This is a genomic window from Carboxydothermus pertinax (assembly GCF_001950255.1).
GTDB lineage: Bacteria > Bacillota > Z-2901 > Carboxydothermales > Carboxydothermaceae > Carboxydothermus > Carboxydothermus pertinax.
The window spans coordinates 1-47,688 of the sequence record NZ_BDJK01000023.1 but is presented as its reverse complement, the minus strand read 5'-3'; the positions used below and the strand labels follow the sequence as shown (position 1 = coordinate 47,688).

General features: G+C 40.9%; 49 protein-coding genes. 48 read left to right on the top strand and 1 reads right to left on the bottom strand.

The window, feature by feature from the left end; all coding sequences use genetic code 11:
* Nucleotides 1–65: 65 nt before the first annotated feature.
* From cpu_RS07690 to cpu_RS07585, 22 genes are all read left to right on the top strand, one after another.
* Nucleotides 66–833 carry a beta/alpha barrel domain-containing protein gene (locus tag cpu_RS07690; RefSeq protein WP_075859444.1) on the top strand — a complete coding sequence of 256 codons (768 nt, stop codon included), beginning with the start codon at nucleotides 66–68 and terminating at the stop codon, nucleotides 831–833.
* The gene (locus tag cpu_RS07685) at nucleotides 823–1,713 is read left to right on the top strand and encodes a molybdopterin-binding protein (protein WP_075859443.1); all 891 of its coding nucleotides are present in this window, start codon (nucleotides 823–825) and stop codon (nucleotides 1,711–1,713) included. The genes cpu_RS07690 and cpu_RS07685 overlap by 11 nt, the downstream gene beginning before the upstream one ends.
* Before the next feature lie 24 nt (nucleotides 1,714–1,737).
* Nucleotides 1,738–2,526 carry a 2-keto-4-pentenoate hydratase gene (locus cpu_RS07680; protein WP_075859442.1) on the top strand — a complete coding sequence of 263 codons (789 nt, stop codon included), beginning with the start codon at nucleotides 1,738–1,740 and terminating at the stop codon, nucleotides 2,524–2,526.
* A 35-nt stretch (nucleotides 2,527–2,561) separates the two neighbouring features.
* Nucleotides 2,562–3,461, top strand: a complete 900-nt coding sequence (locus cpu_RS07675; protein ID WP_075859441.1) for an acetaldehyde dehydrogenase (acetylating) — start codon at nucleotides 2,562–2,564, stop codon at nucleotides 3,459–3,461.
* On the top strand, nucleotides 3,454–4,464 hold the full coding sequence (gene dmpG / locus cpu_RS07670; protein WP_075859440.1) for a 4-hydroxy-2-oxovalerate aldolase: 1,011 nt from the start codon (nucleotides 3,454–3,456) through the stop codon (nucleotides 4,462–4,464). Before cpu_RS07675 ends, dmpG begins: the two co-directional genes overlap by 8 nt.
* A gap of 221 nt (nucleotides 4,465–4,685) precedes the next feature.
* Nucleotides 4,686–5,510, top strand: coding sequence for an ATP-dependent sacrificial sulfur transferase LarE (gene larE / locus cpu_RS07665; protein WP_075859439.1), 825 nt, complete (start codon nucleotides 4,686–4,688; stop codon nucleotides 5,508–5,510).
* Nucleotides 5,507–6,268 (top strand): nickel pincer cofactor biosynthesis protein LarB, encoded by a 762-nt coding sequence (gene larB, locus cpu_RS07660; protein ID WP_075859438.1) that lies wholly within the window; start codon nucleotides 5,507–5,509, stop codon nucleotides 6,266–6,268. Before larE ends, larB begins: the two co-directional genes overlap by 4 nt.
* Nucleotides 6,265–7,476 carry a nickel pincer cofactor biosynthesis protein LarC gene (larC, locus tag cpu_RS07655; protein WP_075859437.1) on the top strand — a complete coding sequence of 404 codons (1,212 nt, stop codon included), beginning with the start codon at nucleotides 6,265–6,267 and terminating at the stop codon, nucleotides 7,474–7,476. The genes larB and larC overlap by 4 nt, the downstream gene beginning before the upstream one ends.
* 70 nt (nucleotides 7,477–7,546) lie before the next feature.
* Nucleotides 7,547–8,092, top strand: coding sequence for a DapH/DapD/GlmU-related protein (locus cpu_RS07650; RefSeq protein WP_075859436.1), 546 nt, complete (start codon nucleotides 7,547–7,549; stop codon nucleotides 8,090–8,092).
* A gap of 629 nt (nucleotides 8,093–8,721) precedes the next feature.
* Nucleotides 8,722–10,515, top strand: a complete 1,794-nt coding sequence (locus cpu_RS07645; protein WP_075859435.1) for an aldehyde ferredoxin oxidoreductase family protein — start codon at nucleotides 8,722–8,724, stop codon at nucleotides 10,513–10,515.
* A gap of 201 nt (nucleotides 10,516–10,716) precedes the next feature.
* On the top strand, nucleotides 10,717–11,421 hold the full coding sequence (gene sigK, locus cpu_RS07640) for an RNA polymerase sporulation sigma factor SigK (protein WP_075859434.1): 705 nt from the start codon (nucleotides 10,717–10,719) through the stop codon (nucleotides 11,419–11,421).
* A 95-nt stretch (nucleotides 11,422–11,516) separates the two neighbouring features.
* Nucleotides 11,517–11,858, top strand: coding sequence for a winged helix-turn-helix domain-containing protein (locus cpu_RS07635; protein ID WP_075859433.1), 342 nt, complete (start codon nucleotides 11,517–11,519; stop codon nucleotides 11,856–11,858).
* Nucleotides 11,858–12,652 (top strand): molybdate ABC transporter substrate-binding protein, encoded by a 795-nt coding sequence (gene modA, locus cpu_RS07630; RefSeq protein ID WP_075859432.1) that lies wholly within the window; start codon nucleotides 11,858–11,860, stop codon nucleotides 12,650–12,652. The genes cpu_RS07635 and modA overlap by 1 nt, the downstream gene beginning before the upstream one ends.
* Before the next feature lie 49 nt (nucleotides 12,653–12,701).
* Complete coding sequence (gene modB, locus cpu_RS07625; protein ID WP_075859431.1) at nucleotides 12,702–13,385, top strand: molybdate ABC transporter permease subunit; 684 nt, start codon at nucleotides 12,702–12,704, stop codon at nucleotides 13,383–13,385.
* Between the two features lie 30 nt (nucleotides 13,386–13,415).
* Complete coding sequence (locus tag cpu_RS07620; protein WP_075859430.1) at nucleotides 13,416–14,543, top strand: ABC transporter ATP-binding protein; 1,128 nt, start codon at nucleotides 13,416–13,418, stop codon at nucleotides 14,541–14,543.
* A gap of 18 nt (nucleotides 14,544–14,561) precedes the next feature.
* Nucleotides 14,562–15,581 (top strand): molybdopterin-binding protein, encoded by a 1,020-nt coding sequence (locus cpu_RS07615; RefSeq protein ID WP_234970212.1) that lies wholly within the window; start codon nucleotides 14,562–14,564, stop codon nucleotides 15,579–15,581.
* 10 nt (nucleotides 15,582–15,591) lie between these two features.
* The gene (locus cpu_RS07610; RefSeq protein WP_075859428.1) at nucleotides 15,592–16,140 is read left to right on the top strand and encodes a YqeG family HAD IIIA-type phosphatase; all 549 of its coding nucleotides are present in this window, start codon (nucleotides 15,592–15,594) and stop codon (nucleotides 16,138–16,140) included.
* Nucleotides 16,118–16,966: a shikimate dehydrogenase gene (aroE, locus tag cpu_RS07605; protein WP_077177245.1), complete on the top strand. Its 849-nt coding sequence runs from the start codon at nucleotides 16,118–16,120 to the stop codon at nucleotides 16,964–16,966. Before cpu_RS07610 ends, aroE begins: the two co-directional genes overlap by 23 nt.
* Nucleotides 16,967–17,019: 53 nt before the next feature.
* Nucleotides 17,020–18,174 (top strand): chorismate synthase, encoded by a 1,155-nt coding sequence (aroC, locus tag cpu_RS07600; RefSeq protein WP_075859427.1) that lies wholly within the window; start codon nucleotides 17,020–17,022, stop codon nucleotides 18,172–18,174.
* Nucleotides 18,175–18,226: 52 nt separating this feature from the next.
* The gene (locus cpu_RS07595; protein WP_075859426.1) at nucleotides 18,227–18,445 is read left to right on the top strand and encodes a sulfurtransferase TusA family protein; all 219 of its coding nucleotides are present in this window, start codon (nucleotides 18,227–18,229) and stop codon (nucleotides 18,443–18,445) included.
* 14 nt (nucleotides 18,446–18,459) lie between these two features.
* A complete protein-coding gene (locus tag cpu_RS07590) occupies nucleotides 18,460–19,626 on the top strand; it encodes a YeeE/YedE family protein (protein WP_075859425.1) in 1,167 nt (388 codons plus the stop codon).
* A gap of 52 nt (nucleotides 19,627–19,678) precedes the next feature.
* Nucleotides 19,679–20,158, top strand: a complete 480-nt coding sequence (locus tag cpu_RS07585; RefSeq protein ID WP_075859424.1) for a hypothetical protein — start codon at nucleotides 19,679–19,681, stop codon at nucleotides 20,156–20,158.
* Nucleotides 20,159–20,211: 53 nt separating this feature from the next.
* Here the strand turns inward: cpu_RS07585 and cpu_RS07580 are convergent, their stop codons facing one another.
* Complete coding sequence (locus tag cpu_RS07580; protein WP_075859423.1) at nucleotides 20,212–21,117, bottom strand: selenium metabolism-associated LysR family transcriptional regulator; 906 nt, start codon at nucleotides 21,115–21,117, stop codon at nucleotides 20,212–20,214.
* Nucleotides 21,118–21,509: 392 nt separating this feature from the next.
* Between cpu_RS07580 and aroB the strand changes: the two genes are divergently transcribed.
* The 26 genes from aroB (at nucleotide 21,510) to cpu_RS07455 (ending at nucleotide 47,592) form a co-directional block, all read left to right on the top strand.
* Nucleotides 21,510–23,117: a 3-dehydroquinate synthase gene (gene aroB / locus cpu_RS07575; RefSeq protein ID WP_075859422.1), complete on the top strand. Its 1,608-nt coding sequence runs from the start codon at nucleotides 21,510–21,512 to the stop codon at nucleotides 23,115–23,117.
* 55 nt (nucleotides 23,118–23,172) lie between these two features.
* Nucleotides 23,173–24,882, top strand: coding sequence for a GspE/PulE family protein (locus cpu_RS07570; RefSeq protein WP_075859421.1), 1,710 nt, complete (start codon nucleotides 23,173–23,175; stop codon nucleotides 24,880–24,882).
* A gap of 19 nt (nucleotides 24,883–24,901) precedes the next feature.
* Nucleotides 24,902–25,990 (top strand): type IV pilus twitching motility protein PilT, encoded by a 1,089-nt coding sequence (locus cpu_RS07565; RefSeq protein ID WP_075859420.1) that lies wholly within the window; start codon nucleotides 24,902–24,904, stop codon nucleotides 25,988–25,990.
* 94 nt (nucleotides 25,991–26,084) lie between these two features.
* Nucleotides 26,085–27,293 carry a type II secretion system F family protein gene (locus tag cpu_RS07560; RefSeq protein ID WP_075859419.1) on the top strand — a complete coding sequence of 403 codons (1,209 nt, stop codon included), beginning with the start codon at nucleotides 26,085–26,087 and terminating at the stop codon, nucleotides 27,291–27,293.
* Nucleotides 27,294–27,372: 79 nt separating this feature from the next.
* Entirely contained in the window at nucleotides 27,373–27,807 is a 435-nt protein-coding gene (locus tag cpu_RS07555) for a type II secretion system protein GspG (protein WP_075859418.1), read from the top strand.
* Nucleotides 27,808–27,824: 17 nt separating this feature from the next.
* Nucleotides 27,825–28,286: a type II secretion system protein GspG gene (locus cpu_RS07550; protein WP_075859417.1), complete on the top strand. Its 462-nt coding sequence runs from the start codon at nucleotides 27,825–27,827 to the stop codon at nucleotides 28,284–28,286.
* A gap of 58 nt (nucleotides 28,287–28,344) precedes the next feature.
* Entirely contained in the window at nucleotides 28,345–29,094 is a 750-nt protein-coding gene (locus cpu_RS07545; protein ID WP_075859416.1) for a prepilin peptidase, read from the top strand.
* A complete protein-coding gene (locus cpu_RS07540) occupies nucleotides 29,067–29,522 on the top strand; it encodes a pilus assembly FimT family protein (protein WP_075859415.1) in 456 nt (151 codons plus the stop codon). The genes cpu_RS07545 and cpu_RS07540 overlap by 28 nt, the downstream gene beginning before the upstream one ends.
* Before the next feature lie 5 nt (nucleotides 29,523–29,527).
* On the top strand, nucleotides 29,528–29,884 hold the full coding sequence (locus cpu_RS07535) for a type IV pilus modification PilV family protein (protein ID WP_075859414.1): 357 nt from the start codon (nucleotides 29,528–29,530) through the stop codon (nucleotides 29,882–29,884).
* A 13-nt stretch (nucleotides 29,885–29,897) separates the two neighbouring features.
* Nucleotides 29,898–30,443 (top strand): PilW family protein, encoded by a 546-nt coding sequence (locus cpu_RS07530; protein WP_075859413.1) that lies wholly within the window; start codon nucleotides 29,898–29,900, stop codon nucleotides 30,441–30,443.
* Between the two features lie 11 nt (nucleotides 30,444–30,454).
* Entirely contained in the window at nucleotides 30,455–31,747 is a 1,293-nt protein-coding gene (locus cpu_RS07525) for a hypothetical protein (protein ID WP_075859412.1), read from the top strand.
* Nucleotides 31,748–31,764: 17 nt separating this feature from the next.
* The gene (gene pilM, locus cpu_RS07520; protein WP_075859411.1) at nucleotides 31,765–32,820 is read left to right on the top strand and encodes a type IV pilus assembly protein PilM; all 1,056 of its coding nucleotides are present in this window, start codon (nucleotides 31,765–31,767) and stop codon (nucleotides 32,818–32,820) included.
* On the top strand, nucleotides 32,813–33,343 hold the full coding sequence (locus tag cpu_RS07515) for a PilN domain-containing protein (RefSeq protein ID WP_075859410.1): 531 nt from the start codon (nucleotides 32,813–32,815) through the stop codon (nucleotides 33,341–33,343). Before pilM ends, cpu_RS07515 begins: the two co-directional genes overlap by 8 nt.
* 11 nt (nucleotides 33,344–33,354) lie before the next feature.
* Nucleotides 33,355–34,134, top strand: a complete 780-nt coding sequence (locus cpu_RS07510; RefSeq protein WP_075859409.1) for a type IV pilus inner membrane component PilO — start codon at nucleotides 33,355–33,357, stop codon at nucleotides 34,132–34,134.
* Between the two features lie 106 nt (nucleotides 34,135–34,240).
* Nucleotides 34,241–35,629 (top strand): TldD/PmbA family protein, encoded by a 1,389-nt coding sequence (locus tag cpu_RS07505; RefSeq protein ID WP_075859408.1) that lies wholly within the window; start codon nucleotides 34,241–34,243, stop codon nucleotides 35,627–35,629.
* A gap of 9 nt (nucleotides 35,630–35,638) precedes the next feature.
* The gene (locus cpu_RS07500) at nucleotides 35,639–35,941 is read left to right on the top strand and encodes an FmdB family zinc ribbon protein (protein ID WP_369688862.1); all 303 of its coding nucleotides are present in this window, start codon (nucleotides 35,639–35,641) and stop codon (nucleotides 35,939–35,941) included.
* Nucleotides 35,883–36,023 (top strand): hypothetical protein, encoded by a 141-nt coding sequence (locus cpu_RS13790; RefSeq protein ID WP_200800659.1) that lies wholly within the window; start codon nucleotides 35,883–35,885, stop codon nucleotides 36,021–36,023. Before cpu_RS07500 ends, cpu_RS13790 begins: the two co-directional genes overlap by 59 nt.
* Before the next feature lie 117 nt (nucleotides 36,024–36,140).
* Nucleotides 36,141–38,231 carry a cytochrome c3 family protein gene (locus cpu_RS07495; protein WP_075859406.1) on the top strand — a complete coding sequence of 697 codons (2,091 nt, stop codon included), beginning with the start codon at nucleotides 36,141–36,143 and terminating at the stop codon, nucleotides 38,229–38,231.
* A 359-nt stretch (nucleotides 38,232–38,590) separates the two neighbouring features.
* The gene (locus cpu_RS07490; protein ID WP_077177241.1) at nucleotides 38,591–40,591 is read left to right on the top strand and encodes a cytochrome c3 family protein; all 2,001 of its coding nucleotides are present in this window, start codon (nucleotides 38,591–38,593) and stop codon (nucleotides 40,589–40,591) included.
* Nucleotides 40,592–40,610: 19 nt separating this feature from the next.
* Nucleotides 40,611–43,154 carry a cytochrome c3 family protein gene (locus cpu_RS07485; RefSeq protein ID WP_075859405.1) on the top strand — a complete coding sequence of 848 codons (2,544 nt, stop codon included), beginning with the start codon at nucleotides 40,611–40,613 and terminating at the stop codon, nucleotides 43,152–43,154.
* Between the two features lie 173 nt (nucleotides 43,155–43,327).
* Nucleotides 43,328–43,537: a hypothetical protein gene (locus cpu_RS07480; RefSeq protein WP_075859404.1), complete on the top strand. Its 210-nt coding sequence runs from the start codon at nucleotides 43,328–43,330 to the stop codon at nucleotides 43,535–43,537.
* A gap of 167 nt (nucleotides 43,538–43,704) precedes the next feature.
* Nucleotides 43,705–44,127, top strand: coding sequence for a Fur family transcriptional regulator (locus tag cpu_RS07475; protein WP_075859403.1), 423 nt, complete (start codon nucleotides 43,705–43,707; stop codon nucleotides 44,125–44,127).
* On the top strand, nucleotides 44,124–44,999 hold the full coding sequence (locus tag cpu_RS07470) for a metal ABC transporter substrate-binding protein (RefSeq protein WP_075859402.1): 876 nt from the start codon (nucleotides 44,124–44,126) through the stop codon (nucleotides 44,997–44,999). The genes cpu_RS07475 and cpu_RS07470 overlap by 4 nt, the downstream gene beginning before the upstream one ends.
* Nucleotides 44,996–45,685, top strand: coding sequence for a metal ABC transporter ATP-binding protein (locus cpu_RS07465; RefSeq protein WP_077177240.1), 690 nt, complete (start codon nucleotides 44,996–44,998; stop codon nucleotides 45,683–45,685). Before cpu_RS07470 ends, cpu_RS07465 begins: the two co-directional genes overlap by 4 nt.
* Nucleotides 45,660–46,460 carry a metal ABC transporter permease gene (locus cpu_RS07460; RefSeq protein ID WP_075859401.1) on the top strand — a complete coding sequence of 267 codons (801 nt, stop codon included), beginning with the start codon at nucleotides 45,660–45,662 and terminating at the stop codon, nucleotides 46,458–46,460. Before cpu_RS07465 ends, cpu_RS07460 begins: the two co-directional genes overlap by 26 nt.
* A 1-nt stretch (nucleotide 46,461) precedes the next feature.
* Nucleotides 46,462–47,592, top strand: a complete 1,131-nt coding sequence (locus cpu_RS07455; protein ID WP_075859400.1) for a S1C family serine protease — start codon at nucleotides 46,462–46,464, stop codon at nucleotides 47,590–47,592.
* The last annotated feature ends 96 nt before the right edge of the window (nucleotides 47,593–47,688 follow it).

Sequence of the window (47,688 nt, the reverse complement as noted above, 5' to 3'; positions counted from 1 at the left end):
TACTACATAAATATTTGTTTAAAGGAAGATTTTACAGCTATAAAAAGCCAATTTGCGCCTAAAAAATGTTACTTTTTCAGTCCTCTCGGATTATTGCTGGGGCCCAAAATGCGTATAATACTTTGAAACAACTTGGTTTAGAAATCGAATATTTTGTTTCCGAGGGAACGGAAGTCCAACCGGAAACAGTTATTGCCCGCTTTAAAGGAAATCCCAAACAAATTACGCAAGCGGAAGAAGTAGTAATGGGTTATTTAATGAAAACGTCCGGGATTGCTACTGCCACCCGGCGGGCGATTAATTTGGCTGAAGGAAAGATCAGGATTGTTTCCGGGGCCTGGAAAAAGATGCCTTCCGAAATGAAACAATTAATAAGGGAAGCGATTGCTGTTGGTGGTGGATCTTTTCGCATTCTTGATGTTCCTTTTGTATATTTGGACAAGAATTATATTCGCATGTTTGGAAGTATCGTTGAAGCATTAAAGAGTGCTGAGGTATTTAGTGATAGGTATAAAGTAGTTCAGTTAAGAGGCGAAATGAAAGACATTAAAGAGGAAGCAATTGAAGCGGCTACAAATGGAGCTTATGTGCTCATGGTAGATACAGGCAAAATTTCTGACGTTAAAATTGTTAATAGTACGTTAGAGGAGCTTGGAGTAAGAAAAGAAAAGCTTGTAGCATTTGCCGGAGGAGTAAAAATAAATGCTATTCCTAGCTACCTTGGCTTAGGGATAGACATTCTCGATATAGGATCCGAAATAGTTGATGCGCCGCTAATGGATATGAAATTAGATGTAATAAGCGAAGGAAAGGAGGGAGAGGATGGAACTTAACCTTTTAGAAAAGACAGAACTGTGGATTGAAAATATCAAATTACAAAATGCTAATCTATCAACAATTGCCGAAGTTGTGGCCGATGTTCTTGAAATCCCAAGGGATAAAGTACTTGTGGTGGATGTCAGGGAAAATCATATTACTTTAGACATTTTACAAAAAACAATTCAGGCTGAACAGGTATTTGGCAAAAAGCAACAATTATTAAAAAGGCTGTCGGAAATACCTGGAGTTAATATCGTACCGGAAACTGACATTCATTCGGAAGGCATATTGGGTTTTATTTCCCTTGATGAATCCGAAGTACCTCAGGTTTTAGCGAGAACAGAAAAGATTGTTGATGAGATAAAAACGAAGATTACGAAAAGAGTTATTGTTCTTCCGACAGGTTTTGAAGTTAAAAGAGGAATGATTACTGATACCAATACCCCGTATATTATGCAGCGGATGACAGAGGCTGGTTATAAAGTAACTAAGGGAGAAATTCTGGATGATTCTGCTGATTACATCGCTGCGAAGTTAAATGATGCCGTAAATTCGGGCTACGGAGTAATAATTACTACTGGGGGTATTGGAGCTGAAGATAAAGACAGGACAGTTGAGGGGGTTTTGCTTGTAGACCCGCAAGCAGCAACTCCTTATATTGTTAAGTATCAGCAAGGAACGGGACGCCATGAAAAAAACGGCGTGCGAATTGCTGTTGGGATGGTGGGAAACAGTTTAATTGTCTCTCTGCCAGGGCCACATGATGAAGTTAAATTAGCTCTGGAAGTGCTTATAAGGGCTCTTGATGAGGGAAAGAGCAAGGAAGAAATTGCCCAGGAAATTGCCAGTGTTTTGCGGGCCAAGTTACAAGCGGCAGGTTTCAAACATCATTAAAAATAAATTAAGAGGAGGGAAAATATGGATAAAACTGCTTTACAAGCAGCAGCGGATGCGCTCTGGAAAGCCAGTCAAGAAAGAATAGCGTTAGAACAGCCTTTAACGGAAATTTATCCTGATATTACAATTAGGGATGCTTATCAGGTTCAGTTAATAAATGTAGACAAGAAAAAAGCTCTGGGGCATAAAGTTGTTGGTAAAAAAATAGGTTTAACCAGCAGGGCAATGCAGCAAATGCTTGGAGTTCATGAGCCGGATTACGGGCATGTAACTGATGACATGATTGGCGATGAAGAAGTTGCTATTTCTCGTTCTAAGTTATTGCAACCCAAGATTGAAGCGGAAATTGCCTTTGTTTTAAAGGATAGACTAGTTGGCCCAGGAGTTACTTTAACTAAAGTATTGCAAGCGACAGCAGGAGTAATTCCAGTATTTGAAATAATTGATAGTCGGATTAAAGACTGGAAGATTAAGATTCAGGATACTATTGCCGATAATGCTTCCAGTGCGATGGTTGTTTTAGGAAGTAAGTTAATACCGATAGATCAAGTTAATCTTAAATATGTTGGGTTAGTATTAGAAAAAAATGGAGAGATAATTGATACTGCCGCCGGAGCAGCGGTTTTAGGGCACCCTGCATTAGCTGTTGCCTGGCTTGCCAATAAGCTTTCCGAGTTTGGTATTGCTTTGGAACCAGGGGAGATTATTTTATCCGGTTCGTTTACTAAAGCGTATGAAGTTACTGGTAATGACCATTTTGTTGCCAGTTTCGGGCCTCTTGGCTCGGTTAAAGTAAAATTTACTGATTAATGATTAAAAATTAATATGGCAAAGGAGTGAAGCAAATGTCGAACAAAATTAAAGCTGCCATTATCGGTCCTGGCAATATCGGGATGGATTTAATGTTTAAATTAATGCGAAGTAAATATATTGATGTTGACACAGTTGTTGGCATTATTCCGGAATCGGAAGGACTGGCATTAGCCAGAAAGCATGGAAAGAAGACTAGTGCTGAAGGAATAAAAGCAATTTTAGGAAATAAAGATATTAAAATAGTTTTTGATGCTACCAGTGCCAAAGCTCATTTAAAACATGCTCCTTTATTAGAACAAGATGGTAAAATTGCTATTGACCTGACACCTGCCGCAGTTGGTCCTTATTGTGTTCCTGCAGTAACTATGGAGGAACAATTAAATTGCAAAAATGTTAATATGGTTACTTGTGCCGGACAAGCTACTACTCCAATTGTTTATGCAATTAACAAAATTGCCGATGTAAAATATGCTGAAATAGTATCTACTATAAGTAGCCGGAGTGCTGGTCCCGGAACGCGGCAGAATATCGACGAGTTTACCGAAACTACGGCAAAAGCACTGGAAAAAATTGGCGGAGCCGATAAAGGAAAAGCAATAATTATTCTTAACCCGGCTGAACCGCCAATTATGATGCGAAATACTATTTACACTCGGGTAGCAAATCCAGATGCTCCTGGAATTATCGAGGCAATAGAAGAAATGGTGGAGAAGATCAAGAAATATGTTCCAGGTTATCGCTTGAAAGTTCCTCCAATCATTGATGGGGATAAGATTACCACAATAATTGAAGTTGAAGGTGAGGGAGCATATTTGCCCAAATATGCCGGTAATCTTGATATAATCACGGCAGCAGCAGTAGCTTTTGCTGATGAAGTAGCTAAAAAGTTGCTGGCTGAGGAGCAAGCTAAGGAGGTTAGAGCAAATGGCTAAAAAGATTAGAATAATTGACAGTACCTTAAGAGATGGAATGCATGCGGTAAGCCACCAGTTCACACCCGAGGAAATGGCAGAAATTGCAGCAGGACTGGATGCGGCAGGAATTGACACACTTGAAGTAAGCCATGGTGATGGATTGGGTGGTTCGAGCTATAATTATGGATTTGCGGCTGCAAAAGACGAAGATTATTTAAAAGCCGTATCTCAAGTTCTAAAAAATTCAAAGTTAGGTGTCCTTTTGCTGCCAGGAATTGGTACTGCTCATGATTTGGAGATGGCTGCAAAATTTGGTGCAAAAGTTGTGCGAGTTGCTACCCACTGTACGGAAGCCGATATTGGCGAACAGCATATCAAGATTGCCAAGGAATTAGGAATGGAAGCTATTGGATTTCTAATGATGAGCCATATGGTTCCTCCAGAAAAACTTGTGGAGCAAGCGAAATTATTTGAAAGTTATGGAGCAGATGCGGTTTATGTTACCGACTCTGCTGGTGCTATGACTCCCTATGATGTTAAAAAGCGCATTGAAGCGGTTAAAGATGCTATTAGTGTTCCCGTTGGATTCCATGCTCATAATAATTTAGGACTAGCGATTGGTAATACTCTGGCAGCTATCGAAGCTGGAGCAACGTATGTTGATGGTACTACTAGAGGACTTGGAGCAGGGGCAGGAAATTCGCAAACGGAAATTTTGGTTGCTGTTCTGGCGAAGTTAGGTTATGAAACTGGTGTTGATTTGTATAAAATTATGGATGTAGCAGAAGAACTTGTTGCTCCTAAAATGAGAAGACCGCAAATTGTTGATAAAGCGGCATTAAGTTTAGGTTATGCGGGTGTTTACGGAAGCTTTCTCTTACATGCTATGCGGGCAGCAGAAAAGTTTAAAGTTGATGTTCGTGATATTTTAATAGAGTTAGGAAGATTAAAAACTGTTGGCGGCCAAGAAGATATGATAGTTGATGTTGCCTATGAATTGAGTAAAGCAAAGAAGCAATAAATGTTTTTTTATTTCAATTAATAAAAACAGAATACGATAATGATGAATAAATTGAATAATTATTGTAAAGCAGGCTAGAAGCACTCTGGCCTGCTTTAGTGGTTTTTTCGCTAATATGTTACTAATTTGTTATAACTTTGTAGTATAATTTTTATGGCTGAAAAACATAAAGGTAAGATATTTAGCCTTAAATATTAATCTAAATTGGAGGTTAGAAGGTAGTGGATCAGATTAGAAGAAACAAGCTTGAGAAACTACAAAATATTTTACAAGAAATGGGGAGTGTCGTGATTGCTTTTTCTGGAGGGGTGGACAGTACCTTTCTCTTAAAAGTTGCCAGAGACGTACTGGGAGATAACGCTCTTGCGGTTACCGCAACCTCATCAACTTACCCTGCCGTTGAGCTGGAAGAAGCAAAAAGATTAGCCCGGATTCTTGGTGCTCGACATCTCATAATCGAATCGGAAGAATTGAATATTGAAGGGTTTGCCAATAACCCGCCTAATCGTTGCTATTTTTGTAAGAAGGAGTTATTTACAAAACTTTTACAGGTTGCCGAGAGGGAAGGGATGGCTTTTGTTTTAGATGGGTCTAACGCTGACGATTTAAATGATTTTCGTCCTGGGATGGAAGCAGCTAAAGAATTGGGAGTGAGAAGTCCCCTTAAAGAAGCTGGTTTAACTAAAGACGATATTCGCTATTTATCCAGAGAAATGGGTTTGCCCACCTGGAATAAGCCTTCCTTTGCTTGTTTAAGTTCTCGTTTTCCTTATGGAACCAAAATAACAAAAGAAAAATTAAACCAAGTTGATAGAGGAGAAAGCTTTTTAAGAGCGCTCGGGTTTCAGCAAATTCGTTTAAGACATCATGGTGAAATTGCCCGGATCGAGATAAAAAGAGAACAATTTCCCCTATTAATAGAGAAAGCTCAAGAGATAGTGGAGAAGTTAAAAGACTGCGGTTTTACCTATGTAACATTGGATCTTGAAGGTTATCGAACCGGAAGTATGAATGAACCTCTTTTAAGAAAGGGCGAAACCCAATGAATGAAAAAAGACTTCGCCAGCTGCTTACCAGTATTCAAAATAAAGAAATAAGTGTCGAGGAAGGGATAGCAAGATTAAAAGGTTTACCTTTTGATGATTTAGGCTTTGCAAAAGTTGATCATCACCGGCAATTACGCCAGGGGTTTCCCGAAGTTGTTTATTGCGCGGGAAAAACCAAGGAGCAGATAGTAGCAATAATGGAAAATCTGGTAAACAAATCAGAAAATAATATTTTGGCAACAAGAGCATCAGGGGAAGTTTACGAAGAGGTAGTTAAAAAAATACCGGATGCGGTGTATTATGAATTAGCAAGGGCAATAGTAGTGTGGCGAGGAGAGCAGGAGAAACGAGGGCATATATTGGTGGTGAGTGCGGGAACTTCCGATATTCCTGTTGCGGAGGAAGCGGTAATAACTGCAGAAGTTATGGGAAACCGGGTGGAGCGCCTTTACGACACGGGAGTTGCTGGTATTCACCGTTTATTGAGTCAAAAGGAGAAACTGTTTGCTGCTCGGGTTTTAATTGTAGTAGCCGGAATGGAAGGAGCCTTAGCCAGTGTGGTTGCCGGATTGGTAGACAAGCCGGTAATTGCGGTACCAACGAGTGTTGGTTATGGAGCAAATTTTGGGGGACTTGCGGCATTACTTACTATGCTTAACAGCTGTGCCAGTGGAGTAGGGGTAGTGAATATTGATAATGGATTTGGAGCCGGATACTTAGCAAGTTTAATAAACCGATTGGGAGAGGTTGAGTCATGAAAATTGCCTATTTTCATTGTTTTGCCGGAATAAGTGGTGACATGATTTTAGGAGCTTTAATTGATGCAGGGTTGGATTTCGAACAATTAAAAGCTGATTTAGCTAAACTATCATTGGATGGTTATGAGCTACAAGTAAAAAAAGTAAAGAAACAAGGGATAAGTGCGACCAAAGTAGATGTAATAATAGAGGAGGAACATGCACACCGTCATCTTCAGGACATAAAGAAAATCATAAGCGAAAGCTCGTTACCAGAGGTTGTAAAAGAAAAGAGTATCCAAATTTTTACCCGTTTGGGTGAGGCGGAGGCCAAGGTCCATCAAACTACATTAGATAAGGTACATTTTCATGAAGTAGGGGCAAAAGATGCGATAATTGATATAGTTGGTGCAGTAATAGGGCTATGGCGCTTAGGAATAGAAGAGGTATACTCCTCACCCATTCACACCGGGATGGGTTTTACTCAAAGTGCTCATGGGAAAATTCCCGTTCCGGCACCGGCAACCTTAGAACTTTTAAAAGGCTGTCCCATTTACAGTGAAGGTATTGAGGCAGAGCTTACAACGCCAACGGGTGCGGCAATTCTTACATCATTTTGTAAGGAATACGGAGATATGCCGCTTATGGAAGTAACCCAAATAGGTTATGGTGCGGGCGAAAGGGATTTAAAGATTCCAAACGTTTTGCGCTTGAATATTGGGGTTAAAAGGGAAGAAAAAGGTTTTTATAAACATACCGATAGGGAAAATGGTTTTCACCAGGGAGAAGCAGTAAAAATCGAAGCTAACATAGATGATATGAACCCAGAATTTTATGATTATTTAATTACCAAATTTTTAAAAGCAGGTGCAATGGATGTCTATTTGGAAAGAGTGCAGATGAAGAAAAATAGGCCAGCGATTCTGCTCAATTTGCTGGTTCATGCTCACCAAGTGGAAGAGTTTTGTCGGCTGATATTTGCAGAGACGACCTCAATTGGAGTCCGCACCTATCCGGTTAAGAAATACATGTTGCCCTATGAAATTATTTCGGTGGAAACGGAATTTGGCCCGGTACCGGTAAAGGTAGCACGATATCAAAATGTTGTCCTTAACATAGCCCCCGAATATGAGGTTTGTCGAAAAATTGCCGATGAACAGCAAAAACCTCTTAAAGAAATTTACGATTTAGTAAAATTCCATGCTTTTAAAGTACTAAACATAAAATAAAGCAAGTGAAGATTAATATCAAAACAGGATGCTCGAAAGCTATTTTTCAACAATAAGTAGGAGGATAAAAATGTTGTATTCTAATCCTTTTGGGGACTATCCTGTGATAGGCAAAAATACTTATGTTCACCCGTCTGCCCAAATAATTGGCCGGGTGGAGATTGGGGAAAACTGCTTTATTGGGCCCAATGCGGTTATTAGGGCAGATGAGCCGGATAAGGGAAAGGTAAGTCCAATAATAATTGGTAACAATGTAAATGTCCAGGACGGAGTAATAATTCATGCTTTAGCGGGTACTGAAGTGAGAATTGGTAACAATGTCTCCTTGGCCCATGGGGCGATCGTCCACGGCCCGGTAACCATCAAAGAAAACTGTTTTATTGGATTTGGAGCATTAGTATTTAAAGCGGTATTAAATGAATGGGTATTTGTAGGGCATAGGGCCTTGATTCAGGAAATGGAAATCGAAAGGGAAAGATTTATTCCCGAAGGAGTGATTGTAACTACTGAGGTTTCACTTCCCACTCTTTCTTTTGCCCAAAAAAAATTTATGGAAGATGTTTGCAAGGTAAACTTAATTTTAGCCAAACAATATTTAAATAGAAACAAGGAGTAATTTGAGAGAGTTTAATTTAGAAATTATAAGTTTAAATGGTTTTAGGGAATGTAAATTGTTTTGTGTAATTGGTTTTTACCTAACTAAAATGGCAGTACTTTAAGTAGCTTTACCTGCCAGGAGGATAGGGCAATGCCGAGGGGCAACCTGAGCGCCTGGCATGGTTTGCCGGGGATAGGGGGGTAACTCCCCCCTCCCAAAATTATCCCTGGGAAATCTAAAGCGATAAACCTCGGGGGTTTGGGGGCAGAGCCCCCATGATCTTGCTTTTATTTTGCCTATCTCATGGTTAAATAATCATTCTTTCACCAAAATATATAATTAATTGTGATACGCATTGCTCCCAGTCTTTTATGGTTATCGTTCCATTTTTGCATATCAACATATTTTCAAGGTTTTGCATGAGCGATTATTTTAGCGTTCTCAGTATTTAGTTAAATTCTTAATCTGGGGTTAATTTAGGTAAAACATTACTTTTCATTCTTTGCAATTCTGTATTATTTTTGGCAAAAGTGTGTTAGAAATTGCATCTATTTCTTATTATAATTTTACAAGAAATTAAAACAAATCAAAAAATTTTATTAATTTATACTTAAATTTTTCTAAATATTTCTAAAAGGGGGAATTTTATGGCCGGTTATTGCGGAAAAGTATTGAGAGTTAACCTTTCCACCGGTGAAATTAAGAAAGAGCCCCTGGATTTGGCTGTAGCCAAAAAGTTTTTAGGTGGTCGGGGACTTGGCAGTTATTTTTTATTCCAGGAAATTGATCCCGGGGTTGATCCGCTTTCGGAGGAAAATAAAATTATTTTTGCAACCGGGCCTCTTACAGGGTCTTCTGCTCCGACTTCGGGACGGTACATGGTAATTACCAAATCGCCTCTTACTGGAACGATTGCTAGTTCAAACTCTGGTGGTTTTTGGGGAGCGGAATTAAAGTTTGCTGGCTATGATTTAATTATCGTTGAAGGAAAAGCCGTTAAACCAAGCTACCTATACATTAAAGACGATACTGTTGAAATTAGAGATGCTCAGAATTACTGGGGTAAGCTTGTATCTGATACTACGGTACTTCTTCAAGAAGAGGTTGGCGATCCCAAGGCACGGGTACTGACTATCGGTCCTGCTGGCGAAAAGCTTTCACCCATAGCTTCGGTGATGAACGAAAAATACCGGGCTGCTGGCCGTTCTGGTGTAGGTGCTGTCATGGGCAGTAAAAACTTAAAAGCAATCGTTGTAAGAGGATCCGGAAAAGTTGTGCCTGCAGAGCCAGAAAAAACTAAAGAACTTTTATCGTCTTTAATTAAGAAAATTCGGGAAGATGGGGTTAGTGGCCAGGGCTTGCCTAATTATGGTACGGCGGTTCTGGTAAATATTATTAATGAAAATGGTGTTATGCCAACTAACAACTTCCAGAAATCTTATTTCCCAAATGCTGATGAGATTTCGGGAGAAACATTATCCGAAAAATACTTGGTAAAGAAGGATCCTTGTTATCGCTGCCCTATTGCGTGCGGCCGCTACTGTAAAGTTGATGGTGAGGAAGGCGGCGGTCCGGAGTACGAAACTATCTGGGCCTTTGGTGCGGATTGCGGAGTTGATGACCTTGAGGCTATTATTAAAGCCAATAACTTTTGCAACGAATATGGATTAGATACTATTTCTGCGGGTGCTACTATTGCCTGTGCAATGGAGCTTTACGAAAAAGGTTATATTAAACGAGAAGAACTAGATGGTCCGGAATTAAAATTTGGCTCGGTGGAAGCCGTTCTTGAGTGGACCCGTAAGATGGGTGCTGGCGAAGGTTTTGGCGCAAAACTGGCCCTTGGCTCTTACCGCTTAGCTGAGTCTTATGGAGTTCCGGAACTTTCAATGTCTGTAAAAAAACAGGAACTTCCGGCTTATGACCCCCGCGGTATTCAAGGGCATGGCTTACAGTATGCCACTTCCAACCGTGGCGGCTGTCACGTCCGAGGTTACCTGATTTCACCAGAAATTCTTGGGTCTCCGGAAAAAATTGACCGCTTTGCCTTAGAGGGCAAAGCTGAGTGGGTTAAGCTCTTCCAGGACTTAACCGCAGTTATTGACTCTCTGGGACTTTGCCTCTTTACCTCTTTTGCTTTAAGTGCCGATGACTATCGGGACCTCTTTAACTACATTGTTGGTGAAAATTACACTACTGAAGAAATACTAACAGCCGGGGAACGGATCTGGAATTTAGAGCGGGTTTTTAACTTAAAAGCAGGTATAGATCCAAAAGAAGATACCCTACCCAAGCGGCTTTTAGAGGAGCCTATCCCTCATGGACCTTCTAAGGGGCATAAGCACCGTCTGGTAGAACTTCTGCCGGACTACTATAAAGTTCGGGGGTGGGATGAGAAAGGGATTCCTACCGCTGAAAAGCTTAAAGCTTTAGGGTTATAACTAGAAATCAGGGACTTCCTAAATTTCCAAGAGTTATATGTTGTTTAAAAAAGAAGATAAAAAATCCTCTTTTACCGGATGAAACATTAGAAATTAAAAATCCTGCCGCCTGACAGGATTTTTTCTTTTTTACCTCTTTTTTCCGTCACCCTTTTACCTTTCCCGCATATCATATAGGGAAGAGGATGCGGGAGGGATGGTATGGGTGTTTTTGGCGCACTTATCACCCTGGTAGTGGAAGGCCTTTTATTTTTACTTGGGTATTTGGCGGGCAGTGCTTTTCCCCAGCCGTTATCGGAAGAAGAGGAGGCGTACTATATTGAAAGGCTTTTGCAGGGTGACCGGGAGGCCCGGGATGTACTGGCGGAGCGAAATTTACGACTGGTAGCCCATATTGTAAAAAAATTTGAAGGTACCGGGGAAGCAACGGAAGATTTAATTTCCATTGGTACCATTGGGCTCATTAAAGCTATCGATACCTTTCGTCCCGATAAAGGGACCAAACTGGCCACTTATGCGGCAAAATGCGTGGAAAATGAAATCTTGATGCATCTTCGCGCCACCAAGAAAAACCGGGGTGAGGTTTCCCTTTATGACCCGATTGGTTTTGATAAAGAAGGGAATGAAATTACTCTTTTAGATATTCTTGGCACCCGGGGGGATATTGTTTTAGAACAGGTGATGCAAATGCTTGATGCCGAAACTATTGAAAAAAATCTCCAAAAACTTACGCCCCGGGAGCGGAAAGTGATTGAAGACCGGTTTGGGCTTTCCCAAAATCCGAAAAAAACCCAGCGGGAAATTGCCAAAAAAATGGGGATTTCCCGGTCTTATGTTTCAAGGATTGAAAAGAAAGCAATTTTAAAACTCTTAAATTGTTTCCCGGAAAACAATTTAAAGCATTAAACCGCCGAAAGATGGCGGTTTTTTATTTTTTAAAAAATAATTTACAAATAAAAGATTTTTCGATATTCTTAAACTAGAATATCGGAGGTGGAAGTTTGCGGTTAAGAAGTAAATTATGGATTGTAACCGACGAGGGAGAAAAATTGTTTGGCGATGGACCTTACCGGTTGCTTTTGGGAGTGCAGAAAACCGGTTCTTTAAAACGGGCCGCCGACGAACAAAAGATGGCTTACAGTAAAGCGTATATGTTGTTAAAATCTATTGAGAAACGCCTTGGAGTAAAAATTATTAATTTTTACAAGGGAGGGAAAAATGGCGGAGGAGCAGTAGTAACTGCCGAGGGGCAAAAATTATTAAAAAAGTATGAACAATTTAGTACCGAAGCTCGCAATTATTTAAATGAATTATTTAAGAAATATTTTGAAGGGGGAAAATAATGACTGGACGAAAACAACTTATAGTAGGCTTTTTTTTATCATTTTTGGCGCTAGGGTCAGTTTTTTTAACAGCTGGTTGTACTGAAAGTTCAGGTAAAAAGCCCCAAGAGGTTGAAATCTTAGTGGGAGCAGCTGCGGACTTGCAAGGAGCTTTTAAAGAAATTGGTCAGCGGTTTACCCAAAAGACAGGGATTAAAGTTAACTACTCTTTTGGCTCCTCGGGAATCTTGACTGAGCAAATTGAAAATGGTGCGCCTATAGATGTTTTTGCTTCGGCCGATCAATCTTACGTCAAGCGATTGGAGAAAAAAAATCTTGTTTTTTCTGATTCGCTAAAGGTTTACGCCAGAGGAAAAATTGTTTTAGCTCAAGCTAAAAACCATACCCTTAGACTTAATACGTTAAATGACTTGTTAAATCCTAGGATTAAAAAAATCGCAATAGCTAATCCGAAACATGCACCTTACGGCAAAGCTGCGCAGGAAGCTCTCCAAAATGCAGGCTTATGGAGGCGTCTAAAGGATAAAATTGTCTATGGCAACAACATCCGGGATACACAAACCCTGGTGGAAACCGGAAATACTGATGCTGGTATTTTGGCCTTATCTCTGGTTAAAGATACAAAATTAAATTATCTTCTGGTTGCTCAAAATCTTTATAAACCTTTAGACCAAACAATTGCTGTTGTAAAAGGAAGTAAATACGAGAAAGCTGCCCGGAAGTTTGTAGAGTTTGTCTCTGGGAATGAAGGCCAAAAAATCCTCAAAAAGTATGGCTTTGAAATACCTAAATAACATAACTAATGAAAAAGTTCAACTTTTGCTTAACTAGGAGGACAAGCAGGTGAAAGGGATTAATTTTTTTCCTTTGTACCTTTCTTTTAAAGTTTCTTTTTTAGCAACTTTTTTGGCTTTACTTATTGGTTTACCTTTAGCTTGGCTTTTAGCCAAAAAAAACTGGCGGGGAAAAGAGCTTTTGGATGCTGCTTTTACTTTACCAATGGTGTTACCGCCTACGGTGTTAGGCTATTATCTTTTACTTGTTGTTGGACGGCAGAGTGCAGTAGGTCATTTTCTGGAAACACGGCTGGGTATCTCGTTGGTTTTTACCTGGGAGGGAGCTGTTTTAGCGGCAACAATTATTTCTTTACCATTAATTATTAAATCAGCTCGGGCAGCGTTTGAAAGGGTGGATCCAAATTTGGAGGATGTGGCCCGGAGTTTGGGTAAAGGGGAAATTACCATATTTTTCACCATAAGTTTGCCCTTAGCTTGGCGAGGGATTGTGGCGGGTACTATCTTAGCTTGGGCTAGAGCCTTAGGGGATTTTGGGGCAACTTTAATGGTTGCCGGGAATATACCTGGGAAAACGCAGACGATGTCTATTGCTATTTATGATGCAGTGGTAGCGGGAAATTTTTCTTTAGCAAATACTTTAGTGGCTATTATTACGGTAATTGCTTTGCTTACCCTTTGGAGTCTAAATCGCCTAAATAGGAAAATTTACCAGTTTCCGTTGGTAAAATAGCTAGGACTAAATAGATGAGGTGGTTTTTCGTTGCTAGAAGTTGAAATAGAAAAAAATCTAAGTTCAACGGGTTTTTCCCTTCAGCTTTCTTTGCATCTTGGCAATGAATTTTTAACTATCCTAGGCCCTTCGGGTGCTGGCAAAAGCCTAACCTTGAGGCTCCTCGCGGGTATTTTAGCCCCTGATCAGGGAAAGATAGTGCTTAATCATCGGATTCTTTATGATAGTAAAAACAACATAAACATACCACCTCAACTAAGGCGTATTGGCCTGGTCCTCCAAAATTATGCTCTTTTTCCCCATATGTCAGTAGAAGAAAACATTGCGTATGGGATCAGTAAATGGGAAAGAAAAAAAAGAAAGGCGAGGGTGCAGGAACTTCTTCAGAAAATGCGGCTTTCGGGTTTAGAAAAACGCAATCCAGCCCAGCTTTCCGGGGGCCAGCAACAGCGAGTAGCTTTAGCTCGGGCTTTGGCCCCCCAGCCCGACCTCTTACTTTTGGATGAACCTTTTTCGGCCTTGGATAACTTGATCAAAGAACAATTGGTGGTGGAATTAGCTGAACTAAGCCGGGAATGGAAGATTCCAATAATTATGGTAACCCATGATTTGGCAGAGGCTTTTACTTTAAGTGCAAAAATTGCCATCATGGAGGGGGGAAAGCTTTGCCAAATAGGAAGCCGGGAAGAGATTATAAGGAGACCTTGTTGCCGAACTGTTGCTAGTTTTACCGGTTGTCGCAATATTTTTCAAGGGGAAATCGTAAAAAAGGAAGAAACGTTCATCCAAGTTCGCAGTGAAAAATTTTTGTTAAATGCTTTACCGGTACCTTTACCTATTGGAGCAAGGGTTGCTTTTGCGATTCGTCCGGAAGATATCATTATAATTCCAAATAATGAAGAAAAAGACGAAAATTATCGTAAAAAAGAAGTAAATACAAAGCCTTTGGAAAATATTTTTTTAGCCAAGCTGTTAGAAGTACGACCTGGTGTTAGCACTAATACTCTTCTTGTCAGCCTTATAGAAACAAAGAATCATGATAATTATGACTTGGAAATAATTATTCCGCGAAATTTTTTGGATATTTATGATTTAAAGGTGGGGAAAAATCTTTGGATAAGTATACCAGCAAAAAATATTTGGGTTTGGCCAGAATAAGTTAAAATAGAGGTGGAGATGATGAAAAAAGTTCCAGTGCAGGATGCAGTAGGGATGGTGTTATGCCATGATATTACGAAAATCGTTCCGGGAGAATTTAAAGGCCCGGCCTTTAAAAAAGGCCATATTATCCGGGAAGAGGATATTCCAGAGCTTTTGAAGCTTGGAAAAGACCACATCTATGTCTGGGAAGTAGTTGACGGTATATTACATGAAAACGATGCAGCGCAAAGGATTGCCCGAGCGGTGGGCGGTGAACGCTTTATTTTAAGTGAACCTAAAGAGGGTAAAGTTAATCTTTTAGTAAAGGAACGAGGTTTATTTAAGGTAGATACCGAAGCTTTATTCGAAATAAATATGTTGGGAGAACTAATGGTATCTACTCTTCATTCCAATCGGGTGGTTGAACCCGGTCAGTATGTAGCTGGTACAAGAATTATACCTTTAGTAATAGAAGAAGAAAAAATCAAGAAAGTGGAAGAGATCTGCCGGGGGAAAAAGGTGCTAGATGTAAAACCGCTGTCCCGCCCCAAGGTCGGGGTCGTTAATACCGGTAATGAAGTGTTTTACGGTAGGATTGAAGACAAATTTACTCCGGTGTTAGCGGAAAAGTTAAAAAAGTTTAACCTTAACATAGACATGCACCTTAGAGCTCCCGATGATGTGGACCAAATTGCTGAGGCCATTTTAAAACTAAAAGAGGCCGGCATGGAGTTAATTTTAGCGACCGGTGGAATGTCGGTGGACCCCGATGATTTAACTCCGGGAGGTATTAAAAAAGCTGGCGGCGAAGTTATTGTTTACGGCTCGCCGGTGCTACCGGGATCGATGTTTCTCTATGCCCTTTTAGGCGGGATTCCGGTTTTAGGACTTCCGGGTTGCGTTATGTACAGTAAAACCACCATTTTTGATCTGGTGTTACCCCGGTTGCTAGCCGGAGAAGTATTAACCCGAAAAGATATTGCAGCTTTAGGGCATGGCGGACTTTGCCTGGAATGCCCGGTTTGCACTTTCCCCCATTGCCCCTTTGGGAAATAAAGGAGGAAATATGTTAAAATATTTGTGGCCTGATTTATACCTGGAAAAGGTTACTGTTTTGGACGAAGGGATACTAAAAAAATATAGTTTAAAAGGACTAATTCTTGACCTTGATAACACCATTTCTCCCTGGGGGGAGAGAACTATTCCTCAGGATGTGGTAAAATGGGTGAAAAGGATGCAAAAGTTGGGGATAAGGTTTTGTCTGGTTTCCAATAACAGTAACGGGCGGGTGCAAGAAATAGCTGACTTTTTAGGTATACCATATGTAGCCCGGGCAATTAAACCAAGGCGGCGGGCGTTTTTGCGGGCAGTCCATCTGATGGGCCTTAAACCATTAGAGGTGGCGGTAATAGGAGATCAGCTTTTAACGGACATAATGGGGGCGAAGCGAGCGGGGTTAATGGCAATATTAGTTAATCCAATGGCTTCCCGGGAGTTTATTGGAACGAAAATCAATCGGTTTATCGAAGGACATCTTTTAAAGCGGCTTTTTCGGAAGGGATTAAAAATTTACGTGCCTCAGGGGGGATTTAATGGAAATGCGGATAAACGGTGAAACCAAGCTCACGGGTATAATTGGCTATCCGTTAAAGCATACCCTTTCCCCCCAAATGCATAATGAAGCTTTTAAAACATTAAATCTAAATTATCTGTACCTGCCCCTGGAAGTTGAGGAGGATAAGCTTAAAGATGCCCTCTACGGCATAAAAGCTTTTAACTTTCGCGGTATAAATGTAACCATACCCTATAAAGAAAAAGTATTACCGTTTTTAGATGAAGTAGCGCTTGAGGCCAAAATTATTGGGGCGGTAAATACCATTGTTAATGACCGGGGTAAGCTTGTTGGTTACAATACCGATGCCCCCGGCTTTTTATTAAGTCTAAAAGAATTTGGAGTGGAGGTAAAGGGTAAAAGGGTTTTACTATTAGGTGCAGGTGGTGCGGCCAGGGCCGTAGCGTATGCTCTCTTAACAGCCGGAGCTGAGCTAGTCATTGCTAACCGTACTATCAAAAAGGCCCAAAAGCTTTTGGAAGAGTTTCGCGCTGTCGGAAAAGTATCTAATATCCTTGAACTTGGGGAAGGACTTCTTTCTCTTAAACCTTATCATATGGCGGTTAATACTTTACCCTTAGGAATGCCTCCTTACGAAAACCAAATGCCGCCTGTGGATTTTACCGGCATTACTTCGGATTTTGTGGCTTATGATCTTATTTATAACCCTGCCGAAACTAAATTCTTAAAAGCTTCTAAAGAAAAAGGTGCCAGGATAATAAACGGCTTTTCTATGCTGCTCTGGCAGGGGGTTTTGGCTTTTGAAAAATGGACCGGGGTTAGCCCGCCGGTTGACGTAATGAAAAAAGCGTTAGGGATTTCTTGTTAAAGTTTTAGGAATTAAGATAAAATAAAGGTAAATTTTAAAATGGGGGTATTAATATGTTTCGTTATTTAACAGCTGGGGAATCCCACGGGGAAGGATTATATGCAATTTTGGAAGGAGTGCCGGCAGGGCTTAAAATTGACCTTGATTACATAAACTATGAACTTTCCCGCCGTCAGCTGGGTTACGGTCGGGGTGAGCGAATGAAGATAGAAAAGGACGAAGCAATAATTTTAACTGGTGTCAGGGGAGGCATTACCACTGGTGCACCAATTACTATATCGGTAAAAAACAGGGATTATGAAAACTGGGAAAGATTTATGCGGACAACCGGTGATATTGAATCTGGCCGGGAAGTAACTGTCCCCAGACCAGGCCATGCAGACCTGGTTGGGGGTATAAAGTATGGCCACAAAGATTTAAGAAATGTTTTGGAGAGGGCATCAGCCAGGGAGACCGCGGTTCGGGTTGCTGCTGGAGCTGTTGCGAAACTTTTTTTAGCAGAGTTCGGAATTAGGATTTATAGCCATGTCTTAAGAGTTGGTTCGGTTGAAGTAGAGTATCCGGGCGGACTTCCGGAAGAAGAGCTAAAAAAAGCGGATGAACGGCCGCTTCGCTGTCTTGACCCCCAGGTTGAAAGCAGGATGATAAAATGGGTTGACCGGGCTCGCGAGAACGGTGATACTTTAGGGGGAATTTTTGAAGTGGTGGTGTTTGGGCTTCCTCCAGGCCTTGGCCGCTATGTCCACTGGGATAGAAAATTAGATGGATGCCTGGCCGGGGCTTTAATGGCCATTCCTTCGGCCAAAGGAGTGGAGATCGGTGATGGCATTGCTCTTGCCAACATTCCGGGACGGATGGCGGTAGATGAAATTTATTATGAAAACGGTCGCTTTTACCGGAAAACCAATAGAGCTGGAGGGTTAGAAGGGGGCGTAACCAACGGTATGCCCTTGGTAGTAAAAGTCTCCCTAAAACCAATCCCTACTCAGGTAAAGCCTTTAAAATCGGTAGATATCATCACCAAAGAACCAAAGCCAGCTCAAGTAGAACGATCAGACATAACTGCCGTTCCGGCGGCAGGTGTGGTCGGGGAAGCAATTACTGCCCTGGTGTTAATGGAGAGCTTTCTTGAAAAGTTTGGTGGAGATCATATGCGAGAGATAAAAGTAAACTTTGAAAATTATATTCAAACTATAATTGCTTACTAGAAGGAAAAAATTAATTTATAGCGAAAAGTAAAGGTTTTAGAAAGGTGAAAAGATGCGGTTTATAGATTGCTTAGGTGAGATGTGTCCTATTCCAGTTATAAAAGCTGAAGAAGAATTTAAAAAACTAAAGCCGGGAGAAAGTTTTGTTTTGGAAACAGATCACAGTTGTGCGCCGTTATTTATAAAAAAGCAATTAAAAAAATATAAGTGCAAAATTAAAGTCTTAGAAGTGGATTTTGGCATTTGGCAGGTTACGGTCGAGAAATGTTAAGGGGGACATGTTTCTTGTATTCCGAAAAAAGAGTTTATCTAATTTCATTAATACCAGGTTTTATTTTTTTATTAGGCCTTGGGATTATAATATTTTTCACAAATCCTGCCATGCTTTTATATTACTTTTTAGGAATTGGAATAGGATTTGCTATGCAAAAAAGTAGAATTTGTGTAGCTTCGGCTTTTAATGATTTATTTTTATTTAGAAATCCTACAGGAATGAAAAATCTCTTCTTACTGATCTTATTTACCACAGTAATATTTGGCATCGTGCAGTTTTTTTCACCCACTCACTTTGGTAAGGGATCAATTTACTACACTGGACCCTTTAATTTTTTCGGAGGTATTTTATTTGGTTTTGGCATGGTTTGGGCTGGCGGCTGTGCCGGAAGTACCTTGGTTAGGATGGGAGAAGGGCAGTTAGCAGCCTTTATAACTTTTATTTTTATGTTTCTTGGTACTTTTACAGCTACTTACCTTTTAAACTATTTCTGGGATCTAATAACTTCTTTTAAACCTGTTTATTTGCCTTCTTTTTTAGGGTGGTTAAATGCCATTATTTTGCAACTATTTTTAATAGTTTTAATAATTTTAGTTCTTTATTTTTGGGAAAAAAGGCAGGATGATTATGCGGAAATCGAGTTAGAATGGGAAAATACACCTTTTTGGAAAAAACCATGGAATTATCTAGTGGGGGCAGTACTTTTTGCCGTATTTAGCGGTTTAATCTTTTATTTTTCTACCAAGGTCTGGCGGGTTAATACTATCTTTTCCTTCTGGGGATTGTGGCTCTTTAAGAGTTTCGGGGTAAATGTTGAAAGCTGGAAATTTTTTGAGTTAGTAAGCCACCGGCAAATTTATCAGGATGGTTTTTGGAAGCTTACCTTTAATTTTGTGAATTTTGGTGTGATTGCGGGAGGTTTTTTGGCCTCAAGTATTGCCGGAGAATTTAGAATTCGTAAAATTCGAAAACCAATCCAATTTTGGGGAAATATTCTGGGTGGTTTTTTAATGGGCATGGGAGCCCGCTTTTCCTTTGGTTGTTCTATTGGGAGCTTTATCGGGGGAATTGCCTCCTTTTCCCTTCATGGCTGGTTATTTTTTATCGCTTTACTGATTGGTGCTTTTTTTGGGACCAAAATTTTAAAATATTATTATTTTAAAGCAGGAAAAAAATAAAAAGACGCGAATAATAAACAGAAAATGCTATAACTGGAGGGAAGAACCAGGGATGAAGCGTTTCTACCGTGTTATTTTACTTTTACTGGTGATTGTTCTCATAATGGCGATTACATTACAAGGATGTGGCCTAAAAAGTGAAAGTCAGCTAATTAAAATATATAAAAATTTGGATTTAAAGGATTATAAGTGTCAGGAATTAGTAGCAGATAAAAACAAATCAGAACAGCTTGCGCGGGAAATATATATTGAACCTCAGCTATCTAAGACTTTAAAATATTTAGAGTATTTAAGAAAAAATGATACCAAGTTTGTCTTATATAAGGTTGATTACAAAAAAATTGAAGTTAAAGAACAAACGGACGATACAGCAAAATTATTAGTGGAAAGCGAAGTAACTGGTGATTTTTTTACCATAAAATATCCTGAGAAAAAGCTAGAATCTTTAGTGGCAAGGCCCTTAAAATACGAAATTACCTTAAAAAGGGTAAATAACACCTGGTACATTTCGGAAGCTAAACCGTTGAGTTAAAAACATTTAAAATGTAAGATAAAAGCCTGAAAGCAGGTTGCTTTCAGGCTTTTTTAACAAAATCCCCTTTCTTTAGGAGAATTTATAAATGCTAAAAACTTTTTCTCTAAAAGGGAGCGCTTTTTATTTTTTAAAGTTATAGCTACAAAGGGGTGGAGGAGGGAGATATCTTTTACTTTTACCGACTTTAAGCTACCGGTGCGGAGCTCTTTTTTAACGGCAAAGCGAGGAAGCAAAGATACTCCTTTGCCCGATTCTACGGCGATTTTTATAGCATCAATGTTGTTTACTTCCATTACAATATTTAAATCGGAAATATTAAGTCCTTTTTCCCCAAGGGCTTTTTCTATTGTTTGTCGAATGCCCGATCCCTTTTCCCGAATAATAAAGGGGAGTGTTCTTAATTCATCAAGAGAAATAATTTCTTTAGTTTTAAAAGAAGTATTATTTGGTACCACTAAAACAAGCTCGTCATAGGTCAAGTGGGAGGATAAAAATTCATTGCTTTCAATATTGCTTTCCACAAGGCCAATATCGATTTGCCGGTCTAAGAGAGCTTCAATTACTTTTTCTGTATTCATAATGGTAAGTTTAATTCGAGAGGAACTATATTTTTCTTGAAAAATATAGATGCTACAGGGTAGAGCATATCCGCCGATAGTAGAAGCTGCACCGATAGAAAGCTCTTCTTCTTCTAAATTTTTAAGTCGTTCAATTTCTTCGTTTAAATTTTTCACAAGATTGCAAATTCTTTTAGCGTAATAAAGAAGGGTTTCACCGGCTTCGGTTAGTTCAATCCCCTTATTGGTCCGTTCCATTAATTTAACTTGAAGTTGATTTTCTAATGCGGCAATTTGAGTAGATAGAGCAGGCTGGGATAAGTGCATTAATTTTGCAGCCTTGGAGATGCTACCCTGCTCAACAATATTACAAAATGCCTCCAATTGATTTAAATTCACACAAAAACACCCTCCCCCGGTTGAAAAACCGAATAAGTCTAAAACTTCACAAATCTGTTTATAACTCTTTTTCGGCAAAAATTTTTAAATTCCTTCTTTTTTATAAGATTTAATTGTGCAAAAGAACGGTTATGAATTTAAGCGGATATTCATTCATGGTTATAATTAAAAATAATTATAAAACTTTTTTGAAGGGAAATTGCTGTGGATACGATTGTTAGCAGGGTTAGCAACTCCCCTCTTTTTTTGTCGTAAAAATATTGAATTTAGCCAAAAGATGGCATATAATGGAATCAAAGTTCGGCCGGATGTTGCTGTGAATGCGGTAATTGGCAGGAGTTGGGGGCAACTTCCGGCTTTTTTGTATATTTTCAAAGGAAAGGGCTGTTAAAATGAACATCATTTTAGTGGGACTACCGGGGGCTGGCAAAACACATATAGGTCGGATTTTAGCGAGGAAATTAAAAAGGAATTTTGTGGATCTTGACCGGAAGATTGAAGAAGAGACGGGACTTACGATTAAAGAAATATTTGCCCGTTTCGGTGAGCGCTATTTCCGCCGTTTAGAAGAAGAAAAACTGCAAGAACTTTTTCAGCTTCACAATGCAGTGATTGCCACTGGTGGTGGAACGGTAGAGCAACGACGAGCCCGCAAAAAAATAAAAAATCTTGGTTTAGTGGTTTACTTACAGGCTTCTCCGGAAGTTATACTTAAGAGGCTGCAAAATTTAGATAAAAGACCATTGCTGGCTCAAGGAAATCCAGAAGAAAAACTTTTTGAATTATATAGGCGTCGGGATAAGTTTTATCGGGAAGTTGCGGATATTATCCTAAATACTGAAGGTACTAGCTCTTTAGAAGTTGTCCAGAAGATTATTGAAACTACAACGATTAATGGTTTACGTTTTCCCCGGAAGCTTTATATTAATCTGGCTGAAAATGGTTATCCGGTATATTTTGGCGAAAGAGTGGCATTAAAAGCCGGTGAGTTTTTAAAAGAAAACGTAGCGGGCAAAAAGATTTTAATTGTCTCTCAAGAAAATATTTTCCAGTTGTATGGAAAAAAACTGGAAGAAAATTTAAATGAGAAAGGCTTCAAAACCGGTGTTTACCTTCTTCCACAGGGGGAAGTTGCCAAATCGATGGAATATATTTTAAAGCTTTATGATAAAGCCCTGGAGTTTGGACTTCGCCGCCATGATACTGTTATAGCCTTTGGAGGCGGGGTAGTAGGTGATGCCACAGGATTTTTTGCCGCTACTTACTTAAGGGGTATTAATTTCATCCAAATACCAACAACCCTTCTCTCTATGGTAGATAGCAGTGTTGGCGGAAAAGTGGGGATAAATCTTCCCCAGGGGAAAAACCTGGTAGGCGCTTTTTACCAGCCCAAAATAGTATTAATAGATACTACTTACCTGAAAACTCTTCCCAGAAGAGAAGTGCTAGCGGGATTGGCTGAAGTTTATAAAGCCTTTTTAATTGCCGATTACGACCTTGCCGAATGGTTATCGAAGGTAGACTTAGCAAAACTACGGCAAAGGGAATGGCAGAAGCTCATTCAGGCAGCGGTAAAAATTAAAGCGCGGGTAGTAACTATAGATGAACGGGAAGAGGGCTTACGGGCAGTATTAAATTTAGGTCATACTTTGGGGCACGCCATTGAAGGAGTATATGGCTTTAAAAGCATCCTTCACGGCGAGGCAGTAGCTCTAGGCATATTATGGGAAACAAAGTTTTCTAAGGATTTAGGACTTTTACCACCAGAAGAGTATGAAAAAATTAGTTTCTTTATCAATAAAAATTATTCTTACCTTAAATTAAACAGTACTGTAACTCCAGAAAACTTACTATTGTTTATGGAAAAAGATAAGAAAAATCGCGAAAATATTACTTTTATGTTATTAAAGAAAATTGGAGAGTACCCAGAACCGAAAGAACTGAATAGCCAGCAAGTACTCCAATGGTTAACAAAAAATTTTACCAGGGAGGATTTTTAATTAAAAAAGAGAATAAATATTAATATTAATAAACGCGTTTGGAGAGATGTTTTGTATGAATGAGAAAAAAGATGGCAAAAAAATAAAAAGATTGGGTGATTTTTTAGTTGAAAACGGGTTAATTACCGAAGAACAGCTGCAAAAGGCTTTAGAGTATCAAAAGCGATCGGGTGAGCGTTTGGGCCAAGCCCTGGTGAAGCTTGGTTATGTTACCGAACAAGACATCATGGGGGTCTTAGAGTTTCAGTTAGGTATTCCTCAGGTGGCATTATATAACTATTCGTTAAATCCTGCTTTAATAAAAAGCATTCCTGAGTCCCTAATTAAAAGACATAAAGTTATCCCTTTAAAGCGGGAAGGGAACCGTTTGACGGTAGCCATGGCTGACCCGTTAAATGTTGTTGCCATTGATGATTTGCGACTTGCTACTAATTTGGATATTGTTCCGGTTATAGCTTCGGAAAAAGAAATTGATGCGGTTATAAACCGCTTTTTCGGAGCTATAGATTTAAACGAAACGATTAAAGATATTGAAAAGGTGAGCGGCGAAGAGCCGGAAGTATTAAAAAATGAAGAAGTGGAAGAAGTTTTGGTAGACGAGGCTCCGGTGGTAAGGGTTGTGAACTCTCTTCTCTTGCAGGCGGTAAACCAAAGAGCGTCGGATATTCACATCGAACCTTTTGAAGATATGGTAAGGGTTCGTTTTCGGGTAGACGGTTTTTTGCGAGAAATAATGACCTTACCTCGAGCTATTAGAAGTTCTCTAACTTCTCGGATAAAGATTATGGCTAATATGAACATTACCGAAAAGCGGCTTCCCCAGGATGGGCGGATTAAGATAAAAGTAGCCAATCGCCAGGTGGACATGCGGGTGGCAACAACTCCGACGTTATTTGGGGAAAAGGTTGTAATAAGACTTTTAGACCAAGAAAACGCCCTTTTAACTCTGGATAAATTAGGCCTTTCCAATAAAAACTGGGAAAGACTTAATAAAATATTAAGCTTGCCCTATGGTATGATTTTAATTGCCGGCCCTACCGGAAGTGGTAAAACTACCACTCTGTATGCCGCCTTGAACCAAATTCATGACCCGTCCAAAAATATTATCACTATCGAAGATCCGGTGGAGTACGTTATGCCTGGGGTTACCCAAATCCAGGTAAACCCCAAAGCTGGACTTACTTTTGCGGTGGGCTTGCGCTCAATCTTGCGGCTTGACCCTGATATCATTATGGTTGGGGAGATTCGGGACAAAGAAACGGCAGAAATTGGAGTGAAAGCGGCCAATACCGGGCACCTCGTGCTCTCCACCATCCATACCAACGATGCGGTTTCTACCGTGGGGCGTCTGGTGGAAATGGGTATAGAACCTTACATGGTGGCGGCTTCGCTTTTAGGAGTTGTTGCCCAGCGGCTGGTGCGAAAACTTTGCCAGGATTGCAAGGTACCAACAGATATTGGGCCAGATGATCCAGCCTATCATGCTTTGAATCTTGGGCAGGGAGAACCGGTTACCGTTTACCGTCCAGTTGGCTGCCCTGCCTGTGAACATACTGGCTATAAAGGACGGGTTGGAATCCATGAGGTTTTAATAAATTCGAAAAAAGTACGAAATTTAATTGTAAATGGTGGCTCTTACGATGATATGCTTCGGGTGGCTAGAGAAGAAGGAATGGTTTTAATGTTAGAAGACGGGAAGGAAAAAGTTTTAGCGGGAATTACCTCTCCCGAAGAAATTATCAGGGTAGCCAGCACAGTAAGTTAAAGGGGAAGGTGAAGCACAAGTGATAAATGACCTTTTACGTTTAATGGTAGAGTTTAAAGCCTCGGATTTACATTTAACGGTAAACTTTCCTCCTGCTTACCGTATTCACGGAAATATTCGGCCCTTAACTGAGCTTGCCCGAGAAAATCTTGATATACCGTTAAACCTAATCAACACTTTAACTATGGAAGATACCGAAGCAATGGCCAAAGCCATAATGTCCGTTGAACAGTGGGAAAAATTTATAAAAATTGGGGAATTAGATTTTGCTTATTCCCTGCCGGAGGTTGGAAGATTTCGGGTTAACGTTTTTCGCCAGCGCGGAGCAGTGGCTTTAGTCCTCAGGCATATTAATTCGAAAATTTTGTCCTTTAAAGAATTAGGACTTCCGGAAGTAATTGCTGATCTTTCCCGCAAAAACCGGGGGATAGTCCTGGTAACCGGACCTACCGGTAGCGGTAAATCTACTACTTTAGCTTCAATGATTGATTTAATAAATAGCGAACGGGCCTGTCACATCATAACTCTCGAAGATCCTATTGAATATCTGCATAACCATAAAAAGAGCATTGTGAACCAGCGGGAAATTGGCAGTGACAGCGAAAGCTTTGCCAAGGCTTTACGGGCTGCAATGCGGGAAGACCCGGATGTAATCTTGGTGGGGGAGATGCGGGACTTAGAAACTATTTCTATTGCTATTACTGCCGCAGAAACGGGACACCTGGTTTTTGCAACCCTTCACACCTCAAGTGCAGCTGAAACCATCGATAGGATTATTGATGTTTTTCCCCCTTCTCAGCAGCAGCAGATCCGGGTACAGCTTTCTACTACCATCCAGGGAATAATTGCCCAGCAGTTAATCCCACGAATGGATGGAAAGGGCCGGGTAGTGGCAGTAGAAATCATGGTGGCAACTCCTGCAATAAGAAACCTAATCCGGGAAGGGAAAACCCACCAAATTCCAGCGCAAATTCAAACCGGTGCCAAATACGGCATGCAAACGTTGGATATGGCATTAGCAAAACTTTATCAAAACCGCCTTATTTCCTATGAGGAAGTAGTATCGAGGGCCCATGATGCCGAAAGCTTAGCCCGAATGTTATATTAAATTTGGAAAGTTTTTGTCGAAAAAAATTACAAAATATATTAAAATATTAAACAAAGAAGCAAGTTACGAAATTTATAAAGAAAGGAGGAGAGTTATGCCCCAGTACCGGTATAAAGCTAAAGACCTTTCGGGACGAGTGGTTAGTGGTTTGGTAGAGGCGGAATCGGAAACAGGGGCGAGAAATCTCCTCCGGGAAAAACGTTTTTTTGTTTTAGAGCTAAAGAAAAGTGATACCGTGGTAAATTCTGGTTTGTCTATAAGTTTTCGGCGAAAGCTAAAAGCCAAAGATTTAACGCTTATGTCCAAACAGCTGGGGGCAATGATTTCCGCTGGAGTTCCCCTTTTAACAGCAGTTAATGTCCTTTCCCGACAAGTCGAAAACAAAACCTTGAAAAAAAGCCTTATAAATATAGAAGAAAAACTCCGCTCGGGAACTACCCTTTCCGAAAGCTTACGGGAAGAAAAAATTTTTCCGGAGTTAATGTGCAGTATGGTGGAAGTGGGGGAAGTGGGCGGGGTTTTAGACAACGTCCTCGATCGGCTTTCAGTACATTACGAAAAAGAAGCCCAGCTCAATGAAAAAATTCGTTCAGCTATGACCTATCCCATGGTGGTTTTAGTTGCTGCTATTGTTGCGGTTCTGGTATTGGTAACCTATGTCTTACCGCAATTTACCGGTATCCTGTTACAGGCTAATATAGAACTTCCGCTAATCACCCAAATAGTAATAAAAGTAACAAACTTTTTTTCCCAAAAGGCTTCTCTTATTTTTTTTACTTTAGGTACAATTATTGCCGGAATATTTTACTGGTTTTCAACCCCACCGGGACGAAAGGTGCGCGATCAATTGGCTTTAAGAATGCCCTTGTTTGGAAGCCTGGTGCTAAAGGGGATAATTGCGCGGTTTTCCCGAACCATGGCCACCTTAATCCAGGGGGGAGTGCCGATGCTTCAAGCTTTGCGGGTAATCCAGAAAACTCTGGGGAATGGGGAACTAGAGAAGGTTTTAGAATTAGCCGAAGATAGAGTAAGGGAAGGAGAAAGTCTAGCAGGATTTTTAGCCCAGAGCCGCTGGTTTCCTCCGTTACTTACCCAGATGATGCTGGTGGGCGAAGAAACCGGTCAATTAGATGCCATGCTGGCCAAAGCTGCCGATTTTTACGAACAGGAAGTGGATGCGGCGGTTGGGAGGCTTTCCTCGGTTATTGAACCGGTTTTGATATTATTTATGGGCGGAATAGTAGGTTTAATAATTGTCTCAATCATGCTGCCAATGTTTAACATGGTAAACGCGGTTAAATAGCCTTTTATCCCCTTCCTGGGGTAAAAATAACTTGTACTTAATTACTGGCTAATAATTTTTAAGAGAGGAGGTGAAAGGGATGAAAATAAGACAGGCCCTTAAGAACCAGAAAGGTTTTACCCTGGTGGAACTGATGGTGGTGGTGATCATCATCGGTATCCTGGCCGCAATTGCCCTGCCGAACTTTTTTAAGCAGGCAGATAAAGCGAGAGTAGGTCGGGCTAAGTCTGAGCTTGCGCAAATACGGAGTATTTTGATTACTTATAAAAGTGAAAAAAATTTAATTCCGAAAGATGATACAGAATTAAAACCTATATTACAGGATAACGGCTTTTCCGACATTCCAAAGGATCCCTGGGGAAATTCCTACATTTATACAACTGTTGGACAAACTTATAGTGGCCAAGATGCGGCATTTGTTATTTATTCAAAGGGTGCAGATGACAAACCTTTAACTACAGATGATGTATATGCAGATATAAATGGAGTTTTTCAAGGTCAACATACACCTTAATTAGGAGCTGATCTTTTATGCTTAATTTCAGGCGCATTATTAAAAGCCAAAAAGGTTTTACACTAGTCGAACTCATGGTCGTAGTCATAATTATCGGAATCTTAGCAGCTATTGCGCTTCCGAACTTCTATAAACAAGCGGATAAAGCTAAAGTTGGCCGGGCAAAGGCTGAGCTTGCCCAAATTCGTTCGGCTTTGGTCGTTTATAAGAGCGAAAAAAATGATTTACCGGATGAGGGTACTGATTTTCAAAATTTATTATCCGATAGCGGCTTTAATTCTCAATTAACAGACCCCTGGGGTAAGCAGTATTATTATAGAAAGTCAGGGGCTGGAGGGTCTGCTTTATTTGCAGTTTATTCTTATGGATCCGATGGAATTGCAGGTGGTAACGATGATGTAATAGCTAATGTGTACGGAGTTTTTTCAGGTAAAAATGCTAACAACACGAATCCTGATATATTCAATATTAATCAGTAAGGGGTAATATACTGGGCGGGGATTTCCCGCCCTCCTATCCTTTTTTTGAGGTGAAGCAGTGGAAATTATAATAATCTTTATCTTTGGCCTTATAATTGGAAGCTTTTTAAACGTGGTAATATACCGTCTTCCGGCGGGAATGTCGCTAATTTTTCCTCCATCCTCTTGTCCCAGTTGTGGTCAGAGATTAAAACCACAGCATTTAATTCCGGTAATAAGTTATCTCTGGCAAAAAGGACGTTGTGCCTACTGTGGGGCAAAGATACCTTTTAGATATCCTTTAGTGGAGCTAACTACAGCTTTTATCTTTTGCTTTATTTATTTAAAGTTCGGCTTAACTATTTTAACTCTAAAATATGTACTGTTTGCTGTTTTTCTAATTCCATTATTTTTTCTTGACCTGGAAAACTACCTCCTGCCGGATAAGTTAACATATCCTCTTATCTTGGTAGGGATTTTCATAAACATTATTACCCGGGATCTGTCCTGGAAAAACTTGTTTTTCGGAGTTCTTACTGGTTTTGGAGTTTTATTTCTTTTGGCCCTTGTTTCGCGCGGAGGAATGGGCGGCGGTGATATTAAGCTTGCCGCAGGGATGGGGGCGTTTTTGGGTTTTCCCTTTATTTTAGAGACGCTATTTTTAGCGTTTTTCTTTGGCGGACTTACTGGGATTATTTTGCTTGTAACTAAAAAAAAGGAAAGAAAGGATTTAGTACCTTTTGGGCCTTTTTTAATTGGGGCCGCTTTTCTTACCGTTTTCTGGGGAGACGAAATTTTAAAATGGTATCTAAAAACATTTTTCTTTTAAAAGAAAAAGGTTTTACTTTAATTGAGCTTCTCGTAGTTACTACCATTGCCGGTGTTACTTTTCTAACAGCAGTTATAAGTTTAGATTATGCCCTGGCCAAAATTACTTTAGCCAACGAAGCTTATGCCCTTGCCCAGAACCTGCGTCAGACCAAAGAAATGGCGGTGGCTCAGGAAAAAGCCTTTACTATCTGGTTTTTTCAGGACAGTAATAGTTATTTAATTTCAGAAAATAGTTACTCGAATAAATATTATATTTTACCGCCAAGGGTTAAATTTATTGCAGTACCGGTTAAACTGGTGACTATTGATTACAAGGGAAGTAGCCGGGCCTTTTCTGTGGAAATGGCTAATAGTTATGGGGTAAAAGTACGTGTTTATTCAACTCCCCAGACTGACCGGATATGGATAACTTCTCTTTATAAGTAGGTGGGATGATGAACCAAAAGGGTTTCAGCCTGGTGGAAACAATGGTTGCCGTACTTTTGCTTTTAATAATTTTACTTCCTCTGTTAAATATGCTTACCGGCAGCAGTTTCTTATATAATTCTGCTGGAAGCCAAACGAAAGCTTTAAATGCCGCCAGGGATTTAATTGAACGATTACATCTTAAGAGCTACGATGAAATTGGTAATAATTCAGGAGTGACTCAGGAAGGTTTTAAATATAAAGTGAGTGTGGTTAACAAATCTGTTTATAATATCCCGTATAAAGAAGTGACGGTAGCTGTTTATTACCCTACTGGTACAGGCGAAAAAGGAGTAGTTTTAACTACTGTATTTACGCCGTGAAATAGGTGAGAAGATGAAAGAAAAAGGGTTTACTCTGGTAGAGCTTCTGGTAGTTTTAGTTATTGGCAGTATAATTATGATGGTGGTTATGAATCTTTTTATTTTTTCCTATAATCTTTGGTTTAAAGGACAAAAAACCATTGACTATCAGGAGCAACTACGCTTTGCCTTAGACCGCATGGCCCGGGAAGTCCGGACAGCAACGGCGGTTTATAATCCCAATGCCACTTTGTCCCAACCAATCTCACCAGCTACAGCCTATTCACAAATTTATTTAATAAATACCGTTGGTCAAAGCACTTACCGCATTTATTATTATTTAAATACTGCCAATAAAACTTTATATCGCAAAGTTTATTACCCAGCGCCAGCGTTTACGACGCAAACTGAGCCGCTTATCAGTGATGTAAATTTTGTAGTTTATTATTTGAACGCCACTTATTCGGTAAGCGAGAGAATTTACTATCCCAATTGTCTTAATCTTAATTTAATTATTAATAATAATGGAAAAGCTTCCCCAAAACTTTCCACTTCAGTGGCAACCCGGGTACCTAGATAGGGGGCGGGATTTTGTTCAAGAATGAAAAAGGCTATATTTTATTTACTGTGCTGGTAATTGGGATTATCTTTGCTGTTTTAGCCACAGGTTTATTTAGTTTATCTTTAAACGAAAAAAAAATATCCAGTATCAATCTTGGCAAAGAAGAAGCTTATTATTGTGCTGAAGCGGGACTGAAACTGGCAGTATATAGCTTGGAGAAAGGTCCTGATAGGTTTTTACAGGCAAAAAATTTAACTTTAGACGAACTTAGTGGGTTACCGGTGGGGAATGGTAAAATAGAAAAAGTGACTTCGGAAATAATCGATTCAGTACCCGGTAGCACTTATACGCTACTTTTAAAAAGTACAGGACTTGCCGGAAATGGGGCAAAAAAAACCCTTCAAGCTAAGTTAAGCATTAATTTTGGGGTAAATCTAAATAATTTTGCTTTGTATTTAAATACTGCCCAAGCTAATTTAAATTTTAACAAAAAGGCTGATGTTACCGGAAATCTCGTAGTTCCTGGCGATATTACCCTGGAATCCGATGATATTAAGGGAGCGGTCTATGGACGAAATGTGACTGTGCAAAGGGGGCAGGGAAATAATGTTACCATAACAAAAATTATTTATTTTGGTAATCCCCCAATTATCGATAACAGACTTAACATTCCTGCTGAAAAGATAAATTCTTCTTATCCTGTGTTAAACTTTAATTTGGACGATAGTTATCTTAGAGCTTTACCCAATGTAGAGATTATAAGTGATGATGAATTTACTTTGTCTTCAAGCTATAACGGTAAAATTGTCTATATAATTCCGTCGGATCCCAATGCAGAAGTAAAGCTAAAATGTAGTTGGTGGGATTTGTTTATATATGATGGTAATTATGTCATAATTTCTCCTAATCCCATCAAGCTTGACACAGTTTTTTATAAGGCTTGGTGGAACGATTCTCATCTTACAATTATCTCAACGAACGGTGATATAAAGTTAGAATTAGAGCAAAATATCTGGTACTGGATTATTGTATTTTGGAATGATCTAATTAGGCTATTTGGTAGCGAAATTAATTTACTTCGAATTGATGCAAACCTTATAGCCGCAAATGGAAATCTTAGATACCATGATAACAGTGGAAAATTAGAGGTAAAGGGAGCTGTAATTGCCAAAGATGTTACGAAGGGTGTAAGTGATCAGAACGTTAAAGCCAGGATAACTTACGATCCTAACAATAATTTAACTAATATTTTGCAACCTTTTATTAAAAATGGTACCGACATAAAAATCCTGGAGTGGAAAGAACTTTATCCAGTTTATTAAAAAGGATGGAGCGCCCGATGATTAATTTTTTTAAAAAATTTCTGGAAAGAAAGCGGTATGTTCTAGCCTTTGATGCGGGAGTACGCTATTTTAAAGCGGTTTTAATTAAAGCTGATAAGAACGAGCCAAAGATTATAAGCAGTATAACTTTTCCAATGCCGGTGGATTACAGTGACGATATTGTGCGGGAATACCTCCCCAAATTTCTCCATTCTGCCAAAAAAGAATTGGGTATCGGCAATGCCAAGGTCATTACTACCTTGCCCGGCAGTAAAATTATTTCGCGCATCATAAAAGTCCCTTTAATGAATCAAAAGGAATTAAATGCTTATTTAGCGCTGGAAGCGGAGCAGTACTTACCGATACCGGTGAAAGACAGTGTGCTGGCGTCGGTAATTTTAGAAAACTTTGAAGCGGATGACGGCTCCAAACAAATGAATGTTTTGGTTTCAGCTGCTCCCAGGGATGTAATAATGACCCTTTACGATACAGTGGTTTCAACGGGTTTTAACTTAGACGTGGTTGACCTTCCCTTTTTGGCATTATACCGGGGAGTTTTTTCCCAAATAAATCCGGAAATACCGGTGGCGGTCGTGGATATAGGAGCTGGCAATACCTTATTAATTATCGTCAAAGACGGAATTTTAAAATTTGTCCGTTCAATTAAATGGGGAGCAAATGCCATCACCCAAATGATTGCAGCCAATATGAACCTTGATTTTGTTAAAGCGGAACGTTTAAAGGAAGAGAAGGGAGAATTAATTGCCCTTGAGGAGTCGGTGCTGGATGAGGAAAAGTTAACTATTGACATTAGCATTCGTCAGGCTACCTCGGAATTAATCAATGAAATTCGGCGTAGCATTGATTTTTACCGTACCCAGGATAGGGGTAATAGTGTTGAAAGGATTTTAATTACCGGCGGCGGAAGCAAGTTAAAAGGTTTGACGGAGCTTTTTGAAAGTCAGCTTAATATTGAAACTTTAACCTTTATCCCAGTGGCGGAAGAAAAGCTTGATCCTGCTTTAACCGTTGCCTATGGTTTAGGATTATGGGGGGTGGAAAGGGATGTATAAAGCTAATCTTCTGCCCCCGGAATTAAAAAAGGATGTTGAAATTGATACCAGGAAGCTCGGGATTTTAGCTGGTGTGACGGCGTTAGTTACCATAATAATTTTTTTGTCTATTGGTTTTATGATTCGGATTTATTATTTAGAGAAGGATTTGGAAGTTAAAAAAGCAAATTTAATTCAACTGCAAAAGGTAGCCCAGAAAGTTAATGAAGTTAAGAATGAAACTGACCGTTTAGCCCGGGAAAAGGAAGCATTTTTAGAATTAAAGCAAAGACGGATTGTCTTTACAGTTATTTTGACCGATATAAATCTTAACATTCCCCGCAATACCTGGCTTACAGAAGTAAAATACGATCCGGCTTCCCGGGAACTAGCGCTGACCGGAGTTTCCCGGGACTCTGAGGAAATTGGGATCTTTACTTATAACCTTTACAATCTTCCCTACTTTGCGAAAGTAAATTTAGTGCAGACAGTAAGAAATATTACTGGTAACTACGACTTTACCATTAAGGCTATTTTGAAGTAAGGAGTGGTGCGATGCCGTTTTGGGAAAAACTTGCTCCGCGGGAACGGATTTTGGTAGGAGTGGCTTTAGGGTTGGCAGTTTTTTATTTGCTGTATAATTATGCAATTATGCCCAACTGGCAAAAATATCAGGACCTGAAAACTGAATTGGCTACAGTTAACGCTGAATGGGAACGTCTGCAGGGAATTGAAAATGTCTTAGCGACTGAGGTGAAAAATAAAGAGCAGCTGGCGAAGGAACTAAAAGATATTGAAGCGGAGTTTGACTTTAGCTTAGAAGACGGTGCGGGCTTTATCAAGATTATTTCTTCGGCTAAGGCTAAGGACGTAAAGCTTCTGGAATTCAAGCCCGGAACGGTGGTAGATAAAAGTTACTATTACGACTTTCCCATAGAGCTTAAAGTGGAAGGGTATTATCCGCAAGTTTTAGATTATCTCGAGGCTTTGGAGAATTTTCCGGATCTTGCGGAAATAAGGAATTTAACAATTACCGCGGTACCGGGGGATGCAACGGGGAAGGTAGATGCGGCCTTTACCCTTGCGATTTATTCGGCCAAGAATCCTTCGGGGTCCATAGTTGTCCAAAATTACCAAAAAATATCTACCGGGAAGTATAACCCTTTTCGGCCGCTGTACGTTCCTTCAACTCCTGCTACCATCGGGGGCAATGTATACAATTTACCCCCAACAATACCGCTACCCCCAACTACTCCAAATACTTCTGCAGAGGGAAAAGTATACAACTTACCTGGAAATGGTACTGATTTAAATGATATACCTTTGGTAAAATGACCTCGCCAAAGTGAAGCGAGGTTTTCTTATTTAATTTTTGAGAAAAAAGGATATAATGTTAATTAAGGAGAATCTTTAATTGGAGAAATTAAGGAGGAAAAAACTAATGGATAAATTTACGATAAATGAGGTCTTACGGGAAGCAGCTAGGCGAGGTGCTCCTTTTGCGGAAATTTATTTTGAGGAGAAAAATAATTTTGGGCTGGTCTTAGAAGAAGGGAAAATTGAAAAAGTGTCTCAGGGTTTTGAAGCTGGAGCTGGGATACGGGTTATTGACGAAAAGGGCAGAACTGCCTATGCCTATACCAATGACTTATCTTTAGATGCCCTTTTAAAAGCTGCTCGGGTGGCAACTTTAGGTTTAAACGGAGCACAGGAAACTATTGCCCTGAAAAACCCATTAGTAGCTAAAAACGAAATAAAAATTAAGCCGGAAGAAGTGGCGGCCGAGGAAAAACTTAAACTTTTAAAAATTGCTGATGAAGAAATTCGTAAACTTGGCCCGGAAATTCGCCAGGTTCAGGCGGGTTACGGTGAAGTGGAAGCCAAAGTAGTTGTAGCCAATACCGAAGGTACTTACGTTGAAATGGAAAAGACCCGGGTACGGCTTTCCGTTCAGGCGGTGGCGGAAAAGGATGGAGTTATCCAGACGGGATACGATGCCATTGGTACTACTAAAGGCTTTGAAATTTTTCAGGAAAATAACGTGGAAAGCTTAGCCCGGGTAGCTGGAGAGCGGGCGCTTAAAATGCTTTCTGCCGAACCTGCCCCTTCAGGAGAGATGTCGGTGGTGATGGCCGGGGAAGCTGGAGGGACAATGATTCACGAAGCCTCCGGCCATGGTCTTGAGGCGGACATAGTGCAAAAAAGAATGAGTGTTTATGCTGGAAAAATGGGGCAAAAGGTAGCTTCTAATTTAATTACCGTGGTGGACGACGGTACAATATCTGGCAAATACGGGACTATACCGTACGACGATGAAGGCAATAAAACCAAGAAAAATGTTTTAATCGACCGGGGGATCTTAACCGGCTATATGTACGACCGGCTTACTGCTCAAAAAGATCAAGTGGAATCAACCGGTAACGGACGGAGAGAGTCTTACCAGCATAAACCAATCTCCCGGATGACCAATACTTATATAGCTCCTGGGGAAGACGATCCGGAAAAGATTATTCGGGAAGTTAAAGAAGGACTTCTGGTGAAAAAAATGGGCGGCGGGCAGGTAGACACCAATACCGGGGATTTTGTCTTTGAAGTATCCGAAGGGTACTTAATTGAGGACGGGCAAGTTACCGTACCGGTTCGAGGGGCTACCTTAACCGGAAACGGCCCGGAAGCTTTAAACAATGTGCTGGCCGTTGGTAAAGACCTTGGCTGGTCTATCGGTACCTGTGGCAAAGACGGCCAGGGAGTTCCCGTTTCTGATGCCCAGCCCACTTTACTCATAAGTAACCTTGTAGTCGGCGGTACCGGCCGCATCCGCCGCAAATAAAATCCAGGGATGGTTCTTCTATTGACGTATAGACGTAAAATACAGAACTTTCCCCAAATTAGGTGTTTGAAGGAGGGTGTATCTATCATGCCAGCGTATGACTTTCGCTGTAATAATTGCGGAGAGCTTTTTACGGTGAGGTGTGCAATTTCTGAAAAAGAAAACGTTACCTGTCCAAAATGTGGAAGCCAAAATTTAACCCAGCGTTTAACTGGTTTCATGATAATGGGTAAGTCCTCTGGGGGAGAAGAGAGTGGGTCGTCAAGCTCGGGTTGCAGCGGAAAAAGCTGTTCCGGTTGTTCTGGGTGTTAATGTGGATTTCAAAAGAGTCGGCATTTGCCGACTCTTTTTTTGCCTGTTTAAAAATTCTTACCAGATTGAAGTAATATCCTGAAAAATTTCTCAATATATATACTCTCGGGTAAAAAATTTGGCAATAGATAAGGCACCGGGGGAAAAGGGGGTGAAAAAGGAAACTTCCCGGTGCTAAAACCCGAGAGGAGGAGTTTTTTTGCGAAATTTTATATTTTTTCTTTTCTTCGGACTTATCCTGGGGGTTGTAACATCGACTGCCTTTGCTGCCCAGGTAAGAGTAGGCCAGGACTACGGGCCAACGCCCAAGTATTTTAATGCCGATGGTTCCACCTTTTATCCTGCGGAGATCTACCTTCCCAACGAAACCAATCCTGCTCAGTACCGCATTCATTCCAATTACAGCCGCAATACCGATGCCTGTGCGGCGTGCCATGCAACCCACACTGCAGTAGGGGAAACCTTACTCCAGTGGGGCACCGTTTATGACACTTGTATGGCCTGTCATGATGGGACTATTTCTACCACTTATAATGTGCAAAAAGGGGAGATTGGAGCCGGTGGTAAACCCACTTACGGCGGAATGTTTGGGGTGGGAAATGAGCCTTACCTTTCCAATCACTTAGTAACCGGAGCGGTAAAAATCTTTGCTGCGCCCGGCGGCAATATTACAGGAAATTACGAGCAGTACAGCGTTCCCGATCAGGGGCAGGGCCAACGGTGGGATATTACCTTTGGCTGCGAATCGTGCCACAGTCCCCACGGTCTTGGCGGCAATGCCCGGATCCTAAATCCCAATGTCAACGCCTATAGTCTGGTAAATCATAAAACCAACTTTCCTTTAACAAAAGTTTCGGGCAGTGAAAGTTTTTGGGTCGCTTTGTCATCGGGCAATAGTTTTAACCCTACCGAGAAAAACGCCTTCCAGTGGGTACGGAGCTATCCTTACCTAAAAGGAACAAAAGTATATTTTGATGGGGTAGAAAAAGTAGAAGGTATTGATTATAGGCTTGATAATACCGCTGGATATACAAAAGTAATAGTTTTAAATGGTAACCCTAGCAATATAACGGCATCCTTTTATCCGGCCCTTCAAGTTGCTATGAATATAGAAAACTACCTTGACGGAGAAAAGACCAAAACTTCCGAAACTGAAACCGTTATTCATGTTAAAGGTATAAACGCTTTTTGTGGAGCCTGCCATACCGACTACAATACCGAAAATGTATATAAAGATAGTTCGAAATCCGAACCCAATGGCGCTGCCGATATTTTAAATGGCCATTATACCGAAGCCTACCGCCACCAGGTAGGATTTAATGTGGCGGATTTTGAGCAGTATTTGCCCAATTCCAACATGGTTTATGAACTTCGGGCAGACGGTAAAAAATACATGACCTGTCTTACCTGTCACTATGCCCATGGGGTTAGCCAGGAATTCTGGCAAGAGACTTTAGAAGATAGCCAGAATAAAAACTGGTTTCCTGCCGCTAAAAGCTACTGGGGAAATTACGATAGTCAAAATGCATTACCCTTAGTGGAAATAGCCGGTTCTTCTGCTTTAAAACGCGCTCCCAATATGGCTACCTGCGAAACTTGCCACCGTAAAGGTCCCGCCTCGGAAGGGTATACCACCAATTCTTTGGGAAGTACGCCGGGTAATGACCGTGATACTGCTATAAATCCTTCTTTTCCACTGACCCGGGTTGATAACACCCTCTGTCAAAAATGCCATGATAAAATTTATGCCGGGTGGCAGCGAACAAAACATGCAACAATTGCAGGAGATCCGGTAGACTGCCAGGACTGCCATACCGGCGGCAGTGAGCATGTAAAATCGCTTTCAGGAGCGTTTATAGATAGCATCAGTGAAAAAACTTATAAAGAACAAATTGGCTATTGTGCCGGTAGTAGCTGTCATGGGAATATAAATGACAGCCTTCAGTCCATTTTGTCCTACACGTACAACAATATCACCGATAGCATTGAAATCTTTAATAACAGTACAAAACCTCAGGTGAGTGAATTTTACGCCAGCAAACACTTTAATGTTGGCCTAATGGTCTGTACTACCTGCCATAATCCCCATGGAGTAATTGCCGAAAAGAGCGGGCAAACATACGAATTAAAATGCCGTCCTAATGCCCTCTGTGCAGTATGCCACGACTTGGGAACCTTTGCGGGAAGTTTTGATTGGGGAAATTATATGCCATTGGTATTTAGATCGGCAGGTAGTAACTTAGAAATTCGCCTACACTCTTTTACCTTTAATGAAGCCGGTTTTCCCTAAAGTAAAGATTGGCAAATACGGTGTTATAATGCGGGGTTTTCCCCGCATTTTTTGTATATTTAACTAGATAAAATAGATATAACTTATATAACGAAAAAGAATATATACAACGAAAATCATAAAAAAACTATCTAAAACTTGAGAATTAAAGAAAAAAAGGGTTAAATCAAATTTTATTGTCATTAATGTTTTTTATATGTATAAAAATTTTTAAAAGAAAATATAAAGGAAAAAATTTCCATTATGGCAAATTAATAGCATAAAAATATACTGCCTGTCCGGATAAACGGCCACGGAAAGGGGGGTAGAAGGAAATAAAGGCAAATCCGGGCTCGCTATAAAGAAAGGAGGAAAAAAGCTTGAAGCGAAAAACGCTAATTTTGGTAATGATGCTGGCCCTGGTGCTGTACGGGTCAACGGCCATGGCGGCGCAGCTTATGTCTGGCGATACTTACGCGCCAACCGTAAAGAATGTATATACCAATGCCGGCATGGCTAGTAAATTTAACCCCGATGGGAAGACATATTATCCCAATGAAATTTATTTGCCCAATGAGCAAACTCCTGCCAATTACCGCATTCACACCAACTATTCTAAAAACACCGACGCATGTGCCGCCTGCCATGCTACCCACACCGCAGTAGGTCAAACCTTATTGCAGTGGGGAACGGTATACGACACCTGTATGGCCTGCCACGATGGTACCATTAGTACGACTTATAACGTGGAGGAAGGCTATATCGCCAATACCGGTAAACCCACCTACGGCGGTATGTTTGGAAACGGCAGTGAAACTTCCCTTTCCAACCACTTAGTAACCGGAGCAGTCCAGATTTTTGCCGCTCCTGGCGGTAACATCACCGGCAACTATGAAAGCTACAGCACTCAGGACAAAGCCGGCACTGCCTGGGATATCACTTTTGGCTGCGAATCGTGCCATAGCCCCCACGGCTTGGGCGGTAATGCCCGGATCTTAAACCCCAACGTCAATGCTTACAGCTATGTAAATTACATGAGCAATATCGCTTATATTTACAACAACACCACTGGCTATTACGAAAACAGCAATCACTACCAGTGGGTAAGAAGCTATCCGTACAACAAAGGAACCCAGGTTTGGGTTAATGGTGAGCTAAAAACCGAAGGAATAGACTATCTTTTAGACGGCAACAGCGGGGAAACCAAGATTAAATTAATAAACGGCACTGCAACGGTAGTATATGCCTACTTCTACCCGGCACTTCAGGTAAAAATGGAAGTTAAAAATTACCTAGAGCCCGGGGAACAGATAGTTCACACCGCTGGTATTAACCAGTTTTGCGGAGCCTGCCACACCGATTACAACACCGATACGGGAGACATAGATACCAGCACCGGCTCTTCAGACAAATTAACCGGCCAGTACACCGAAGCTTATCGCCACCAGGTCGGCTTTAAAGTGGACGAGTTTAAAGCTTACTTACCCTTAACCAACATGGTCTACGAAAAGCGGAGTAACGGCGATGTCATGACCTGCCTAACCTGCCATTATGCCCACGGTACCAGCAAAGAGTTCTGGACGAGAACGTTATTGGACAGCACTAACTCCAAAGTATACGGTTACTGGAGCCAGGTGGGCGAAAGCGGCATGGTAGAAATAGCCGGTTCTTCTGCCTTAAAGCGGGCACCGAACATGGGCACCTGCGAGACCTGCCACCGGAAAGGACCCGGCGCTGAAGGCTACAACGCCAACACCGGGCAAATCGTTACATTAAACACTACTACCACCGAAGACAACACTGGAGCAGTAGCAGTAGGCAGCGACAAATGCCAGAGCTGTCACCCGAAATATTATACCGGCTGGAAGGAAACCAGTCACTTTAATAACGCCGTAGGCTGCGAAAATTGCCACGGAAACGGAAGCTTACACGTAAAAGCACCCAACAGCCGGAATATAATAAACCCCGGCAAAACCACAACCTTAGCGGCAAAAGTAAATACCTGTGGCGGCAGTAGCTGCCATAGCCAGGGTAGTACCAAGAACGAAAATGTAAGCTATGACTTTGGCGATGTAACGGAAACCATTACTTATTTCTCCGAGCCCATGAGCCAGGTAAACGAATTTGTTTACAGTAAGCACTACAACAAAGGTGGGATGTACTGCTCTACCTGTCACAACCCTCACGGCATGATTTCTGACCAAAACGGCATCCTAAGACAGCTTAAATACTTGCCCAACGCCCTTTGCGGCAGTTGCCACGATACTGGAGCGGCTTTTGACTTTGCCTACTTTATGCCCAAAATCACCCGGAATGATGGCACTGAAGTCATTCTCCACAGCTTTACCGCTTTTGAATCCGATATGCCCGGTATGAGATAAGAAAGGAGGGAGAAAGAAAGTGAAAAAGAAACAAAAACTTAGCTTGTTTATAATTGTCTTGCTTGTAACTTTGGCCCTTACTGCTGTAACTGCTTTTGGTTATCGTAAATTTGCAGGAGACCCCATGACTGGACAACCGGTTAACTGCTCTACTACCTGCCACTACACCATTAAAGCATCCGATATAAATAAACTTCCCTATGTAAAGGTAGTTAACTATGCTATAGTAAAAAATGTGTTTACTTTATCTAAAGGTAAATTTTACCCCAGTAAACCTATTACTAACGCTGAGTTCCGGCAAGCGCTGCAAAGAGCTTCCAATTTAAATGATATTAGCCTTATTCCCAATGATAACAAAACCTTTACCCGGGCCCAGCTGGCGTATTATATCATGAGGCTTTTAAATACCTCTTCCACAGGTGCCAACTGGATTAATATTATTGATTTTAACGGAAGTGAACCCTTAGCCTGGGCGGTAGAAAAAGGTTATCTCCCCATAACCAAAAAAGCAGGAACTAAAGTATATGCTTACCCCAACGCCCTTGCCACCCGGGCTGATGCTGCTTATGCGATTGTAACAGCGGGATTAATCCGGCAAACTGCTGCTTCCAAGCCATCGGCGATAGCAAATACTTCTAAACATAGTGATTTAACTTCTTCTTTTCTTACCTGGGTACAGAATAATCCTACAGGTACAGCAGCCGAATTTTGCTTAACCTGTCACGGGAAAAATGCTACTGTAGATAAATGGAACTCCATTAAAAACATCGTCTACACCAACCACTACTTAAACCGCACCTTTACCAAAAACGGCGATACCGTTTTCTGGATGGCTTACCAGTTTGGTCAAAGGGGTAATCCCAAACTGCCCTACGACCTCTACATGAACCAGGATAATCTTCACAATGCAGCCAAGCAAAATTCCGGTCTTGCCCGGATCGAGGGCTTCAGAGAACTCGGCTTTGCCCCGGGGCAGCTCCAGTTTGGCATGTACAACCGCCTCTGTGGCGCTCCGGAAACCTTTGGCTTCCAGAGTTTCTTGGGTCGCTGGAATGGGACTGATGGCAAGTCCCGGGCTGCCGGTTGCGGTCGCTGCCATATTGGCTACGGCAAGAAATCGGGTCCTGCTGACCCCAATTACAACAATGGTCTCTTTAATCAAATTTCCGGTGACGTAGATGCTGCTATTCTTGATTACGTCAAAGACATCGATTGCCTCCTCTGCCATGCCGACCAATACTATGTCAATAAGGGTGCAGCTCGAAATGTTAAAATAGAAGGTGGTAAAGCCACCATTTACACCGTGGGCGAAGTTTATAACGGTCAGGATCCAAGCATTACTGACTATCAACAAAAAGTCTTAACAGCCATTGCTTCAGTGTACAAGAAACCAACCGCCAACGGCTGTGCGGTCTGCCACGACTTTCCGGCGGATGGCCCTGCTTACAAGCGAGGTTTTTGGCACAGTCTTGATGTGCACTTAAAAGATGATAAGCTCTCCTGTGTTGACTGCCACTCCGGCGGAGCTTGGACTCCGGCGATTAGCGACACAACTGGTCAGGGTGTTTATAATAAGCACCAGTTTGTCATCGGCCCCATGCCCGATCTCTACACTCCCAATGATGGCAACCGGGCTAAGCAGTGTACCGACTGCCATACCGGAACTGTCCATGCTAATGCTGTGATAAACGACCATACCCGTCGGATAGACTGCCGCACCTGCCACATTAGCAAAGATTATGGCTTAGATTACAGAGACTTTAGCAATCCTGAAAGAGAAACAGCGGATGGCATTTATGAACCAAAGGATTATGTGTTTAATAACTGGACCGATCAATCCCTTTATAACAATAATTCCCACGAATATAAGGGAAGCTTCGGTACCCCAACTTTAAACTTCAAGCAGCAGGACTACGAGCACATGATGCGTTTTGGTGTTCGCCCGATAGGCGATATCTTTGACGAAGGAAAACTTTTAGGCGATATGGGCAAAATGAATTATCCGCAAAACCTCTATGCCAAAATCCAGCCGTTCCACCGGGTAAACATCAAAATACCAATGGCCTTTGGCAATGTTTACTTTAAAGCTATCGGTAAAGACTTTGTAAATTTCCCGTTTATGCTGCCCTTTGATAAAAAGAACTACGCAGAAACCGGCGACATTATCCAGTCCGTGTATCAAGGTATCTATAAACTTAAGACCTTGTTTATGCCAGCGTTTGATATGAACAATCAAATCTACTTTGGCGACCAGAAAGTACCTAAATTTGACGGATATACCGCGCAAATGATATACTCTAAAATGCTAAACGAAAATATTATGACCAATCCGCGGATGTCAATGACTTCGACTTCCAAGGGGTTTACGCCCTTTAATATGAGTGGATATTACCAATTCTTTGGCTTAATGCAAATGGACCATACAGTTTTACCGGCTGATGAAGCTTTAACCTGCATTGACTGTCACAGCGATACCGGTAGGGTAGTGATGACCACCGACAGCTGGAAAAACCTTGGCTATTCAGCAAAAAGAAGTAAACTCCTGGTTTTCACTAAAAAGTAATAAACTCTTTAATCTTAAAACCCTCGGTAGAAAAATTCCGGGGGTTTATTTTTTTTAGAAAATCTTGCGGTAAACTAATAACTGTTTTAGCTTTCAGTGGGTAAATATGCAAGTATATGCCAAAATTCCTTTTAAAAACCCAAAAAATCCATTACGATAAAAGGGGTGAGATGATGAAAAAGAAAAATATTTTTACGATGTTGTACTTTGGAGTCTTTGGAATTTTATTTATAATAATCCTCTGGCAACAGGGATTTCGCCTTCCTAAACTCGCAAGCTTAAAATATCTTCTCGTTTATACAACCGGGGTTTTGGGAATAATCCTTATTATGCTTGGCCTTCGCCGGCAAATGGACAAAAACCATCCCGACGACGAGGAATAAAGTAGTAAATTGGGGACAGTCCCTATTATTACCGGTATTGTTGGCTGAAAGCCGACAATAACTTCTGGTATCTTTTTAGAGCGGGTATAAAATCCCCTTGACTTGGGAATTTTATAGGTGTAGTTTAATTATTAGATAGGAATAATTACGATGTAGGTGAGTGTACGATGAACATCAAAGAAGCTGTAGAGATTTTAAAAGAAAAAGGAGTACGGATTACGCCCCAGCGGCAGGCGCTTTTAAAGATATTTGCCGATAATAAAAGCTATACCGCCCGGCAGGTGGCGGAATTTCTGCGGCCGATTTATCCAGGTTTTAGTTACGACACCGTTTACCGAAACTTAAAACTGTTTTGCCAGCTGGGTATATTGGGAGAAACCATGGCACCCGACGGAGTTGCCCGGTATTCCCTAAATACCGGTGAGCATCACCATTACTTTACCTGTCTTAGATGTGGGGTAAAAGTTGCCTTAGAAAGCTGTCCAATGGAAGAAAGTAAAATAAAGCTTTCAAAAAAGATTGGCAGTATTACCTATCATCGTTTTGAACTTTTTGGAGAGTGTAAATCCTGCGAGGAGGGGAAGAAATGAAGCGTTTTTTGGCGTTACTTTTAATATTTACCTTTTTGGGTTTTACCGGCTGTTCAGTTGTTAAAACTTCTTCGGTAGAGAATGGCAAGCCTCTTATAGTAGCTACCATTTATCCTTATGGTGAACTTGCCCGGGAAATTGCCCAAGAGAAAGCTTCGGTGGTAATTTTATCCCCTCCCGGAACTGATGCTCACGATTTTGAACCAAAGCCTTCGGACCTTTTTACCCTTAAAAAAGCAAATCTTATTATCCTGAATGGGGGAGGCCTTGAACCCTGGGCAGAAAAGGTAGTAAAGCTCCTCGGTGGCGTAAAAGTAGTCAAAGCCGAAAGTGTAGTTGGGGCACAAAAGAGCAACGACCCCCATTACTGGCTTTCTCTCATCTATGCCCGCAAAATTGCCGGGGCAATTAAGGATAATTTAATTGCTGTGGATCCTGAAAATAAAAGTTACTACGAGGAAAATTATCGTAAACTTGCGGATAAATTGTACGAACTTCATCTAGAAATGGTGGACCTTACCTCAGATATAAAATCCCGGAAAATTTTTACCTTGCATCGAGCTTTTAGCTATTTTGCCAGGGATTATGGTCTTGAAGAAATATCCCTATTGGTGGGGAAGGAAAGCGAAGCGACTCCCGGTGATATTGAGAAGTTTATGAAGGAATTTTCTGCCTCACAAACGGGATATGTATTTTTTGATCCTGTTTTTAGCAAAAAACTTGCGGAAAAGGTTGCCCGGTCCTATAAAGTAAAGTTTATGCCCCTTTATACTCTAGAAGGAGTCGACGAAACCTTAAAAGGTAAAAGTTATCTTCAATTAATGCAGGAAAATATTGAAACTTTGCGCCTGACTTTAGGAGGAGATGATTGAACTTGGGGCTATTAGTGGAAGACCTTACCGTTAATTATGGCGACGAGCTTTCTTTAAAAAATATAAACTTTTCCTTAAAAGATGGAGATTTTCTTTTAGTTTTAGGGAAAAACGGAGCGGGGAAGTCCACCCTCTTAAAGGCAATTACCGGTGAGATTAGCTATGCTGGGAATATCAATACTTTTAACCATAAAATCGGTTACGTTGCTCAAAAACTTCCCCAAACCATAAAGTTTCCGGTAACCGTTGAAGAATTGGTGTTAACCGGAACATTAAAGGGAAAACCCAAGCTTTTTTATTCTAAAGAAGACCGGGAAATAGCTGAGAAAGCGCTTAAGGCAACCAACTTATTAGCTAAAAGGAAAAAGCTCTTAGGGAACCTCTCTGGCGGCGAGTTACGGCGGGCGTTCATTGCCCGGGCGTTAGCAGGTAAGGCTGATTTATTATTACTGGATGAGCCAACCAGCGGCCTTGATCAAAGAAGTCGGGAGGAATTGTACCAGGTTTTAAATAATTTTTTCAAAGAAAATACTATTGTCTTAATGGTTACCCATGATCCAAGAGAGATAAAAATATTAGGTAATAAAATACTCCATTTGGAAAAGCAAATTTTGTATTTTGGAGCCAAAGACCGGTATCTTGCAGGGGAGGAAAAGGATCTTGGAGTTGAATGTTGTCCAGAATAGTTTATTAATTGCAGCGTTACTAGCAGTTGAAGGAAGCCTGGTGGGAGTATTTTTACTGCTAAGAAGGTACAGCCTTTTAGCCGATACCTTAGCTCATTTTTCGCTAATAGGAATAGCTATGGGGATTTTTTTTGGCTTTTCTTCCCTTTTTGGCGGGATTGTAGCGGCTTTAACCGGAGCTCTGATCCTTGAGACCCTACGGCAAAAAGAAAACGCTTTTACCGATGCTAACCTTGCTTTAATTTCCGCAGGGGGCTTATCCCTGGCAATAATTTTAGCGTCCCTAAAAGGGGAAGTGTGGCAAAGCTTAGGACAGTACTTGTTTGGAAGCCTTCTCTTTGTTGGAAAACAAGATTTAATTTGGGCTTTATTTACCTTTTTTGGAGTCTTATTATTTATGCTTTTTTTTAGCCGGCATTTATTGCTTCTGTCGCTAGACCCAGCCGGGGCCAAAAGTCAGGGGATAAAAGGAAAATTTATAGAGCTTTTTTTAATGATTTTAGCCACTCTAGTAATTGCCGGAGGCATTCAAGCGGTAGGGGCTATGTTAACTGGAGCTTTTTTAGTGTTACCAGCTTTAATTGGAATTGAACTTTCCCGCTCCTTTACGGAAGTAATAATCTGGGCAATAACGGCTAGTGTTGTTATGGCTGGCGTTGGCCTTTTTATTACATTTTTATTAAACTTGCCGCCGGGTGCTACCATTGTGGCTAACGGTGTATTAATATATATTCTGGTAGTATTAGGGAAAAAATTTGGAAGAAGGAGGATTTAACATGTATCAGTACCGTATGGATGAACCGCCAAGACATCGGCCTTCGTGGTTTACTCTAATAGTGGTAGCGGTGATTGCTGGTTTAATTGGAAGTATGGCAGGTATTTATGCTTACCCCAAACTTTTTCCAACGGAAAAAGCCAAAGTGGAGTACTCTCTTCCCCAAACGCCTGAGGTTAAGTCTGGAGAAAATATTTATTCCCCGGTAGTAGCAGTGGCCAAAAAAGTATCACCGGCGGTGGTGGGAATTTCCAATATCGCGCCAGGAGGTTTCTTTGGCATGGGAGGACTTGAGGAAAAGGGCTCCGGATCGGGATTTATTATTTCTCCCGATGGTTATATAGTAACTAACAACCACGTGGTTGAAGGCGCTTATGAACTGTATGTAAGTTTAGCCGATGGCCGGCAATTGAAAGCTAAAATAGTAGGTACTGACCCCCGGGCGGATTTAGCGGTAATTAAGATAAATGCTAAAAACCTGCCGGTGGCAACTTTGGGCCATTCCAGTACCCTGCAAGTTGGGGAACTTGCCATTGCCATTGGAAATCCCTTGGGGAAAGAGTTTGCCAGAAGTGTTACTGTAGGGGTTATCAGTGCTTTAAACCGTACTTTAACCTATGAAACCGGGGAAAAAAGTTTAAGGCTTATCCAAACCGATGCGGCGATAAACCCGGGAAACTCCGGAGGTCCTCTTTGCAATGCCAAGGGGGAGGTTGTGGGGATAAACTCGGCTAAAATCTCCCTATCTGGCTTTGAGGGGATGGGCTTTGCGATTCCCATTGACGAGGCCAAGCCCATTATAGAACAGCTTATTAATAAAGGGTATGTCACCCGCCCCTGGCTTGGGATAGCAGGAGCGGAGATTTCCGAGCAAGAAGCCCAGTATTACGACTTACCCCAGGGAATTTATATTGAAGGGGTGGTTGGAGGTGGACCTGCTGCTAAAGCTGGAATTCGGGCCAAGGATATTATTACCGCTATTAACGGCAAGAAAATTACCACCATGGCGGAACTGACCGATGAACTGTTTAAATATAAACCCGGGCAAAAAATTAAAGTGGAAGTATACCGGTTAAGCGAAGGTAAAAAATATACCTTAGAAGTAACTTTAGGCGAAAAACCAAGTGAATAATCATTTTAGACCCTCTATGTCAATATGGGTACTTAAAAAATTTAGCTATTAATAGCGTTAAATAACATGAAATAGCATAAGTGTATAAAATTGGAA

Bases quoted from the DNA above. Each gene is read 5' to 3' on its own strand.
- aroB (WP_075859422.1), top strand. From the start codon at position 21,510: ATGAACATCATTTTAGTGGGACTACCGGGGGCTGGCAAAACACATATA.
- cpu_RS07610 (WP_075859428.1), top strand. From the start codon at position 15,592: ATGTTAAAATATTTGTGGCCTGATTTATACCTGGAAAAGGTTACTGTT.
- aroC (WP_075859427.1), top strand. From the start codon at position 17,020: ATGTTTCGTTATTTAACAGCTGGGGAATCCCACGGGGAAGGATTATAT.
- pilM (WP_075859411.1), top strand. From the start codon at position 31,765: ATGATTAATTTTTTTAAAAAATTTCTGGAAAGAAAGCGGTATGTTCTA.
- cpu_RS07540 (WP_075859415.1), top strand. From the start codon at position 29,067: ATGGTATCTAAAAACATTTTTCTTTTAAAAGAAAAAGGTTTTACTTTA.
- cpu_RS07585 (WP_075859424.1), top strand. From the start codon at position 19,679: ATGAAGCGTTTCTACCGTGTTATTTTACTTTTACTGGTGATTGTTCTC.
- dmpG (WP_075859440.1), top strand. From the start codon at position 3,454: ATGGCTAAAAAGATTAGAATAATTGACAGTACCTTAAGAGATGGAATG.
- larC (WP_075859437.1), top strand. From the start codon at position 6,265: ATGAAAATTGCCTATTTTCATTGTTTTGCCGGAATAAGTGGTGACATG.
- cpu_RS07675 (WP_075859441.1), top strand. From the start codon at position 2,562: ATGTCGAACAAAATTAAAGCTGCCATTATCGGTCCTGGCAATATCGGG.
- modA (WP_075859432.1), top strand. From the start codon at position 11,858: ATGACTGGACGAAAACAACTTATAGTAGGCTTTTTTTTATCATTTTTG.
- cpu_RS07550 (WP_075859417.1), top strand. From the start codon at position 27,825: ATGCTTAATTTCAGGCGCATTATTAAAAGCCAAAAAGGTTTTACACTA.
- sigK (WP_075859434.1), top strand. From the start codon at position 10,717: ATGGGTGTTTTTGGCGCACTTATCACCCTGGTAGTGGAAGGCCTTTTA.
- cpu_RS07680 (WP_075859442.1), top strand. From the start codon at position 1,738: ATGGATAAAACTGCTTTACAAGCAGCAGCGGATGCGCTCTGGAAAGCC.
- cpu_RS07500 (WP_369688862.1), top strand. From the start codon at position 35,639: ATGGTTCTTCTATTGACGTATAGACGTAAAATACAGAACTTTCCCCAA.
- cpu_RS07510 (WP_075859409.1), top strand. From the start codon at position 33,355: ATGCCGTTTTGGGAAAAACTTGCTCCGCGGGAACGGATTTTGGTAGGA.
- cpu_RS07470 (WP_075859402.1), top strand. From the start codon at position 44,124: ATGAAGCGTTTTTTGGCGTTACTTTTAATATTTACCTTTTTGGGTTTT.
- cpu_RS07530 (WP_075859413.1), top strand. From the start codon at position 29,898: ATGAAAGAAAAAGGGTTTACTCTGGTAGAGCTTCTGGTAGTTTTAGTT.
- cpu_RS07685 (WP_075859443.1), top strand. From the start codon at position 823: ATGGAACTTAACCTTTTAGAAAAGACAGAACTGTGGATTGAAAATATC.
- cpu_RS07650 (WP_075859436.1), top strand. From the start codon at position 7,547: ATGTTGTATTCTAATCCTTTTGGGGACTATCCTGTGATAGGCAAAAAT.
- cpu_RS07595 (WP_075859426.1), top strand. From the start codon at position 18,227: ATGCGGTTTATAGATTGCTTAGGTGAGATGTGTCCTATTCCAGTTATA.
- larB (WP_075859438.1), top strand. From the start codon at position 5,507: ATGAATGAAAAAAGACTTCGCCAGCTGCTTACCAGTATTCAAAATAAA.
- cpu_RS07475 (WP_075859403.1), top strand. From the start codon at position 43,705: ATGAACATCAAAGAAGCTGTAGAGATTTTAAAAGAAAAAGGAGTACGG.
- cpu_RS07645 (WP_075859435.1), top strand. From the start codon at position 8,722: ATGGCCGGTTATTGCGGAAAAGTATTGAGAGTTAACCTTTCCACCGGT.
- aroE (WP_077177245.1), top strand. From the start codon at position 16,118: ATGGAAATGCGGATAAACGGTGAAACCAAGCTCACGGGTATAATTGGC.
- cpu_RS07570 (WP_075859421.1), top strand. From the start codon at position 23,173: ATGAATGAGAAAAAAGATGGCAAAAAAATAAAAAGATTGGGTGATTTT.
- cpu_RS07555 (WP_075859418.1), top strand. From the start codon at position 27,373: ATGAAAATAAGACAGGCCCTTAAGAACCAGAAAGGTTTTACCCTGGTG.
- cpu_RS07505 (WP_075859408.1), top strand. From the start codon at position 34,241: ATGGATAAATTTACGATAAATGAGGTCTTACGGGAAGCAGCTAGGCGA.
- cpu_RS07615 (WP_234970212.1), top strand. From the start codon at position 14,562: ATGATGAAAAAAGTTCCAGTGCAGGATGCAGTAGGGATGGTGTTATGC.
- cpu_RS07455 (WP_075859400.1), top strand. From the start codon at position 46,462: ATGTATCAGTACCGTATGGATGAACCGCCAAGACATCGGCCTTCGTGG.
- cpu_RS07515 (WP_075859410.1), top strand. From the start codon at position 32,813: ATGTATAAAGCTAATCTTCTGCCCCCGGAATTAAAAAAGGATGTTGAA.
- cpu_RS07535 (WP_075859414.1), top strand. From the start codon at position 29,528: ATGATGAACCAAAAGGGTTTCAGCCTGGTGGAAACAATGGTTGCCGTA.
- cpu_RS07690 (WP_075859444.1), top strand. From the start codon at position 66: ATGTTACTTTTTCAGTCCTCTCGGATTATTGCTGGGGCCCAAAATGCG.
- cpu_RS07560 (WP_075859419.1), top strand. From the start codon at position 26,085: ATGCCCCAGTACCGGTATAAAGCTAAAGACCTTTCGGGACGAGTGGTT.
- cpu_RS07480 (WP_075859404.1), top strand. From the start codon at position 43,328: ATGAAAAAGAAAAATATTTTTACGATGTTGTACTTTGGAGTCTTTGGA.